Raw genomic sequence first — 55,118 nt, 5'->3', positions numbered from 1 at the left:
GCGCCAGTGCGACGAATGCACGTCATTCGTCGTCCGCGCCCAGCCGAGCAACACGCGATCGTGATAGCGCTCCGCGCCAAGCCGGTAGAGCAGCCGCCGCGCATGGGCCTCGTCCTTGGCGGCGAAGCGCCACCAGCGGTGCCCCATCGAATCCAGCGCTTTGGCTTCGACATTGGACAGCCGCAGGCGCGTGGTGAGACGCTTGGCATCTTCGGTCACGGCGACCGCCAGGGCTGCGAGGCGCCGCGTGCTGCTTGCCGGGAGGCCGAGCTCGCGTTCGATCGCGATCATCGTCGCCAAGGGTCCGATATAGCCAACGCCGCCGATCAGCGCCTGCAGCAATCCGCCATCGGCCATAGCCGACGCAGCCGCGGATGCACCGCCGGCCACCAGCAGCTTCAGCATCTCCATGCGCACCCGTTCGGCCGACAGGCTCGCCAGGCCCGCGCGTCCCCGGATGCAGGCGAGCGAGCCGTCGCGATCGGGATCCCCGGCACCGAAGGCGGCGTGGATGCGGTAGAAGCGCAGGATGCGCAAGTAATCCTCGGCGATGCGCTGGTCGGGATCGCCGATGAAGCGCACGCGCCGCACTTTGGCGTCCGCGATGCCGCCGACATAGTCGTAGACGACACCTGCCGCATCGACCGACAAGCCGTTCATGGTGAAATCGCGGCGCTCGGCGTCCTTCACCCAGTCGCGGCCGAACGCGACCTTGGCCTTGCGGCCGAAGGTCTCGGTGTCCTCGCGCAGCGTCGTGACTTCGTAAGGCGCTCCGTCGATGACGAGCGTGATGGTGCCGTGGGCGATGCCGGTCGGCACGCTCTTGATGCCGGCAGCCTTGGCGCGCCGCACCACCTCCTCCGGCAGCGCCGTGGTCGCGATGTCGATGTCGCCGGGCACGAGACCGAGCAGCGCGTTGCGCACGGCGCCGCCGACCACCCGCGCCTCCTCGCCATTGGCGTTGAGCAGCTCGAGGACCCGCGCGGTGCCGCCTGAGTTCAGCCAGGGCGCATCGGCAAGGACCGGCTCGAGGATCGGCTCTGCGCTCATCATCCGGCCCTTATTTCTCCGTGCCCGGCACGAGCTTGCCGTTCACGACATGGGCGGGAACATAGGTCGAATTCGGCGCAGCGCCGGAGAAATGCGCGAACCCGATCAGCCCCGCGATGACAAGCACGAGCGCCGCCAGCGCAAGGCGCGCGACGATGGTGATCGGCCAGGATGTTTGCACGAACAGGCCGGACCGGGTGGCGGCCAGGAACAGTGCATAGACGGCAAAGGGAACGAGGAAAATTCCGATCTCGGTCAGGACCGGCCGGATCATGACGAATAGATCCGCTCATACAGCACACGCAGCATTCCGGCCGTCGCACCCCAGATGTAGCGCTCCGCGAACGGCATCGCGTAATAGAAGCGCTCCATGCCGCGGAATTCCTTGCTGTGCATCTGGTGGTTCGCCGGATCCATCAGGAAGGATAGCGGCACCTCGAAGGCATCATCAACCTCGGAATGGTTGATGGTAAGCTCGAAGCCGGGCCGCACTTTGGCGACCGTCGGCAAGATGCGGAAGCCGAACGCGGTGCCGTAGAGATCGAGATAGCCGATCGGCTCGACGAAGTCTCGCGACAGCCCGACCTCCTCCTCGGCCTCGCGCAGCGCCGCATCGAGCGGGGATGAATCGGTCGCATCGATCTTGCCGCCGGGAAAGGCGATCTGGCCGGCATGGTCGTTGAGATGCGCCGCGCGCTGCGTCAGCAGGATGGTCGGCTCGGGACGGTCGACCACGGCGATCAGCACAGCCGCCGGGCGCACCGGCTGCTCGCGCGCGACGATCTCCAGCATCTTGTCGGTGCCGGGATCGCCCGAGGCAGGGACGATATTCGGATCAAACAGAGCGGGCGGCACGTCGAAGTGAAGCCTCGACTTCGAGCGGGCGAAGAAATCCGCAGCTCCGATCGCTGTGGGCTCGCTCCTCAGGATAGGCTTGTTCAAAGCGCGGCCCTCACCTGCTCCGCATCGGCCATGGCGAAGAATTCACCTGATGATTCGACGCCGAACATCGGCTGGCCATCGACCATCCGCTCCTCGCCCATGTCAACAAGATCGTAATAGAGCGCGCGGGTGACCTTGGCCCAAAGATCGGCACGGACATGCAAGTATGGCGTCAGCCCGCCGTCCTTGGCCTGCTCGAAACGCAGCCGGTGCGCGGCGTCGCATGTCACCCAGTCGTCGACATTGGTGCGGAAGCTCAGCACGCTATGGTTGTCCTCGCCGTCCTTCTGCATCTCGACCGCCATGAACGGCGCGTCGTCGACGCGGATGCCGACCTTCTCCACCGGCGTGACGAGGAAATGCTTGTCGCCCTCGCGCTTCAGAACTGTCGAGAATAAGCGAACCAGTGCGGGGCGTCCGATTGGCGTACCCATGTAGAACCAAGTACCATCCGATGCGATTCGGATGTCGAGATCGCCGCAAAACGGCGGATTCCACAGATGCACCGGAGGCAGGCCTTTTTTGGCGCCTTCGGTATTGGCAGCACTTTTGGCGGCGGCAGTCAGCCCCTCAAGACCGCGTTCGGCGCTCTGCCCTTGGTTCGCCATGGTTTGCCCTGACTTTGTCATTTGGCACGATTGGTGCAAGTCTGATTTGTACGTTGACGTTGTAAATCGGTGTGCGGTTCCACCCCCGGATTAGTCCGGTGTGGAGTTCGCCACTTCGTGATGCCCTACATACCCTTTAGCCGATAAGGTGGGGATAGGTTAATTCAACGAATACATGGCCTTCCTGCAAGTCTAGCATGGGACCCATGTGATTGACTTGTGATGATCTGACGACGCAAGCGAGCCGCGTGGCGGACTCTTAAGGAGCTGACGGATGGCGGAGAGTGTCGAGAAACTCGAGGACGGCATCGTCCGTTCGGCCGAGCAGGTGTCAGCCCAAATTCGCGCGGCGAAAGAGGCGATCGCCTCCGTCATCTTCGGCCAGGACCGCGTGATCGAGAACACGCTCGTCACCATCCTCTCCGGCGGACACGCGCTGCTGATCGGCGTGCCGGGTCTGGCCAAGACCAAGCTGGTCGAGACGCTCGGCGTGACGCTCGGTCTCGATGCCAAGCGCATCCAGTTCACGCCCGATTTGATGCCGTCGGACATTCTCGGCGCCGAAGTGCTCGACGAGAGCACCGCGGGCAAGCGCGCCTTCCGCTTCATCTCGGGCCCGGTGTTTGCGCAGCTGCTGATGGCCGACGAGATCAACCGCGCCAGCCCGCGCACGCAGTCGGCACTGCTGCAAGCGATGCAGGAGCAGCACATCACGGTGGCCGGCGCGCGTCACGATCTGCCAAAGCCGTTCCACGTGCTCGCCACGCAAAATCCGCTGGAGCAGGAAGGCACCTATCCGCTGCCCGAAGCCCAGCTCGATCGCTTCCTGATGGAGATCGACGTCGATTATCCCGATCGCGACGCCGAGCGCCGCATCCTGTTCGAGACCACCGGTGCCGACGAGACGCTGGCGCGGGGCGCGATGACCGCGGATGCGTTGATCACCGCGCAGCGGCTGGTCCGCCGCCTACCGGTCGGCGATTCCGTGGTTGAGGCGATCCTGTCGCTGGTGCGCTCGGCCCGTCCGGGTCCCGACAGCGGCGAGACCGGCAAGTTCATCGCCTGGGGCCCCGGCCCGCGCGCCAGCCAATCCTTGATGCTCGCCGTGCGCGCCCGCGCGCTGATCGACGGACGCCTCGCGCCCTCGATCGACGACGTGCTCGACCTCGCCGAGCCGATCTTGAAGCACCGCATGGCGCTGACGTTCCAGGCGCGCGCCGAAGGCCGCACCATTCCGGACGTGATCAAGCAGCTCAAAACACGGATCGGTTGATGGCAGCAGAGACCGGGCACACAGCGAAGGAGATCATCGCGATCCGACGTGCCGATGGCGAAAGCCGTACGCTCGCCGCTTCGCTGCCGCGCCTGGTGCTCGAGGCCCGCCGCATCGCCGCCAACGTCATCCACGGTTTGCATGGAAGGCGCCGCGCCGGCTCCGGCGAAAATTTCTGGCAATATCGCCGCTTCGTCTCGGGCGAGCCGGCGCAGAACGTCGACTGGCGCCGCTCGGCGCGCGACGACCATCTCTATGTCCGCGAGCTTGAATGGGAAGCCTCGCACACGGTCTGGATCTGGCCCGACCGCTCGCCCTCGATGGCGTTCGCCTCGAAGACCGCGCGCGAATCCAAATTGGAGCGCACGCTGATCGTCGCCTTTGCGCTGGCCGAGCTGCTGGTCTCGGGCGGCGAGCGCGTCGGCATTCCCGGTCTGATGGCGCCGACCGCGAGCCGCAGCGTCATCGACAAGATGGCGCAGGCGATGCTGCATGACGATGCCGAACGGCTCAGCCTGCCGCCGTCCTTCGTTCCGTCCGCGCTTGCCGAGATCATCGTGCTGTCGGATTTCTGGTCGCCGATCACGGAGATCAAAACCACACTCGCAGGCCTCTCCGGCTCCGGCGCGCATGGCACGATGGTGCAGGTGGTCGATCCCGCCGAAGAATCTTTCCCCTATTCCGGCCGCGTCGAGTTCGTCGAGCCGGAAGGTTTTGGCGTGATCACCGCCGGCCGCGCCGAGAGCTGGGCGCAGGATTACACCGCGCGGCTGGCACTGCACCGCGACCAGATCCGCGCCGAGACCTCAAAGCTCGACTGGCTGTTCACGACGCATGCGACCGATCGCTCCGCCGCCGAGATGCTGCTGTTCCTGCACGCCGGCATGCAGGTGAGCAAGTCGGGCTCGCGCACCACGACCATCAAGGCGGGGCCGGCCGCATGATGGGATTGCCACTCGCCTTCACCGAACCGCTGCTCCTGATCGGCCTCATCAGCCTGCCGGTGCTGTGGTGGCTGCTGCGCGTGATGCCGCCGCGGCCGCGCCGCATCGAGTTTCCGCCGACGCGCCTGCTGTTCGACATCGCGCCACGCGAAGAGACCCCATCGCGGACGCCGTGGTGGCTGACCGCGCTACGGCTCCTGGCTGCGGCCCTCGTCATTTTCGCCGCCGCCGGCCCGATCTGGAATCCGCAGGTCGGTGCCGCCGGCAGCAAGGCGCCGCTGATGATCATGCTCGACGACGGCTGGAGCGCCGCATCGAACTGGGACGTCAGGATCAGGGCCGCTGACGAGTTGATCGCCAATGCCGACAACGACCGCCGCGCCATTGCGCTGGTGCCGCTGTCCGAGCCGAACCGCGACATCACGTTGATGCCGGCGGGCGCGGCGCGCGTCGCGCTGCGGCAGATCACGCCAAAACCCTATTCGATCGATCGCGTCGACACCCTCGCCACCGTCGATCGCTTCCTCAAGGCCAATGGCGACTGCGAGATCGCTTGGCTGTCTGATGGTGTCGATACTGGCCGCGGCGAGGAGTTCGTGCAGGCCCTCGGCAAGACCTTGGGGGATCGCAGCCTGACCATCTTCGAAGGCGGCACCTCCTCGCCGCTGGCGCTGGTCGCGGCCGAGAACGCCTCCGCCAAGATGACGGTGAAGGTGCTGCGCACCGACAGCGGCATCGCCATCGGCACCGTGCGCGCGCTCGACCAGAAGGCCTCGCCGATCGGCGAGGCGCGCTTCTCGTTCGGCCCGCAGGACAAGGAAACCGACGCAGCGTTCGACCTGCCGGTCGAGCTGCGCAACGACATCTCGCGGCTCGAAATATCGGGCGAGCGCTCCGCCGGCGCTGTGCAGCTGCTCGACAAGCGCTGGCGCCGCCGCGCCATCGGCATCGTCTCGGGCGCGACCAGCGAGACCGCGCAGCCGCTGCTGGCGCCGACCTTCTATCTCACCCGCGCGCTGGCGCCGTTCGCCGACGTGCGTCTCGCCGACAAGGGCTCGCCGCAGCAGGGCATCACGCAATTTCTCGACCAGAAGCTGCCGATGATCATCCTCGCCGATGTCGGCACCATCGCGCCTGAAATCCGCGAGCGCCTCAATGCCTGGGTCGATCAGGGCGGCGTGCTGGTGCGGTTCGCAGGGCCCCGCCTGGCGCAGGCCGACGACGATCTGGTGCCGGTCAAGCTGCGCAAGGGCGGCCGCACGCTCGGCGGCAGCCTGACCTGGGAGAAGCCGCAGCACCTCGCCTCTTTCGCCGCCGACGGTCCGTTTGCCGGAATCGTGGTCCCCAAGGACGTCACCGTGAACCGTCAGGTTCTCGCCGAGCCCGACGCGGTGCTCGCCACCAAGAGCTGGGCTTCGCTGGAAGACGGTACGCCGCTGGTGACCGGTGAACATCGCGGCAAGGGTGTCGTCAGCCTGTTCCATGTCAGCGCCGATATGCGCTGGTCGGATTTGCCGATGTCCGGCATCTTCGTCGAAATGCTGCGGCGGGTGGTCGACATGTCCGGCTACACCGCCAAGCCCGGCGCTGGCGTCGCCAGCGAGGCGACCACTGAAACGGTGGCGCCGCTGCACATCCTCGACGGCTTTGGCGCGTTCGGCCCGCCGCCGGCGACCGCCAAGCCGCTGCCCGCGGATTACCGCGACCGCGCCACGCCTGATCACCCGCCCGGCTTCTATGGTCCGGCAGAAGGACCGCTCGCCGTGAACACGCTTGCTAGCGCCGACCGCATCGCAGCCCTGAATACATCGAGCCTGCGCGCCCGGCACGCCACCTACACCAATGCCGAGCCCCGCGATCTGCGCGGCTGGCTGCTGTCGACCGCGCTGGCGCTGTTCCTGGTCGACGCGATCATCGTCGCGGTGCTCGGCGGCGGCCTCGCCGCGCTGCTGCGCCGCCGCGCCGCGACCGCAATGATTGTCTTCGGGCTCGCGCTCGCAGGCCTCGTGTCGCTCTCGCCCACGCCGTCCTACGCGGACAGCGCGTCCGACGAGTTCGCAATGAAGGCGGTGTCGCAGACCCGCCTCGCCTATGTCGTCACCGGCAATGCCGACGTCGATTCCATCGTCAAGGCCGGCCTGACCGGACTGACGCTGTTCCTGGCGCAGCGCACCGCGCTCGAGGCCGGCGATCCCGTCGGCATCGATCCCGCGCGCGACGAGCTCGCCTTCTTCCCGCTGATCTACTGGCCGATCGTGCCCGGCGCGCCCAAGCCGCCAAAGGACACCATCGACAAGATCGCCGCCTATATGAAGCAGGGCGGCACGGTGCTGTTCGACACCCGCGACGCGGTCGAAGCGCCGCCCGGCGACAACGGCGCATCGCAGACGCCGGCCATGCGGACCTTGCGCGAGATCCTGTCCTCGCTCGACGTGCCCGAGCTCGAGCCGGTGCCGCGCGAGCACGTGCTGACCAAGACCTTCTATCTGCTGCGCGACTTCCCCGGCCGCTTCAACACCGGCCAGACCTGGGTCGAGAGCCTGCCGCGCGAGGACGACGAGGACGGCGCGCAGCGGCCGGCGCGCGGCGGCGACGGCGTGTCGCCGATCATCATCACCTCGAACGATCTTGCCGGCGCCTGGGCCGTGCGCCCCGACGGCCAGTACATGCTGCCGGTGACCAGCGGCGACACCCGCCAGCGCGAATTCGCCTACCGTGCCGGCGCCAACATCGTCATGTACACGCTGACCGGCAACTACAAGGCCGACCAGGTGCACGCACCGGCCTTGATCGAACGGCTCGGGCAATAGGATCAACATGAATTACGGCATCGCGTTCACGCCGCTTGTTCCCGCGATCGTGCTGTGGATCGCGCTCGCCGCGATCGTCGTCATCGCGATCGTGCTGCTGCTGGCGCGTGCGCGCGGAGCGGCGGTGCGCGTGGCGGCGCTGGTGCTGTTCCTGCTGGCGCTCGCCAATCCCTCCTTCACCCGCGAGGACCGCGATCCCCTCACCTCGGTCGCAGCCATCGTCGTCGACAAGAGCCCGAGCCAGAATTTCGGCAACCGTAACCGCGAGGCCGCGCAGGCGCAGGAAGCGCTGGTCGACGGCCTGAAGAAGATCAAGGGGCTCGAGGTCCGCGTCGTCGACGCCGCACAGGCCGACGGCGAGACCGACGGCACCAAATTGTTCGGCGCGCTCGCCTCGGCCTTGGCGGACGTGCCGGTCGACCGCGTCGCCGGCGCGTTCCTGATCACCGACGGCCGCGTCCACGACATTCCCGCCAACGCCGCCGGGCTCGGCTTCCAGGCGCCGGTGCATGCGCTGATCACCGGGCAGAAGGACGAGCGCGACCGCCGCATCGCGATCACGGCGGCGCCGCGCTTCGGCATCGTCGGGCAGAGCCAGACCATCACCTTCCGCCTCGACGACCAGGGCGTCACCGGTGAGCGCGCCAAGGTCACGGTCCGCCGCGACGGCGAGCCGATCAACGAGCGCACGCTATCGAGCGGCCAGACCGCCAGCGTCGACGTCGACATCAAGCATGCCGGCCCGAACATCGTCGAGATCGAGGCCTCCCCGCTCGAGCGGGAACTGACGCCGGTCAACAACCGCGCCGTCGTCGCCATCGACGGCGTACGCGACAAGCTGCGCGTGCTGCTGGTCTCGGGCGAGCCGCATTCGGGCGAGCGCACCTGGCGCAATTTGCTCAAGTCCGACGCCAGCGTCGATCTCGTGCACTTCACCATTCTGCGTCCGCCGGAGAAGCAGGACGGCACGCCGATCAACGAATTGTCGCTGATCGCGTTTCCGACCCGCGAGCTGTTCCAGCAGAAGATCAACGAATTCCAGCTGATCATCTTCGACCGCTATGCCCGCCAGGGCGTGCTGCCGATCGCCTATTTCGACAACATCGCGCGCTATGTGCGCTCCGGCGGCGCGGTACTGGTCTCGGCCGGTCCCGACTACGCCTCCAACACCAGCATCTGGCGCACGCCGCTGGATTCGGTGCTGCCGGCCGAACCCGTCGGCGTGAGCGAAAAACCGTTCTATGCGCATCTGTCCGACGTCGGCAAACGTCACCCCGTCACGCGCGGGCTGGAAGGCTCGGCATTCGAGCCGCCGCACTGGAGCCGTTTCTTCCGCACCGTCGACACCCGCAATTCCGTCAACCCGCCTGTGATGACAGGCCTCGACGGCAAGCCGCTGCTGTTTCTCTCTCGCTTCGGCGAAGGGCGCGTCGCGCTTTTGCTGTCCGACCACATCTGGCTGTGGGCGCGCGGCTATGAAGGCGGCGGCCCGCACCTCGATTTGCTCAGGCGGATGTCGCACTGGCTGATGAAGCAGCCTGATCTGGACGAAGAAGCGCTGCGCCTTCAGTTGCAGGGCAAGGATCTCGTGGTGGTGCGCCAGACCATGGCGGACAGCGTGCAGCCGGTGAGCGTGACCTCGCCGTCGGGCGTGTCGCACGATCTGACGCTGAGCGCAGGCGATCCCGGCGAGTGGCGCGCCAGCCTGCCGGCCAGCGAACTCGGCCTGTGGGCTGCCACCGACGGCACGCTGAAAGCGCTGATCAATGTAGGCCCGACCAATCCGAAGGAGTTTTCGGAAGTCACCTCCGCCACCGACACATTGAAGCCGCTGACGCAGGCGACCGGCGGCAACGCCGTGCGCGTGGTCGACGGCACAAACGTCGAGCTGCCGCGCATCGTGCCGGTGCGCTCGGCAAGCACCTTCGCCGGCGACGGCTGGATGGGCGTGCGGATGCGCGACGCCAGCGTCGTGAAGGGCGTCGGCGTGCTGCCGATCTTCGCCGGCCTGATCGGGCTGTTGCTGCTGCTCGGCGCGTTTGCGGCGACCTGGATGCGCGAAGGGCGCTAGTTGCCCGAACGACACATCGCGCGGCCACCCGCGCGATGTTGTCTGGATGCCGTTGACATCCGCAGACCGATCGCGCGATGTTACATTATAACATCGCGAGAGGCCGAGGGGATCGGCCCGCGCGATGCGGGGTGGCGTTTTCCAGATGAAGTGGTTCCGGTCGAATATCAGGCACGGCGCCCGGCTCGCGATGTTCGCGATGCTGGTGCAGTTGGCGCTGACGTTTGGCCACAGCCACTGGTTCGCGCAGGCGACGTCTCTCGCCCAAGCCTCAATCCAGCAGTCGGCTTCGGTCGAGAAGCAATCGCCAGGGGGTCCCGACCGCGAGCAGCCGGGCGACGACAATTGCGCGATCTGCGCGGTGGTCGCGATGGCCGGCACCGTCGTATCAGCGGCGCCGCCATTGCTGCTGCTGCCGCAGGCGATCGAGCTGCTCTACCTCACCACCGATGCCGAGTTCATCCATCTGAAATCGGCAGGCTGGGCGTTCCAGCCGCGCGCCCCTCCCGCGTCCTGACTTCCAACCTCGCTTGATCACGCCCGGGCTCGCCGCATGCCGACGAGTGCCCGGGAGCAGTTGAAGTCGAATTCCGTCGCGCTGCGACGGCAGGCCGCCTCCGATCACCAAAGAAATCTTTCGGACGGCGCCTGATTGGAATCAGGACCATGTCATTTGAAATGCGACGCGTGCAGCGTCTCGCCGGAGCAAGCCTGCTGCTGCTCGGCGCCTCCGCCACATCCGCGCTGGCCCAAACGGCTGCACAAGAGCCTGCGCAAGCTCCAGCGCAGGACAAATCCTCGAGCGAGATCCCGTCCGTCACCGTGACGGCGCCGAGCCCGATCGTGCGCAGAGCAATAGTGCCGACCCGTAGCCAGGTCCGCACCACGCGAACCGCACGCGTGCGCAGCCAGCAAGCCACGGCGGAAGCAGCGCCGGCAGCGGCTGCCGCCACAGCCGCGCCCCAGCGGGGCGTGCTGCCTGTCGTCACCAACCAGTTCGCCACCGTCACGGTGGTGCCGAACGAGGAGATCCGCCGCGAGGGCGGCGGTCAGCTCGGCGATCTCCTGTTCTCCAAGCCCGGCATTACCGGCTCGAGCTTTGCGCCCGGCGCTTCCAGCCGGCCGATCATCCGCGGGCTCGACGTCAACCGCGTCGGCATCGTCGAGAACGGCACCAATGCAGGCGGCGCGTCCGATCTCGGCGAGGATCATTTCGTTCCGATCGATCCACTCGCGACCAACCAGGTCGAAGTGGTGCGCGGGCCGGCGGCTTTGCGCTACGGCTCGACCTCGATCGGCGGCGTCGTCAGCGCCACCAACAACCGGATTCCGGATGCGCTGCCGTCCTGCGCGCCGTCATTCCAGACCTATGGCATGCCGACCAAGGCGCCGCTCGCGGCGGCCGCGACATCGCCTTGCGTCACCGCCGAGACCCGCTCCGCGTTCAGCTCGGTCGATCGCGGCGTCGAAAGCGGCGTGCTGCTCGACACCGGCGGCGGCAATTTTGCGTTCCATGCCGACGTCTATGGCCGCAACACCACTGATTACGGCATCCCGAGCTATCCGTATCTTGCGGACCAGTCGCGCACCGTAGCCAACGGCCGCCAGCCGAACTCGGCGACGCGCTCGGACGGCGCCTCGATCGGCGGCTCCTACTTCTTCCAGGGCGGCTATATCGGCGCGTCGATCACAGAGAACGATGCGCTCTACCACATCCCCGGCATCGACGGCGCCGACCACAACACGCGCATCGACGGCCACCAGACCAAGATCAACGTCAAGGGCGAGTACCATCCCGACGCCGCCGCGATCGACACCGTCCGCTTCTGGGCCGGCGCGACCGACTATCGGCACAACGAGATCGGCCTTGCCGATCCCGCCGACCCCACCAGCGACGGCGTCCGGCAGACGTTCACCAACAAGGAGCAGGAGATCCGCACCGAGGTGCAGTTGATGCCGTTCAACGCGCGCTTCGCCGAGGTGACGACGGCGCTCGGTTTCCAGGTCGGCCATCAGGAGCTGAGCGCGCCAAGCCCCGACAATCCCGGCACGCTGTTCAACGGCTTATGGGATCCGAACAACAACACCCGCGTCGCCGGTTATGCGTTCAACGAGTTCAAGTTCACCGACCAGACGCGGGCGCAGATCGCCGGCCGCATCGAGCATGTCGAGCTGCACGGCACCACGCCGGACTTCCCGACGGACTTTCTGCCTGACGGCACGCCGCAGGCTGGCATTGCGCGCAATCCGTCGTTCACGCCGAAGAGCGGCAGCATCGGCCTCTTGCAGGATTTGCCGGCCGGCATGGTCGGCAGCCTCACCGCGCAATATGTCGAGCGCGCACCGAAGGCGGCCGAGCTGTTTTCCCGCGGCGGCCATGACGCAACGGCGACCTTCGACATCGGCAATCCCAACCTCACCATCGAGACCGCGAAATCGGTCGAGCTCGGCGTCCGCAAGGCGACGGGGCCATTTCGTTTCGAGGCGACCGTCTATTACACGCATTTCGATAATTTCATCTATCGCCGCCTCACCGGCGTGATGTGCGATGGCGACTTTGCGTCGTGCGGCACGCCGGGCGCCGAGTTGAACCAGGCGGTCTACTCGCAACGCAATGCCAACTTCCGCGGCGGCGAATTCCAGTCGCAGCTCGATGTCGGCGCGTTCCAGGGCGGCATCTGGGGCATCGAGAACCAGCTCGACGTGGTCCGCGCCACCTTCACCGACGGCACCAACGTGCCGCGCATTCCACCTGTCAGATTGGGCGGCGGCGTATTCTGGCGCGACGACAACTGGCTGATGCGGGTCAATTTGTTGCACGCCTTCGCCCAGAACAATGTCGCGGTGATCGCGGAGACGCCGACGGCGGGCTACAATCTGTTGAAGGCCGAGGTGAGCTACAATACCAAGCTCGATCCGCGTCTGTTCGGTGCGCGTGAGATGACGGCCGGCATCGTCGGCAACAATCTCCTCAACGAAAACATCCGCAACTCGGTGTCCTACACCAAGGACGAGGTGTTGATGCCGGGTATTGGCGTGCGGGCGTTCGCGAACTTCAAGTTCTAGGCTTGCTCCGGTCGGGGCCTATGGGCCCCGACACGGCGCTTGCTGTCAGACCTGGCTCCGAGCGGCGCTGCATCGCCAAAATTCAAGAGCCCGTCTTGATCGGCGGATCAGGAGGCGCCGGAGGAGGTGCGGTCGCAGACGGCGTAGTCAGACCGCCTTTCCACCAGAAAGATACCAGGGCCACGACGCCATAGACCGAGAACAGGCCTGTCGCCACAACAAACGCGATAATCTGCCAACCGGCTGCCGGCCTTGCCGCGTCGACGCCAAGCACTACCGGTCCGCTGACGGGCGCCAGCGATCCGATCAGCTTCATGATCGCGTAAATCCCGAAGACGATCGAAACGATGTATGTGAACAGCACCAATACGGCCAGAATCAGCTCGGCACCGTTGTGCGATTTCTTCACATCCTTGATGAGGACGACGGTGAGGCCGATCAACGCGGATGAGAGCGTCAGCAGTTGTACGCTGAGGTCCTTCGCCAGGCCGACCGCCAGCTTAGTTGCTTCCAGGACAGTCGGGTCCATGAACGCCGCTCAACAGAATGGGTAAAGGGGACAATGCTCCTTCAGGGATTCCTCGACCACCTGCCGTGTCACGATGATCTGGCCGCCCTTCGTCTTTGCAGTCTGTAGAACCGTCAACAAAAGGACCGACAGATTTCCCTGCCCGGTAAACAGGTCCGGGAAACGCGACATCGGGAGGTCCTTCAATGCGACGTTCGGCACCTCGATTTTTCCGAACGCTTCCGCAACCGCCCCCCTGAGCATCTGCTCAGCGCCCTCTTCGACTGTTGTGGCGATGCTCAGCGTTCGCGAGATCAACCCCTGGACGTTGAGAACCCGTGGGACGGTCTGTTCACCGGTGGGACGTTGCTGGGCGCTCGACAAGCGTCCCGTCAACAGCAGCGCTGCCGCTGCCAGAAATGCACGACGGAGCATGGGCTATAATCCCAAGTTGCAAGACTATGGGCCACACGCTGACACAGAATCTGTCGCAGGAACAGCTACCGGAGATATTATTTGCAAGCGATCCTGCACGAGAGGATGGCGAGGCAGGTTTCCCGGATTGCGCTACGCTCCATCCTGGCTACGAGCTTATCGGCCCTGCCCCTCTGCCGCCAACCCGGCATCCAGGGCGCCTGCTCGCATCGAGATGAGAAAGCGTCCGATCAGCGCGCCCGCGGCCTCACGTGGCCACGCCAGGCTGAATTCGACCTGCGCATTCGCCTCGTCAACGATCTTGAAGGCCACGCCGGGAAAGCTGACTTCCGCCTGGCTCTGCTGCGCCAGCGTGACGCCAAAGCCTGCGGCGACGAGGCTGAAGACCGTCTGCTTGCCCGATGGCTGGGCCTGGAACGGCACACCGATCCCGATCATCGAGGCGTAGAACTCGCGCATGGCGTGGCTCTGCGGCCATTCCTGCACGTAGATCGTCTCGCTGCGCAGATCGGACCATCGCAGGATGTCACGGCCCGCGAGCGCATGATCCTGCGGCACGGCCGCCACCATCCGCTCGCGATAGAGCGGCTCCATCACGATCCGCGGCCATGGCGCGAAACTCGGCACCAGCGCCACGTCGATCCGGCGCGCGTTGAGCTCGGCATAGATGTCGTGATCGGACAGCTCGTGGATGATGAGCCGCACGCCCGGATGATCCGCCCGCCAGCGCGCCAGCATGCTGCGCAGCGGCTCGCCGAGCGGCGGAGAACGCACGCCCAGCCTGAGCTCGCCGGTCGTTCCACGCGCGGCTCCCTCGGCAGCCTGCGTCACCGCCTCCAGGCTTGCGAGCATGCGCCTGGTCTCGGCGAGGACCGATGCGGCCCCCGGCGTCAGCATGACGCCGCGCCGGCTGCGTTCGAACAGCGTCAGCCCGAGATCGTCCTCCAGCGTGTTGACGCTTCGCGTCAGGGTCGACGGCGTGACGCCCAGCCGCTCCGCAGCGGCGTTGAAGCTGCCGTGATCCGCCACGGCAACGAAATATTTCAGTGCGACGAGTTGCATGGACGGATCATGGACAAGCGCCCCGGCCGAGGCAAGACGGCCTCAACGCAACGACTGCGACGCCACCATTACCCGCCAATGGACGCAGCCGCGTTTGCGATGAATTCGGCCACGGCCTCGGGCTGGGACAGCATCGGCACGTGCGAGCTCTGAAGCACGAGCGTCTCCGCGCCCATCCGACTGGCCGAGTCGCGCTCGACATCAGGCGGAATGGTCTCATCGCGGGCTGCAACGATGTACCACGACTTCTTCGAGCGCCAGGCCGCCGTCGAGATCTTGTCGCCGAAGCACCTGACCGCCAGCGGGCCTTGCGTTGCGTAGACGATGTCGGCTTCGTCGGTCGGAATGTCCTGCACGAAGTGCTTGCGGACGCCTTCCTGCGTCAGGGCCACATAGCCTTCGCCGTAAGGCTTGATCTCGGTCAGACCCGGCGCCGGCTTGTAGGGCTTCCACCAGGCGTCGAAGGACTGGCCGCTGTCCGGCGCGCCCGCGGCGACATAGACGAGACCTTTGACCTTGGGATGATTGCCGGCCTCGGTGATGACGGCCCCGCCCCAGGAGTGTCCGACCAGAAGAACCGGGCCTTCCTGCATGTCGATAACCCGGTGGGCGGCCACAACGTCATCGGCGAGAGAGCTGAGAGGATTCTGAACTGCGAGAGCCTTCAAGCCCCGCTTCGTCAGAAGAGGGATGACCTTGGCCCAGCAAGAGCCATCCGCAAAAGCTCCGTGCACGAGCACGACGGTTCCGATTGCCATGATACGTTTCCTCTTCCATTGGGATGAGCCGGGCTCAGCGTCCCTCGCGAAGCCACACGGCCGCGCACATCGTCGGGCTTTAGCGCGTCGTCGTCATCCCTGTCAGTGCAGCAACATGTGTTGCCTGCGAGACAATACCGTTTGAGCTTTGCTGGTGAAGGCTGCGCAGGCAGCGCACGAAGCATTTTCGTGCGAACGGACAAAAGGACGTCGTCGCCCGGATGCGAGGCTCAATTGGTACGCGTCAGCTGCTTCTCGAAGCGCCATTGGTCGACGGGGAAAGGCCCGTTCGAGGTCTCCGACATCATCACGAAGGTGCCGGCGTTGCGCCAGCCGCTTTTCTCGTAGAACCGCGCGGCGCGCATGTTGCCGACCGCGCATGCGAGCCACGCCAGCTCCACACCGCGCGCGGCGAGACGAGCCTCGGCGTCGGCAATCAGCGCAGCAGCTACACCCGTCCCGTGCGCCTGGGGCGACACGAACAGCTGGTTTAATTCGTCGCCCTTGAGGGCGCATAGGCCAAGCGGCGCGCCGGCCGGGCCGACGACGCAGACATCGGGAAGCTTGACCGCAAGCCGGTCGCGAAAGTTCTCGAGCGTGCGGAGACGGACCAGCTCAAGCGGCGCGAGATGCGCATGCGACCCATGCCAGGCGTCGTGCCACAGTTGCGCGAGATAATCGATCTCACCGGCATCAGCGGGACGCACCTGCATCGTCGAGACTCCGTTAGAGAGCGTCGTAGCCCTACCCCACCCGCGCCTTGCTCCAGTCCGGACCGACAGCGCCCGACACGCCCTCGAAGGCGCCGTCGACCAGCTCGAACACCAGGACGCGGGCGGCATCGACCGGGCCCGGCATGGTGACGCGGCCCTTGGGGACCTGCCTGAAGCCGACGCGGCTGTAATAGGGCTCGTCGCCGACCAGCAGGATCAGGCGGTGACCTTTTTCCCTGGCGTCCTTCAGCGCCCGCTCCATCAGGAGACGGCCGATGCCGCGGTCGCGGAACGGCGGCTCAACGGTGAGCGGCCCGAGCAGCAGCGCCTTGGTATCGCCGACCAGGATCGGCAATTGCCTGACCGAGCCGACCAGCAGCGTGCCGATGCGGGCGGTGAAGGAGACGTCGAGCAGATGGTCGACATGCTCGCGGATCCGGTAGGCGCTGAGCACGAAGCGGCCGGGGCCAAAAGTGCGTTCATGCAGCCGTTCGATCGCCTGGGCGTCGCCGGCAGCTTCGGGGAGGATGGAGAGCGAGAGATCGGTCATGTTGCCCGGCGGGATAACATCTCAAACGGCCGTGGTCTACCGGGCCGGTGGCCAATCGAGCCCCTGTGCCGGGCCGCGGGTGAAAACGGCCGCGAACAGCAGCGTCCAGAGCGACAGCATCAGAACCGGAATGACGTAATACGGCGTGAAGACCGGGTGCGTGGCGAAGAACGCCAGATTCAGCGCGAGATTGCCGGCGACCAGCAGCGTGAGTTGCCTCGCGCCGGCATGATTTGCGAAGCGCCACGACAACGCGGTCCATGCACACGCAATCACGATCAACGGGAACTGCGTATCGCCGAGATAGGCGCGCAGCACGGCCGGGTCGAAGCTCCGCGCGGCGGTATCCTGGCCGCCATAGGCCGAGACCAGCGGATTGCCGGAGTTGACCAGGTTCGCCGCGAACACCGGTAACAGGCCGACAAGGCACGCCAGACCAAACGCGAGGCCTTGTAGAATGGATTCGCGGGTGCGCCAGATCAGCAACGACAATCCGAAGAACAGGAAATAGCCGGCCGACAGAACGACGTTCGCGATCCGGAAGCTCGCGGACAGGCCGAGCAGAATGCCGACGGCCGCGATCATCAGCAGGCGGCGCCGGCTTTCATCGACGAACAGTCTTGCGGTGAACAGACCCGCCAGCGCGCAGACGACCATGGTCGGCGCCATCGAATAGCTGGCCTTGGTCGGATTGATCATGAAGTAGATCGAGAGCGCACCGAACAGTGCTGCAAGCGTCACGGACACCTTCTCCCGCGACCGCCACAGCCCGTACAGGGCAAAGCCGGCGATGATCAGATTCGCCACGACATAGAGCGGAACGACCTGGAAACCCTCAGGGAACAGCGCCAGCACGAAGCCGGTGCCCGGCGGCGGCGTCATCACCCATTTGCTGCCGTCGGCGATCTCGGTGTGGCAGGGCGCCCGGGTTGGCTCGTTCCAATTCGGAAAATCGATGCTGCGCAACTTGCCCGCGAGATAGCCGTCGGTTTCACGGGCAAGGCTGGTGTCGAGGCCGTGCCATCCGAAGCGCTGGAACAGGTGCGCCTGCCTGAGATAGCAGATGTCGTCATAGACGCCGCGGCTCTCGCTCCAGTGCGAGACGAGGCGAATATTGCTGGCCAGAATTGCCAGAAACACAATGGAAAAAAGGACCTTAATAGCTCTCATGGATATGTGCCGGACAGGACGGCGTAGCTTGGAAATGGCCTGCCGCCTGTACAGGAAAAGCACCGACAAGTATAGCAAGGTGGGGATTTTGGAGGTGAGGCGGACGTGGCCGACATGGGCATGGGTTCGACCGACACGTGCAGCAGCGGTGTCGCTGCACTGCACGCTGCTGCGCCGCGAGTCCTGCTCATCATTCCCTGCTTCAACGAGGAAGCCTCGATCGGCAGCCTGCTCTGCGAAATCGGGGCGATCGGCCGCGGCTACCACACCCTGGTCGTGGACGACGGCTCGTCGGACGCGACCTCCGCGGTGGCAAGCTGCCGCTCGCCCGTCGCCCGCCTGGCGCAGAATCTCGGCATCGGCGGTGCGGTGCAGACCGGCATCAAATATGCGGCGCGTCAGGATTTCGATTTCTGCATCCAGATCGACGGCGACGGACAACATGATCCGCGCGCCATCGAGACGCTGCTGAGCGCCTATCGCAAGCAGCCTGCCAACATCACCATCGGAAGCCGCTTCATCGAGCATGAAGGTTTCTGCTCGACGCGGATGCGGCGCGCCGGCATCAGGCTGATCGTGCTTGCGCTCAATGGTCTTTTCAGCGGCGGCCGCATCACCGATCCGACCAGCGGCATGCGGCTGATGGACCGCTCCGCCATCGCCTTCTTCGCCAAGGCGTATCCGGCGGATTTTCCGGAGCCGATCTCGCTGGCCTGGGCGATGCGCGCCGGCCTCACGGTGAGCGAGGTTCCGGTCGAGATGCGGGCGCGGGAGACCGGCGTCAGCTCGATCGACGGACTGAAGTCGGCGAGCTACATGGTCCGCGTGCTCGGCTATATCCTGCTCGCGCGTCTGGTGAGATCGCGATGACGCCGGTCGATCTCATCATCGCGTCGAACATGTCGAGGAGGCTGCCGTGACAAATGCCCTTCCGAGCCCGGAGACGGTCGTCGTCATCTCCGCCTTCGCGCTGATCTACATGCTGACGCTGCTGCGCAAGACGTTGCAGGGGAAATTCGATCTCTACGATTTCCTGATGCTGTCCATGGTGGCGATCATCCCCGCGGGCTTCACGCTGTTTCCGAGGCTCGCCTATCTCCTCAGCCATCTGACCGGCGTCGTGTTTCCGTTCGTCGTGATGTTCGGCGCCCTGTTCCTGGTGGTGTTCGCCTTCATGCACAACATGACGGCGCGGCTGCACCGGCTGGAGCGGCAGAACTGTGCGCTGATTCAGGAGCAGAGCCTGCTGGCGCTGGAGCTGAAGGCGAAGGAAAGCAGTCAGGCCAGCGGTTGAAGTCGGCTATCGCCATTTCGCGGTCGGCGGCTTGCTATCAAGCACTTCCGCGATGCGCAGCCGCGTGCCGTGCGTGGTGCCCTCGGGCAGCGAACTGACGGCGAAGAAGCCGCATTCGACGATCTCGTGATTGGGTGCGGGCAGGCGATCCTGTTTGAACTGCCTGACGACGTAGACCGCGACGTGATCGCGGCGGGAGACATGGCTGTTGAGGAAGATGCCATGCAGCACCGCGTCTGCGGTGAGGTCGATGTTCCCCTCCTCCTTGAGCTCGCGCCGCATCGCCTGCTCCATGGTCTCGCCGAGATCGACGCCGCCACCGGGCAGATACCAGCCGGTGATGTAGCTGTGCCTGACCAGGAACACCTTGTTCTCGGCATCCAGCACGACGGCGCGGACGCCGAGGGTCATGCCGCGCACCAGCAGGAACCAGGCGTGGAAGATCCGCCGCAGCAGCGGTTCGAATTTTCGTCGGACGCGGCTCAGACGATCCCCCATCAGGCTCCCTTGAGGCCTCTCTTCAGGCTTGGCTTGCGCAGTCCGCGCGACCTTGCCATTACAGCGGAGCAATAGCGAGGCAATCGCGCGTCATGACTCACAACACGCTGGCCCCCTTCACGCTCGCCCATCTGTCCGACCCGCATCTGCCGCCGTTGCCGAAGCCACGGCTGATCGAACTCGCGGGCAAGCGCGCGCTCGGCTATATCAACTGGACGCGCAACCGCCACAAGTACCAGCGTCGCGACGTGCTCGACGCACTCGTTGCCGACGTCCATACGCAGACGCCCGACCACATCGCGGTGACGGGCGATCTCGTCAACCTCGCGCTGGAGGCGGAATTCGCTCCTGCCCGGGCGTGGCTCGACGGCGTCGGTCCGCCCGACCGTGTCACCACGATTCCCGGCAATCACGACGCCTATGTCCGCGCCACCGCGCATCGCTTCGGCGAGACCTTTGCGCCCTATCTTGCGGGTGACGACGGCAGCATCGGCTTTCCCAGCGTGCGCCGGCGCGGGCCGCTGGCGCTGATCAGCCTGTCCACGGCGGTGCCGACCTTGCCGCTGATGGCGACGGGGACGCTCGGCCGCGATCAGCTCGCCTCCCTCGAACAGGTCCTCGAACGGCTCGCGGCCGAGGACGTCTTTCGCGTGCTGCTGGTGCATCATCCGCTGAAGTCCCACGCGCGCCTGAAGCGGATGACGGATGCGGCCGATCTTCTGGCGCTGTTGAGGCGACACGGCGTCGAGCTGATCCTGCACGGGCACGACCACATTCATTCGACGATGTGGTTCGATGGTCCCAACGGCAACATTCCCGCGATCGGCGTGCCCTCGGCCTCGGCGATCGCGCACGGGCGCACCCCCGCGGCGGCGTATAATCTGTTCACGATCGAGAAGGACAATGCCGGCTGGCGCTGCGAGCAAACGGTGCGGAGTCTTGGGGCGGGATTTCAGATCGGGCAGATCAAGCATGTGAGGTTGGTTTAGGCTCAGGCCGTCATTGCGAGCGCAGCGAAGCAACCGTCACCAGCTCCGCAGAGCCGCCACCACGGCAAGACCGAACAGCGCCGCCGCACCTAGCACAAACCCGAACACGAACGGCCAGAACCGCGAGCGGCGCGGTGGCGGCGTGACCTCGGGTTTCGGCTCGGGCAAAACCACCATCGCGTGCTCACGCTCGATCATGCGGCGCGCGACGTAGTCGGTCACGGCCTCGACGATCACCGAGGTGTCGTGCGATTCGGCGAGCACGATGCGGCCGAAGCGGGTGTCCTGGACGAAGCGGTACAGCCGCTTGTCGCGCCCCATCATGATGTGGGCGACGACATCGATCCAAAGCCTCGGCGTATCGCCCTGGCTGATGCCGCGGTCGAACAGGTCGATCTGGTCGGGCACCTGCGCGAACAGCGGATCGAGTGCATCATTGAGGATCTCCAGCCGGGCGACCTCGGCGTCGCGCAAATCGACGACCACGCCAGTCCGGTCGGCGGCCTCGATCCGGGCGCGCAGCAGCGCGTCGCGCAGCCGCACCGGGCGCGGGTGGCTGGGATTGATCCCGCTGGTCTCGGGCTCTGACATGGTCGGCCTCGTCCTCAATTCCTGAAATTAACCTATCAGCAACCACCACCTCCGCAAAGGGCCTACAATTCCAGATACTTACAGCGCCTACAGGGCGTTGACCTGTGCCAAAAACAGACGATCCCACCCGGCTTGCGCCGGATGGGACCCTCCGTCCTTGGACGTCTTCTTAGCTTTGTCAGGCAGCCGTCAGGCCGAGACGCGCGACGGCTCTTCCACGATCGAGAAGCGGACACCGGCCTTGTGGCGGTTCTCTTCCGAGACCGAGCGCCAGGCATCTTCGGCTTCCTTGCGGGTCTTGAACGGACCTTGCACCTGGGCCGAGCCTTCCACCAGCTTGTGGAAGTTCATCGAGCCGAACTCGCCGCCGATCACCCAGAAATTGCTGTTGGTCATTTTCAGTCTCCTGTCGAACTGCGTTAGCCGAACTGGTTCATCGTGTTGTGGGTGCCGCCCGCCTTCAGGGCAGCCTCGCCCGCGAAGTATTCCTTATGCTCGTCGCCGATGTCGGACCCCGCCATGTTCTGATGCTTGGCACAGGCGATGCCCTGACGGATCTCGGCGCGCTGAACATTCTTCACGTAGCCCAGCATGCCCTGCTCGCCGAAATACTCCTTCGCGAGATTGTCGGTCGACAGCGCGGCCGTGTGATAGGTCGGCAACGTGATCAGGTGGTGGAAGATGCCGGCGCGCTTGGCCGAATCCGCCTGGAAGGTCCGGATGCGCTCGTCGGCTTCGATGGCCAGCGGCGTCTCGTCGTATTCCTGCTTCATCAACTCGGCACGATTGTACTTGCTGACGTCCTTGCCCGCTTCCTTCATCGCGTCGTAGACCTGCCAACGGAAGTTGAGGGTCCAGTTGAACGACGGCGAGTTGTTGTAGGCGAGCTTCGCGTTCGGAATGACCTTGCGGATCCGATCGACCATCTTGGCGATCTGCTCGATATGCGGCTTCTCGGTTTCGATCCACAGCAGGTCGGCACCGTTCTGGAGCGAGGTGATGCTGTCGAGCACGCAGCGGTCTTCGCCAGTCCCGGGACGGAACTGGTAGAGATTGCTGGGCAGCCGCTTCGGACGCATCATCTTGCCGTGGCGGTTGATGATGACGTCGCCGTTACGGGCGTTCTCCGGCGTGATTTCCTCACAATCGAGGAAGCTGTTGTACTGGTCGCCGATGTCACCGGGCTTGTGGCTGACTGCGATCTGCTGCGTAAGACCAGCGCCGAGCGAGTCGGTGCGGGTGACGACGACACCGTCTTCGATGCCGAGCTCGAGGAAGGCGTGGCGGCAGGCGCGGATCTTCGCCAGGAACACCTCGTGCGGCACGGTGACCTTGCCGTCCTGATGGCCGCACTGCTTCTCGTCCGAAACCTGGTTCTCGATCTGGAGCGCGCAGGCACCCGCTTCGATCATCTTCTTGGCGAGCAGGTAGGTCGCCTCGGCGTTGCCGAAGCCGGCATCGATGTCGGCGATGACGGGGACGACGTGGGTCTGGAAATTGTCGATCTTCTCGATCAGCTCCTTCTCACGGCTCTTGTCGCCTTCCTTGCGCGCCTTGTCGAGGTTGCGGAAGATGTCGTTCATCTCGCGCGAATCGGCCTGACGCAGGAAGGTGTAGAGCTCTTCGATCAGCGCCGGCACCGAGGTCTTCTCGTGCATCGACTGATCGGGCAGCGGTCCGAACTCGGAGCGCAGCGCCGCGATCATCCAGCCCGACAGGTACAGATAGCGGCGATCGGTCTTGCCGCCGAAATGCTTCTTGATCGAGATCAGCTTCTGCTGGGCGATGAAGCCGTGCCAGCAGCCCAGCGACTGCGTGTACTTGGTGGGGTCGGCATCATAGGCCGCCATGTCGGCACGCATCAGCGCCGCGGTGTAACGGGCGATGTCGAGGCCGGTCTTGAAGCGGTTCTGGAGGCGCATGCGCGCGACGGCCTCGGCCGACACCCCGTTCCAGGTCGGCTGCGTCTCGAGGAGCGCCTGGGCCGAGTCGACCTCGCTCTGGTACGACGCCGGACCCTGGAGGGTGTTGATGCCACGGGGCTGGTAATTCATGTGCCTGATCCTTCTCGATGACAACGAAGCGCTTGGCTTCGTCATCGACATTTTTGACAGTGCATCGCGAAATGCGTGTCAGGAGCTAAACGCGAGAAAGAGAAGTTCGTATAGATGGCTTGTATTTGAATGGTGATGTCATGTAACATCAGAACATGTAATAGATGTAATTTTGTAAATCTTGTAAAGTTATAGGTCAGCCAGACTGTCCTTGATGCCTCTGGAGACGTAAAGATGGCCGCCGAGTCCGGGAAGAAACTGTTCGTCGGCCCGCGCTTCCGAAGGATCCGGCAGCAATTGGGGCTGTCGCAGACCCAGATGGCCGAGGGGCTCGGGATCTCACCCAGCTACGTCAACCTGATCGAGCGCAATCAGCGCCCGGTGACGGCGCAGATCCTGCTGCGGCTGGCAGAGACCTACGACCTCGATCTGCGCGACCTCGCCACCGCCGACGAGGACCGCTTCTTCGCCGAGCTCAACGAGATCTTCTCCGATCCGCTGTTCCGCCAGATCGACGTGCCCAAGCAGGAGCTGCGCGACCTCGCCGAACTCTGCCCCGGCGTCACCCATGCGCTGCAACGGCTCTATGCCGCCTATGCCGAGGCGCGCCAGGGCGAGACGCTGGCCGCCGCGCAAATGGCCGACCGCGACGTCGGCACCCGCTATGAGGCCAATCCGGTCGAGCGCGTGCGCGAGCTGATCGAGGCCAACCGCAACTATTTTCCGGAACTCGAGCAGGCCGCGGAGACGCTACGCGACGAACTGAATGTGCCGCCCGAAGAGCTTTACGCAGCGCTCGCCGCGCGCCTGCGCGAAAAGCATTCGATCCAGACCCGCATCATACCGGTTGATGTGATGCGCGAGACGCTCAGGCGCTTCGACCGCCACCGCCGCCAGTTGCTGATCTCGGAGCTGGTCGACCCGGCAGGCCGCGCGTTCCAGCTCGCCTTCCAGCTGGGGCTCGGCGAATGCGCGCAGCATCTCGAGACCATCATCAGCCGCGCCGGTCCGCTCGATGACGCGCCGAGGCGGCTGTTCCGCATTACGCTCGCCAATTACTTTGCTGCTAGCGTGATGATGCCTTATCCGACGTTCCTCGCCGCGGCCGAAGCCCTCAACTACGACATCCATTTGCTGGCGCAGCGCTTCAATTCCGGCTTCGAGCAGGTCTGCCACCGCCTCACCACATTGCAACGACCGAACGCGCGCGGCATTCCGTTCTTCCTGCTGCGCGTCGACAATGCCGGCAATGTCTCGAAACGGTTTTCGTCCGGCACCTTCCCGTTCTCGAAGTTCGGCGGCACCTGTCCGCTATGGAACGTGCACTCGACCTTCGACACGCCGGACCGCCTGCTGAAGCAGGTGATCGAGCTGTCCGACGGCACGCGCTATTTCTCGATCGCGCAGATGGTGCGCCGTCCCGTCGCGCCGCATCCGCTGCCGCAGCCGCGCTTCGCCATCGGCCTCGGCTGCGAGATCCGCCACGCCGCGCGCCTCGTCTATGCCGCCGGTATGGATCTGGAAAAGGCCGAGGGCACGCCGATCGGCGTCAACTGCCGCCTCTGCGAGCGCGAAAACTGCGCCCAGCGCGCCGAGCCGCCAATCACGCGCACGCTGATTTTGGACGAGACGACGCGGCGGGTGAGTTCGTTCTCGTTTTCGAATGCGCGGGAGCTGTGAACATCGCCATTTGCACTGTCGCCCAGCGTATTACTCGGACGGCAAAGGAACTTTCGGTGTCTCATCGCCTTATCATCGTGGAGAGGCGGCGCGGTGTAGCCGCCGGTCTGGGACATGAAGAATTTTTCAAATGCGTCATTCGCTCCCGACGTGATAGCAGCCATGACCGCCGCCCTCGGCTCCGCGATTGCCACCTTGCCGGAGCCGGTACATGCGGGGCACATCGACACCCTGGCACAATCCATTCTGCGCACGGCGCAAACCGGGGAGCGCAACGAGATAGTGTTGCAGAGAATTGCGCTGATGGAGCTGAGCCTCGCGCCGCGAGAATGACCTGGTGATCCATCTGAGCTCAGGTGGGCATCGTTCAACTGCACCTAGCGGTCTCTCCTTGGTTAATACGGCGCTAATGTCCGTCCGCGATCTGCAACCAACGGTTAAGCACGCCTCAACATCGCAGCCTTAGTCTCGCCCCACTCACTTTTCGCAAACAACGGCAGCCTATCCTGCCGCGTGAAGTGACATCAGGGGGTTCATCATGCGCATTGCGTTGCTGCTGACCGCGACCATCGTCGGCGCGCTCTTTGCCAATCCATCCAATGCCGGACCGCTCGATGCGTCAGGCGAGGCCGCGCAAGCGTTGCCGCCGGGCTTCCAGAGCTACCGCGGCTACATGTTCGACATCTCCGAGAACCGCGACCGCAAGGATGTCGACAAGCTCACCGACAATCTGAAGAGCCAGATCGACGTGGTCGAGGCATCCGGCCTCTCTCCGCGCGTGCTGCGCTTCTTCCATACCGTTCCGATCGTCGCGAGCGAGCTCGCCTGTCTCGACGAGGGTGCTGCGACCGCGTGCTACGGCCGGGTGACGCCGGACATCCAGCGCACCGCTCCGCGGACGTTGACGTTTTGGGATCCCAACAAGCAGCGCTGGAGCAATCCGAACGCCGTCGACCTCGCGGTCGATTCGGGGCTCGGCGTGATCATGCTGCGCCCGGACATGATGCGCTACGAGAAGGAGGCCGTGCTGCTGCATGAGTTGCTGCACGCCTATCACGCGCGGCTGCTGCCGGACGGCTACGCCAACAAGGGCGTGATCACCTATTACGCCTATGCCAAGTCCAAGGATCTGTTGCCCAAGGAATCCTATGCGCTGAAGAATCCCATGGAATTCTTCGCCGTGACCGCCAGCATCTTCCTCGCCGGAAAGAGCGAATTCCACGACCCGAAGTCGCGCGAGGCGCTCAAGGAGAAGATGCCGGACTATTACAAATACCTGGTCGGCGTGTTCGGCTTCGACCCCGACCCGACAGCGTCGAGCGGCCCGGTTGCCTCGCTGAAATAAGGCGTCTGCGCCAGATCACTCTACAAGCCACTCTAAAAGCCCTCCCAAAAGCCGCGCGAAAATGCGCGGCTTTTTTGTTTTGGGGACCGGAAGCTGCGGATGACGCCCGGCCGGCAATTGCCAAGGTGGGGCCCGATCTGCATAGTCCCGCCGCATCGATATCGTTTTCAAGAGGATAGAAGAACATGGCGGACGCCGACCTGGATGTCGTGATCCGGCAACTGGCCAGACAGCTGCAGACGGGCCTGATGACCCGCGCCAAGGAGCGGCGGGACCGCTTCAGCGGCCTTGCGGCCAAGGCCAAGAGCAAGGAGACGGGCGACCGCTTCAAGATGTTGGCCAAGGCCACCCTGGAGCAGGCCAGCGCCGCCGCCAAGCGCCTGCAGATGTCCGCCGACAACGTCGCCGACAGCTACGCCCGCGCCATGCGCATCGTCGCCAGCGCGCCGGTCGCGGTGAAGGTGGAGAAAAAGGCGAAGGAGAAGCCGGTGAAGAAGGCTGCGAAGAAGGCAAAAGCCAAGAAAGCGAAGTAGTCGCGGCGCTTTCTTCCTTCTCCCCCTGCGGGAGAAGGTGGCGCGAAGCGCCGGATGAGGGGTTGCTTCAGCAAACTCAGGCCAGAGCTGCGCAAGATTTTCACCGCCGCGGCCCGGCACTCGTAAGCTCGGCGAGTTTTGCGCGCGCGGCTTCGCGCGTGCCGGCGTCCTTGCCGGCCGGCAGCGCCAGCGCGGCCTCGAAATCGGCGCGGGCATCGTCGGCCTGGCCGCGGGCAAGGAAGGTGAGGCCGCGGTCGAGGCGCGCCTGCGGATCGGACGGGTCGAGGCGGACCGCCGTGTTGTAGCTCAGGATGGCGCGATCGAGATCGCCGGTGGCGGCGAGCGCCAGACCACGCTGGTGATAGGGCGCGGCGAGCCTGGGATCATGCGCGATCGCCTCGTCATAGTCCTCGATGGCGAGCACGAGGTCGCCGTTCTGCCGGCGTGCGAGCGCGCGGTCGCGATAGAGCTGGGCGCGGTTGGGATTGAGGTGGATCGCCTCGTCGAAATCGACGATCGCCCGCCTGAAGTCGCCATGGCGCATCGCGATCCGCCCACGCCCTTCATAAGCAAAGGCGATCAGCGATCCCCGCAGCGGCGAGAAGCCGATCACGGCCGAGCAGACGTCGGGCTCGTCCTCGTCCCCGCAATTGACGACCGTGTGCGTGGACAGGCCAATGAGCACGCCGAGGACGATCAGCAATGGTACGGCAGTTTTGGTCATCTTCGACGGCGACCGGCGGAGGGCCGGCCACGCATCCCCTTTCGAAGGAAGTGTTGTGCTGACGTGTTAACACCGGCCGCGATGATCCTGTGTGCGCCAGGTCACAAAGGCGCAAATCCCTGCCGGTTCCATCAACCCCAAGGACCACGTGAAGGACCAGCAGAAGGACCTGGCGAAGGACCGCGTGACGACGAGCGGCCCCACGGGCCTTGCGGATAGTTCTCGTTGGCGCCGGCCGACGGCGGCGCCTGCGCGCCGAGCTCGGCTGCAAGCTGCTGGAGCGCCGCGATGCGGTTCTGCGTCGAGGGATGGGTCGTAAACAGATTGTCCACGCCGTGGCCCGACAGCGGATTGATGATGAACATGTGCGCGGTCGCGGGATTGCGCTCCGCCTCGAGGTTCGGGATCTGATGCGCGGCGCCCTCGATCTTCACCAGCGCCGAGGCCAGCCACATCGGCTGTCCCACGATGCGCGCGCCGAGATCGTCCGCCGCATATTCGCGGGTGCGGCTGATCGCCATCTGCACCAGCATGGCGCCGAGCGGAGCCAGGATCATCATCAGGATCGAGCCGACGATACCCGGGCCGTTGTTGTCGCGATTGCCGCCGAAGAACATGCCGAACTGGGCCAGCATGGAGATCGCACCCGCGATGGTCGCGGTAACAGTCATCAGCAGCGTGTCGTGATGCTTGATATGGGCGAGCTCGTGCGCGATCACGCCGGCGAGCTCCTCGCGGCTGAGCTGGTTCATCAGCCCGGTGGTGACGGCCACCGCGGCGTTCTCGGGGTTGCGGCCGGTCGCGAACGCGTTGGGCTGTGCCTCGTCCATCACGAACACGCGCGGCATCGGCAGGCCCGCGCGGCCCGCAAGCTCGGCCACGAGCCCAACCAGCTCCGGCGCGCTTCGGCGGTCGACCTCATGGGCGCCGTACATCGAGAGCACCGCGCGGTCGGAGTTCCAGTAGGTGAAGAGATTGGTCGCAGCCGCAATGACGAGCGCGATCATGGCGCCGGCGGCACCGCCGATCAGATAGCCCACGCCCATGAACAGGACGGTGAGGCCTGCGAGCAGCATTGCGGTCCGAAGATAGTTCATGGCCGTCTCCCGAGCCGGCCGCAGCCCCCGGGGCGTTATGGGCCGGCGCTGTTGAGGTAGGAATGACCCCCGCCTTGGTGCAAGGTTTCGGGGTGCGGCTCCGGGCCGCGGCTATTGACCCAGCCCGGGACACAAGGGCACGATCGAAGCCATGCATTTCGAAATTCTCGGCGAAATGACCGAGGTCGAAACCTTCGCCAGTGGCTCGGGCATCCGCGAGATCGCCCGGCTGCGACGAATCTATGGGCGAGGACGCTGGCGAAAGCGCAAGGGCATCGCTCGAGTGCGATTATCCGATGGCTCTACCCACCTCGCTGAGATACATTGGTATGAGGCTGCCGGGATCGGCCGCAAGGAATTCAAGATCAAGAGCCTGCTCTGACAAACATGACGAAATCGCGAAGCAAGCAACTGGTGATCTGCGTGAACAATGAGGGCTACGCGGCCTCTCTGGAGAAGCGCAAGATCTATGAGGCACTGCGCGATCCGGCGGCCGAGAAGCACGGCATGCTGCGGATCGTCGATGAGTCAGGCGAAGACTATCTTTATCCAAAGACATTGTTCCGCTCCATCGCATTGCCGCTCGCCACAAAGCGCGCCGTATTGGCGGCCTGACGCACATCCGCCCAGCACCAGAGATATCGATGCCGATGAACTGCCTTGGTTCTCGCCTTGCGCTCGCAATGATCGCGGTCGCCTTCGCCCTTCCCGCCTCCGCCCAGTTCGCACCGCCCCCCGCAAAGCCCGCCGCGCCCAAGGCCACAGCACCGTCGCCGCGCGCGGCGTCGTGCCATAACGGGGCGAGCTTCGATCGCTTCCTGGCCGACGTGAAACAACAGGCGGTGGCCGCCGGCGTGTCGCAACGGACCATGGCGGAGGCTTCGCCCTACCTCGTCTACGACCAGGGCATCGTCAATCGCGACCGCGGCCAGCGCGTGTTCGGGCAACTCTTCACTGAATTTGCGGGCCGCATGGCCGCGCCCTATCGGATGCAGAACGGCCAGCAGCACATCAAGCAACATGCGGCCGCATTCGCGCGCGCGGAAAAGGAATATGGCGTGCCGCCGGCGGTGATCGCTGCGTTCTGGGGGTTGGAGAGCGATTTCGGCGTCAACATGGGCAATCTGCCGACGCTGAAATCGTTGGTGTCGCTGGCCTATGACTGCCGGCGCTCGGAGATGTTCGTGAACGAGACCGTCGCGGCGCTCAAGATCATCGATCGCGGCGATCTCACGCCCGACGAAATGGTGGGCTCCTGGGCCGGCGAGCTCGGGCAGACCCAGTTCCTGCCCGTGCATTACGTCAACTACGCCGTCGACTATGACGGCGACGGACGGCGTGATCTGCTGCGCAGCGAGGACGACGTGATCGGCTCGACCGCGAACTACATCGCCAACGGCTTGAAGTGGCGGCGCGGCGAGCCGTGGCTAGAGGAGATCAAGGTCCCGCAAAACCTGCCATGGGACCAGACCGATCTCACGGTGCAGCTGCCGCGCTCGAAATGGGTGCAGCTTGGCGTCACCTATCCCGACGGTCGGCCGCTGCCGAACGACAATCTTGCTTCCTCCGTGCTGCTGCCGATGGGACGCTTCGGTCCGGCCTTCATGGCGTATGCGAATTTCGCGGCCTATACCGAGTGGAATAATTCGCTGATCTATTCGACCACCGCGGGTTATCTCGCCACCCGCATCGCGGGCGCCGCGCCGATGCGCAAGCCGGCCACGCCGGTCGCGCAGCTGCCGTTCAATGAGCTCAAGCAATTGCAGCAGCTCTTGGTCCAGGCCGGCTTCAATGTCGGCAAGGTCGACGGCGTACTGGGCCAGCAGAGCCGCGCCGCGGTCAAGGCGATGCAGATCAAGTATGGCCTGCCGGCGGATTCCTGGCCGACCGTCGAGCTGCTGACACGGATGCGCGGCGGCACGGCACAAGCGCAACCGGCGGGGACAGTGCGGTAGAATTTTCGCACTGCACAGGCCGCCCCCGCGATTGTATTTTTCCATGAGGTTCCCATGTGAGTGGCTCAGGTTTTCTCCTGAGATTCCCCACCATGAGAGCGAGCATCACATGTCCTTCTACGACGCCGTCGTACCCGCCTATCTGCAAATGCTGAACAGCCTGACCAGCCTGCTCACCAAGGCTGAGGCGCATTGCGCGGCCAAAAAGGTCGATCCCGCCGTCCTGCTCGGCTCCCGCCTCTTCCCGGACATGCTGCCGCTGTCGAAGCAGATCCAGCTGGTCAGCGATTTCGCCACCAAAGGTTGCGCGCGGCTGACACACAGCGAGGTGCCTTCGACGCCCGATACGGAAAAGACGTTTGAGGAGCTGAAGCAGCGGCTCGCCAAGACCATCGACTATGTCAAATCGTTCAAGCCCGAGCAGTTCGAGGGCGCCGATAGCAAGGACGTCACCTTCCCGGTGGGCCCGGACCGGACCATGACGCTCAAGGGCCAGCAGTTCTTCAGTGGGGCCTCGTTGCCGAACTTCTATTTCCACGCCACGACCGCTCACGGCATTCTGCGTCACAACGGCGTCGAGATCGGCAAGCGCGATTTCCTCGGTACGAACTGAGCTCGCGGGGCTGCGGCAGCGGAAATTCACTGCCGTGGCCTCCATTGCACATGAATTATGCTACGCGGTCCCCGCCGCGTAGCTCGCCTGCACTTTCCGTATGGCTCCTCCCTTGCGCTGATTGCCGCAATGCACAAGTGTTCCGGACCTCTCACCGCCTGGAAGCCTTCCCATGAGCCGTTCGACCAAATTGTTTGAGACCTATAAGCTCGGCCCGATCACGCTGGCCAACCGTTTCGTGATGGCGCCGCTGACGCGTAACCGCGCCGTTCCCGGCACATTCGTACCCGGCTCGCTCGCCGCCGATTACTACGCCCAGCGCGCCTCCGCAGGCCTGTTGATCACCGAAGCAAGCCAAGTCTCGCAGCAGGGCCAGGGTTACCAGGACACCCCAGGCATCTACACCAAGGACCAGGTCGCCGGCTGGCGCAAGGTCACCGATCAGGTGCATGAACGCGGCGGCAAGATCTTCATCCAGCTCTGGCATGTCGGCCGCATCTCGCATGTCGACCTCCAGGCGAATGGCGCAGCTCCGGTGGCGCCGAGCGCGATCCGCGCCAAGGGCAAGACGTTTGTGAACGGCGGTTTTGCCGACGTCTCCGAGCCCCGTGCGCTCGAGCTCTCCGAAATTCCAGGCATCATCGACGATTTCAAGCGCGCGACGAAGAATGCGCTCGAAGCCGGATTCGACGGCGTCGAGATCCACGGCGCCAACGGCTATCTGCTAGAGCAGTTTGCCAAGGACGGCACCAACAAGCGCACCGATGCCTATGGCGGCTCGATCGAGAACCGCGCGAAGCTGATGCTGGAAATCTCCAAGGCCGTCGTAGCTGAAGCCGGCGGCGACCGCACCGGTATCCGCATCTCGCCGGTGACGCCCGCCAACGACATCTCGGATTCGAACCCGCAGGCCCTGTACGACCATATCGTCGACGGCCTCAGCGCGCTGAAGCTCGTCTATCTCCATGTCGTCGAGGGCGCCACCGGCGGCCCGCGCGACATCGCCCCGTTCGACTATGCGGGCATCCGCAAGCGCTTTGCCGGCGCCTATGTTGCCAACAACGGCTACGATTTCGATCTCGCGACCAAGGTGCTGGATGCGAACGCGGCCGATCTCATCGCCTTCGGCAAGCCGTTCATCTCCAACCCCGATCTGGTCGAGCGCCTGAAGGCAGGTGCGACGCTCAACGACTGGGACAAGAACACGTTCTACGGCGGCGGCGCCAAGGGCTACACGGACTATCCGTCGCTCGCGGCTGCGAAGTAAGAACCGTCCACACGACGAATGTCATGCCCCGCGAAGGCGGGGCATCCAGTAACCACCGGCAGCGAGATTCGATCGAGAGGCCGCGGCGTACTGGATCGTCCGCCCCAGTGCGCAAGTGCGCACAAGGCGGACGATGACAGCGGAGAATGACGGCCCGCACGATGCCACAAACAGAAAGGCCGGGATCGCTCCCGGCCTTTTTCTTTGCGCGGACGCCGGGACGAGTCCGGCCATCGTAGTCGCCGGATTTGACCAGAATCAATGCCGAGACCGGAAATGACAGTACGCTGAGCAATCATCAAGGGGGCCTCATCATGCTCATTCAGCTGGACGATTTCCGCATCAAGGGGGACAGTTTTGATCTCACCAAGAGTGAAAACATCATACGGATTGCCTGCGGCGCGTTCTTCCTTCCACACGTGGCAGGCAAGTTCGTCGGCGCGGGACTGAACCCCGCGATCGTAGGTTTTTTCTCTCACGCCGGATTCCATCCCGCCGAGGCATGGGTTGTTCTCGCGGCTGCGGCCGAGGCAGCAACCGCGATCGCCTTGATCCTCGGAATCTGTACGCGCTTCGCCGCGCTCGGCGCCGTCGCTCTGATGGCAATGGCAGTTTATTCGCTGCAGGTCGTCAAGGGATTCGGCTGGACCTGGAACACGGGCGGCTACGAATATCCGGTGTTTTGGGGCATCACGGCCCTCGCTGTCGCCGTCAACGCCTGGAAGGCCTATCTGAAGTCTGCGCCGGCGACTGGGTTTGCACCTGCCGCGCTCAGGCCGACGGCCGGATGAGCGCTCCAGAGGGAACAAAGCAAAAGGTCGGGATCGCTCCCGGCTTTTTTGTTGCCCCGCCCGCGTCTCAGGCGGCGTAGCGGTTGAACTTCGATTTCGAGATCGAGGTGGCCGCGACGTGGACGTGCTGCGCCAATTCGGCTTCGGCACGCTCCTTCGTCCAGCGCGTCGTCGGCACCGAGATGTTGATCGCGGCAACGGCACGGCCGTGCTCGTCGATGATGGGAGCGGCGACCGAAATGTCGCCCATCACGGTCTCATTCATGATGACGGCGTAGCCGCGTTGGGCGGCGACGTGCACACGCTCTAGCAGCGCCTTCGGGTCGGTCACCGTGAAGGGCGTCAGCGGCGTTCGCGGCGTCCGCTTCAAAAGATCGAGCCGCTCCTCCTCGGGCAGCGCTGACAGCATCGCGGTGCCCGACGCCGTGAAGAAGGTCGGCAACCGGCTGCCGATCACGATGTCGATGTTGATGAGATGGGCGCCCGGAAAGCGCGCCACGAAGACGACCTCGTGGCCATCCAGCTCGTGCAGATTGGTCGTCTCCCCGAGATTGCGGCTGATCTCGAGCAGGTAGGGCGAGGCCCGGTCGATCAAATCGTTGGCCTTGAGATAGCTGTGCGAGAACTGGAGCACTTTCGAGGTGAGGCCGTAATTGCGCGTGCCCTCGATCCGCTTGAGATAGCCGAGCGTCTCCAGGGTGTAGACCAGGCGCTGGGTGGCGCTGCGGTCGAGATCCGCGGCGCGAGCGATGTCGGCCAGCGTCATGTAGCGCTGCGGCCCGTCGAAGGCATGCAGCACCTGGAACGCCTTCTCGGTCGAGCCGACGAACAGGGACGAGCGCTGTTCGGCGCCCTTCTCGGTCACCTTGGCGCCGCTCTTCCCCGCGGCCTTCACGGTGCGGATAGTCCCGTCCCGGCTGCTACGCGCCATGCTGCCATCCTCTCAAGCAAGCCCTTCCGAGATCGCCAGCTGCCGGCCGAGCTCGGCGCGGAGCGACGCGACCAACGCCGGTGCCGGCTGGACCAGCGGCGCGAGCATACGCGGCGCCTCGACGCCGACGAGATCCATCACGGCTTTCATCGGTCCCGGATTGGTTTCGGCGAATGCCATGTTCATCAGCGGGATCAGCCGGCGATGAAGGCTGAGGGCTTCTGCGGTCTTGCCGGCCGTCGCAGTCTCGTAGATCTGGCGCCAGGCGCGCGGCAACAGGCACGCCGTGACGATGATGCCGCCCTTCGCGCCCGCCGCCAGATGCAGCGGAAACAGGCTGTCCTCGCCGCTCAAGACTGCAAAGCTCTCGTCGACGCCGGCCACGACCTGGAGGAAATGATACATGTCGAGGTTACAGGCCTTCATGCCGATGATGTTGGGATGCCTGGAAAGCTCATGCAGGATCTTGGGCTCGATCGCGATCCGGGTGCGATAGGGAATTTCGTAGATCAGGATGGGCACGGGCGAGGCATCGGCATAGCGCAGGAAATAGTCGCGGACGCCCGCCTGAGTCGGGTTGGTGTAGTATGGCGTAAGCACGAGCAGGCCGTCCACGCCTTCGGCTGCGAATTCACGGCCGGCCTGGAGGGCATCGTGGAAGCCGGTGTCGAGCACGCCGGCAATGACCGGGCCCTTGCCCGCCATGGCCTTCACAGACAGGCCGGCCATCTTGATGCGCTCGGCGCGCGCCAGCGCACCATATTCGCCGGTGCCGCCGAGCGGCACCACGCCGTCGATGCCCTGCTTGTTGAGCCAGGTGAACATGGCCGAGACCGCGCCGGCGTCGATGGTGTCGTCGGCCTTGACCGGGGTGGGAATGGCCGGGAACAGGCCGCGGAGGCGATTGGCAGTGAGCATGATTTGAGAACCTCTGGTTGGGAAGCGGGACGGCTATCTCGCGGCCGCACGCCGGCGCAGGCGTTCGGCGACGAAGATCAGCAACCCCATGAAAACGAACAGGCAGGTCGAGACGGCGGCGATCGCGGGCGAGACCTGAAGCGTCACCTCGTCCCAGAACTGCTTTGGCAGCGTCGCGTTGAGGCCACCGGTCGCAAACAGCGCGATGGTCAGCTCGTCGAACGAGGTTGCGAAAGCGAACAGGAACGACGACATCATGCCGGCGCCGAGGATCGGGAAGGTGACGTAGCGCAGCGTCGCGATCGGGCCCGCGCCGAGGCTCTGCGCGGCATGGTCGAGCCGCGTGTCGTAATTGCGCAGCACAGCCATCATGGTCATCACAACATAGGGCACGGCAACGACGGTGTGTCCGAGAACGAGGCCGACGGCGCTGCCGACTAGGCCCATCTGCGCGAAGACGTAGAACAGACCGACCGCGATGATCATGCGCGGCACGACGATCGGCGACAGGATGAAGGCGAGCCACGCCGCCTTGCCGCGGATGTCGCTGCGCACCAGCAGGAACGCGGCTGGCGTGCCGATCAGCATGGCCAGCAGCCCGGTGCCGATTCCGACCAGCAGCGAGCGCAGCATGGCCTGGGTCCAGACCGGCGAATTCAGCACCGTCTCATACCAATGCAGGGTAAAGCCCTGCGGCGGCCAGTTGAGGCCGCCAGTGCCGAACGACAGCGGAATCATCAGGATCGTCGGCGCGCTGATGATCAGCAGCATGGTCCAGACGAAGGCCTGCAAACCCATGCCGGCCTGATCAGGATTGCGGTCGCGACGGCGTGACGGCAGCAGCAGAATGATGCGGTCGGAGATCGCGCCGAGCAGCGTGAGCAGCGCATCGCCGGCCTTCGTGAACGGGCCCGACAAACGCGACGGCGCAGCGTTCCGCGGTGCGGATGCGCCGGTCATGGTCGACAGGCCGAGCAGCCGGTCATAGGCGGCAAACACGACGAGCACGACGACCAGCAGCAGCACCGAGATCGCACCGGCAAAACCCCAGTTCATGGTCTGCTGGACTTGGTCGATGATGAGCTGCGTGATCATGGTCTCGCGGCGTCCGCCGAGCAGCGCCGGCACGATGAAGAAGCCGATCGCGGTGACGAACACCATGATCCCCGCAGCAGTGACGCCGGGCAGCGACAGCGGAAAATAGATCTTCCAGAACGCCATGCCCGGCCGCGCCCCGAGCGTGGCGGCCGCGCGCGGCAAGGTGCGGTCGATGTTTTCCATCACCGAGAGCATGGTCAGCACGGCGAGCGGGAGCAGCGCATTCACCATGCCGACGAGGACGCTGCCGAAATTGTAGAGCAGGCTCGCCGGGCTCGAGATGATGCCGAGCGAGATCAGCAGCTTGTTGATGACGCCGTTGCGCCCCAACAGCACGATCCAGGCAAAGGCGCGGACCAGGAAGCTGGTCCAGAACGACAACAGCACCCAGAACAGCAGCGTCGCCTTGCGCTCCTTGCCGACGACCGAAATCAGATAGGCGATCGGATAGCCCGCGACGACGCAGACCAGCGTGGTCGCCAGCGATATCTTCAGCGTGATCAGGAGAACGTCGAGATAGACCGACGAGGCAAAGAGCTGGCGATATGGCGCGAGCGTGAAGCCATTGTCGCCGTAGACACTGAGCAGCAGCAACTGGCCGACAGGATAGACCAGGAACAGCACGAGCAGCAGCACCAGCGGTGCGCCCATCGCAGCCCGCGTCCAGGCCAGCCTTCGCGATGTCGCACGCATGCCGGCCAAGCTCAGATCCCCCCGTCGTGGATCGCGACAGCGTCCGCCGCATGCCATCCGAGCGACAGACGCTGGCCGATCTCGTAGGGCGCCGAGCCGCTGCGGGTCGGATGCGCGGCAACGAGTTGCGGCAGGCCCACAGTCTCCGGCGCAATGTAAAGCCGCGTCAGGCTGCCGCTGATCATCACGTCCGTGATCCGGCCGGACAGCTGGCCGCCGCCCGCCTCGGCCACCACGAGGTTCTGCGGGCGCACCATGACCTTGATCGGCTCGCCGGCGGCGAAACGGGAGCCGTTGCCGACCGCGCGCGAGGCCGCGGCCTGCTCGGTCAGGACGATGTCGAGCCCCTCGCCGTCGACGCGACGCACAATGGCGCTGAGCAGATTGGACTCGCCGAGAAAGTCGGCGACGAACACCGAGCGCGGCCGGAAGTAGAGATCCTGCGGCGTGCCGAGCTGCTCGATCGCGCCCGCGTTCATCAGGCAGATGCGATCCGACATGGTCATCGCCTCTTCCTGGTCGTGGGTCACGTAGACAATCGTGGTGCCGAGCTCGCGATGGATGCGCTTGATCTCGAGCTGCATCTGGTCGCGCAGCTTCTTGTCGAGCGCGCCGAGCGGCTCGTCCATCAGGATGATCGCCGGGCGGTAGACGATGCAGCGCGCCAGCGCGATGCGCTGCTGCTGGCCGCCGGACAATTCGCGCGGGTAGCGCTTTGCAACGTGCGGCAGGTGCACCGTCTCCAGCGCCTCGGCGGTGCGCCGGCGCGCTTCCGCGTCGGCCACCTTCCGCATCTTCAACGGAAACGCGATGTTGTCCTCGATCGTCATGTGAGGAAACAGCGCGTAGTTCTGAAACACGACGCCGATGTCGCGCGCATAGGCCGGGCTATGCGTGACATCGGTGTCGTCGATCAGGATCCGCCCCTCGTCGGGATGGGCGAGGCCCGCGATCAGGCTGAGCATCGTCGTCTTGCCAGATCCCGACGGGCCAAGCAGGGTGAGAAACTCCCCCTTGGCGACGTCGAGGCTGGTCGGCGCCAGCGCGACGAAGTCGCCGTAGCGCTTGCACAGCTCGTGAATGCGCAGACTCGACGAGACCATGGGCCGCTCCGATCGGTTTGATCCGGTCAAGCCAGGATCCAGCTGTTGAAGCGCTCAATGACGGCGGCCTGGTTGTTGTACCAGAACTTCGCATCGATCTTCAGCCCGGCCTTGATGTTGTCAGGATAGCTCGGACAATTTTTGGCAACCTCCGGCTTGATGTAGTTGAAGGCCTCCGGCTGGGTGAGACCGGCCGGGAAATATTCGACGAGCGCCGCCTGCCGCTTCGGATCGGAGGCGAACTTGATGAACTCGCGACAGGCATCCGCATTCGGCGTGCCGGCGAGGATCGACCAATTGTCGGCGCCCCAGACCCCCTGGTTCCAGACGATCTCGACGGGCGCTCCGGCCGCCTGCGCAGACTGTGCGCGCGACACCCAGGTCGGAAGCAGGTCGATCTCGCCCGAGGTCAGCATCTGCTCGACCTGCGCGCCGCTGGTCCACCACACCGCGACCTGCGACTTGATCTTGTCGAGCGTGGCAAAGGCCTTGGCGAGATCGCAAGGGTAGACCTGCGCGCTCGGTGCGCCCGCGCCCATCAGCGCTTCCTCGATCGTGTCGAACGGGTGCTTGCGCACCGAGCGGCGTCCGGGGAAGTCGGCCACGTTCCAGAAATCGGCCCAGGACTGCGGTGCCTTGCGGCCCTTGAACGCATCGGTGCGATAGGCGAGCACGGTGGTGTAGATGTTGGTGGCGACGCCGTAAGCCGACGCATATTCGGCCGGAATCGACTTGATCACCGGCTCGGATTCGAGGCCGTGCTTCTCGAGATATTGCTTGCCGCCGGTGGTCAAGATCTCGATCGCGGGCCAGGAGATCTTGGCCATGTCCCAAGTGTAGTTCTTGGTGTCGACCATGGTCTTGATCTGGGCGACCGGCTCGGCATTGGCCTGCACGCCGACGACCTCGATCCCCGTCGCCTCGGTGAAAGGCCGGTAGTAAACGGCGCCATAAGCCTTGGTGTAGATGCCGCCATCGTCGCGCACGACGATGCGCTTGCCGGCGGCGCGGGACGGCGACCAGACAGAAGGTGCGGCGAGTGCGACGGCCCCGGCTCCTGCGCTGAGCAGAAGGCGGCGGCGGGAAGTGATAATCTTCGGTGCGTTGGTCATGTCAGTCCCCTGTTTGCGATGGTGCGATGGTCGGCGAAGCGGCGGCGGCATCGGCCGCGGACGGCGGCGGCAGCACGTGGCCGGGATTGAACAGGCCCAACGGATCGAACGCCTGCTTGACTGCGCGCATCAGCGCGAGCTCGACCGGCTGCTTGTAGCGGGACATCTGCTCCATCAGCGTCCGGCCAACGCCGTGCTCAGCGCTGAAGGTGCCACGCAGCGAAGCCGCGACATCGTTGACGGCATGGCGGATGCGTTCCCCGACCGCCTCGCGATCGTCCAGGGCCTCCCATTCCGCGAAGCTGAAGAAGGGAATGAGATGGACGTTGCCGTCACCCATATGGCCGACGATGACGAACGGCAGATCCGGAATGATGGCGTGGACCGCGCTCATGGCCTGCGCGATGAAGGCGGGCACCGCCGACACCGGGACCGCGCTGTCCGAGGTGAGGCCGACACCGGCCTTCTTGTTGGCTTCCGATACGCTGTGACGCACCAGCCACATCGCCTTGCGCTGCGCTTCGCTCGCGGCGACCACGCCATCGCTGATGAGCCCCGCCTCGAGCGCACGCTCGAGCACCGTCTGCATCGTCGCCGCGAGCGCGCTTGCATCGCCGGTATCCGACAGCTCGACCAGGACGTGCCAGCTGTCGATCTCCGCGACCGGACAGCGCCGGCCCGGCACCTGCTCGAGCACGAGCGCGATCTGCTTCGCGTTCATCAGCTCGAAAGCCGAGAGCCGCGAACTGCAGGTCGCCTGGAACAGGCCGAGCACATCGAGGGCTGCTTGCGGACTGTCGACTGCAAGCCATGCGACAGCCTCCGCTGTCGGCAGCGGATGCAGCTTCAGCACCGCGCCGGTGATGATGCCGAGGGTGCCTTCGGAACCGATGAAGAGATGTTTGAGATCGTAGCCGGTGTTGTTCTTGCGCAGCGCGTAGAGGCCGTCCCAGATCGCGCCGTCCGGCAGCACGACCTCGAGGCCGAGCACGTTGTCGCGCGTATTGCCGTAGCGCAGCACGCCGGTGCCGCCGGCATTGGTGGCGATGTTGCCGCCGATCTGGCACGAGCCCTCGGCACCGAGACTGACCGGATAGAGCCGGCCCGCCGCCACGGCCGTCTCCTGAATCGTCGCAAGCACGCAGCCGGAATCGACCACCATGGTGTTGTTGACGGGATCGAGCGAGCGGATTTTCCGCATGCGCGTCAGCGCGACGATCACCGGCGGCCTGCCCTGCCCTGTCGGCGTCGCGCCGCCGCACAGGCTGGTGTTGCCGCCCTGCGGCAGCACGGGCGTACCGTCCGCGATGCAGAGCCGGACGATGGCCGCGACCTGCTCGGTGCTGGAGGGGAGAACCGCGCAGAGCGCCGGGGCCTGATAGCGGCCGCGCCAATCCTCGGTGAGGCCCGCGAGGTCCTCCTCGCGCGTCAGCACGGCCGTGTCGCCCAGCAATCGCTTGAACGCCTCGATCAATGCCATCAGCAGCCTCCGGGACGGGCCGACGTTGGCCCAAACGGCTTTTGCGAAAATAATCGAAATACGATTACTTCAATCGCATTATGCTGATAATGAATTCGGTATGACAGGGAGTCAAGCGGCGGTGTCCGCCTGCGTCGCGGGGACGCGCCTCCGTCGTCATTGCGAGCGCAGCGGAGTACACAAAGAAAAAAGGCCGGGATCGCTCCCGGCCTTTCGTTCGTGATGATGCGCTCTGCGCGCCGCTTACTTGGCTTCCGCGCGCTTGGGCGGGGTGGCCGGCCACGACTTGATCAGCGTGTCGTAGTCGATCGTCTCGCCCTTCGGCTTCTCGTTGGCGAGCTTGCGCTGCGGAGCAATCGTGCCGTCCTTCTGGGCCTTGGCGAACCAGAACTCGGCCGACTCCTTCTTGTGCAGCTTCGGACCGCAGGCGCCCTGCACGCCGGACTTCTCCAGACGCTCCATCACGGAGTCCTGGGCAGCGGCCAGCGCGTCCATCGCGGCTTGCGGCGTCTTCGAACCGGACGACGCATCGCCGATGTTCTGCCACCACAGCTGCGCGAGCTTCGGATAGTCGGGCACGTTGTTGCCGGTCGGGGTCCACTGCACGCGCGCGGGCGAGCGGTAGAACTCGATCAGGCCGCCGAGCTTCGGCGCACGCTCCGTGAACGACTTGTCCCAGATGTCGGATTCACGAATGAACGTGAGACCGACATGGCTCTTCTTCAGCGACACCGTCTTGGAGACGATGAACTGGAGATACAGCCACGCTGCCTTGCGGCGATCCGCCGGGGTCGACTTCAGAAGCGTGAGCGAGCCCGCGTCCTGATAGCCGAGCTTCATGCCTTCCTTCCAGTACGAACCGTGCGGCGACGGAGCCATACGCCACTTCGGCGTACCGTCCGCGTTCATCACGGCGATGCCCGGCTTCACCATGTCGGCGGTGAAGGCGGTGTACCAGAACATCTGCTGGGCGATGTTGCCCTGCGCCGGCACCGGACCCGACTCGGAGAAGGTCATGCCCTGAGCCTGCGGCGGAGCGTACTTCTTCATCCACTCCAGGTACTTCGTGATCGAGTAGACCGCGGCGGGACCGTTGGTGTCACCACCACGCTCCACGCTTGAGCCGACCGGACGGCAGCCTTCCATGCGGATGCCCCACTCGTCGACCGGCAGACCGTTCGGAATGCCCTTGTCACCGTTGCCGGCCATCGACAGCCAGGCGTCGGTGAAACGCCATCCGAGCGAGGGGTCCTTCTTGCCATAGTCCATATGGCCGTAGACCTTGACGCCGTTGATCTCCTTGATGTCGTTGGTGAAGAACTCGGCGATGTCTTCATAGGCCGACCAGTTCACGGGAACGCCGAGCTCGTAGCCATACTTGGCCTTGAACTTGGCCTTGTAGTCGGGGTTGGTGAACCAGTCGTAGCGGAACCAGTAGAGGTTGGCGAACTGCTGGTCGGGAAGCTGGTAGAGCTTGCCATCCGGCGCGGTACCGAACGACTTGCCGATGAAGTCGTTGACGTCGAGCTTGGGATCGGTGACGTCCTTGCCCTCGCCGGTCATGTAGTCCGACAGCGCGATCGTGCTGCCGTAACGGAAGTGCGTGCCGATCAGGTCGGAATCGTTGATCCAGCCGTCATACACGTTCTTGCCGGACTGCATCTGGGTCTGCAGCTTCTCGACGACGTCACCTTCCTGGATGATGTCGTGCTTGAGCTTGATGCCGGTCAGCTCGGTGAACGCCTTGGCCAGCGTCTGCGACTCGTATTCGTGGGTCGCGATGGTCTCGGAGACGACGTTGATCTCCATGCCCTTGAAGGGCTCGGCGGCCTTGGCGAACCACTCCAGCTCCTTCTTCTGCTCGTCCTTCGACAGCGTCGAGGGCTGGAATTCCGCGATCCACTTCTGGATCGCTGCGTCGTCGGCGGCGCGAACCGGTGCCGAGACGGCGAACGACACTGCAATGATTGCAGCGGCGCTGGACATGGTCAGAAAGCTGTTCTTGAAGTTATTCTTGGTCAATGGACGTTCCCTTCTCCTAAACTGTCGCATGTTGTTCCTCCGTTGCAGCGACAAACTTTTATACAGACCCGGATTGCCCCCGGATCTGGCCGTTCCTTCGCGAGCTTCAGACCGTGCGAAAAACGAGCGCGGCCATGACAAGCGAAACCCCTGAAGCGAGCCACAGGCTCGAAATCTCAATACCTTCCTCGCCGATCGGCAGCGTGGCGATCGCGTCGGTGCCGACGAGGCCGATCCACACGAGATGGATGACGGCGGCCGCGATCAGCGAGATGAACAGGCGGTCGCCGCGCGTGGTCGGGATACGCAGCACCCCGACGCGCTCGGCTTCGGGATAGCCCGCGGCAAGGTACGTCATGACGGCGAGGGTGCAGGCGAGCGCCACGAAGAAGATCGCGGTCGGCAACGTCCAGGCCATCCATGCGATGGATTCCATTGGCTCTACTCCTTGCGCATGATCTGGTCCGAAAACCGGTTTCCACTTTTCGGGATCATGCGCGCTCCTCACACCCGGCCGAGCGCGAAACCGCGCGCGATGTAGTTGCGAACGAACCAGATCACCAGCGCGCCCGGAATGATGGTGAGCACGCCGGCGGCTGCCAGGAGCCCCCAGTCCATGCCCGCCGCCGACACCGTGCGCGTCATGATCGCGGCGATGGGCTTGGTCTGCACCGAGGTCAGCGTGCGCGCGAGCAGCAGCTCGACCCAGGAGAACATGAAGCAGAAGAAGGCGGCGACGCCGATGCCGCTCGCGATCAACGGCACCAGGATCCTGATGAAGAAGCGCGGGAAGGAATAACCGTCGAGGAAGGCGGTCTCGTCGATCTCACGCGGCACGCCGGACACAAAGCCTTCGAGGATCCACACCGCCAGCGGCACGTTGAAGATGCAATGCGCGAGCGCGACCGCCCACGGCGTATCGAACAGCCCGATCGCCGAATAGAGGTTGAAGAACGGCAGCGCGTAGACCGCGGCCGGCGCCATCCGGTTCGACAGCAGCCAGAAGAACAGATGCTTGTCGCCGAGGAAGCGGTAGCGCGAAAACGCGTAGGCTGCGGGCAACGCCACCGAAATCGAGATGATGGTGTTGAGGAGGACGTATTCCAGCGAGTTGATGTAGCCGGAGTACCAGCTCTCGTCGGTGAAGATGCGCTTGTAGTGCTGCAGCGTCGGCGTATGCGGCCACAGCGTCATCGTCGAGACGATCTCGGCGTTGGTCTTGAAGCTCATATTGACGAGCCAGTAGATCGGCAACAGCAGGAAGATCAGGAACAGCGCCATGATGAGGCGGCGGCCGGGGATCGAGTGCATCACACGGCTCCTTCCTGCGGCTTCCGCTCGCTGCCGGCATTGGTCATGACGGTGTAGAAGATCCAGCAGACGATCAGGATGATCAGATTATAGACCAGCGAGAGTGCTGCGGCCTTGCCGAGATCGAACTGGCCGAGCGCGATCTTGACGAGCTCGATCGATACGAAGGTCGTCGAGTTGCCGGGTCCGCCGCCGGTGACGACGAACGGCTCGGTGTAGATCATGAAACTGTCCATGAAGCGCAGCAGCACGGCGATCAAGAGGACGCGATTCATCTTCGGCAACTGGATCGCCTTGAACACGGCCCAGCGCGAGGCGCCGTCGATCTGGGCGGCCTGGTAATAGGCCTCCGGGATCGACTTCAGTCCGGCATAACACAACAGCGCGACGAGGCTGGTCCAATGCCAGACGTCCATCACGATAACCGTGATCCAGGCATCGACGGCGTTCGAGACGTAATTGTAGTCGAGGCCCATCGCATTGAGCGTATAGCCGAGCAGGCCGATGTCGGGCCGGCCAAAAATCTGCCAGATCGTCCCGACCACGTTCCACGGAATCAGCAGCGGCAGCGCGAGGGTGACGAGGCAGGCCGCGACCGTCCAGCCGTCGCGCGGCATCGACAGCGCCACGACGATGCCGAGCGGCACCTCGATCGCGAGGATCACCAGCGAGAAAAACAGATTGCGGCCGAGGGAGGCGAGGAAGCGGCCGCCGAGATCGGTCGAGGGATCGAGCAATTCCTTGAACCAGCCGACACCGTTCCAGAAGAACTGGTTGTTGCCGAACGTGTCCTGCATCGAATAGTTCACCACCGTCATCAGCGGCAGCACCGCGGAGAAGGCGACGACCAGGAACACCGGCAGCACCAGGAACCAGGCTTTTTGGTTGATCGTCTTGTCCATCAGGCAGCTCCCTCGACCAGAAGACTGTCGGCATAGACGTGGATGTGCGCCGGATCGAATTTCAGCCCGGCATTGCCGTCGGAGCTGGTGAAGCCGTTCGGCGCGCGGGCAGCGAGTTTTGCGTCGCCGATGCGCACGCGCGCGAAGCGAATGCGGCCGAGGTCGTCGATACGCTCGATTTTTGACGTGAGCAGGCCGGGCGCAGGCGCGACAGCGTCGACGAATTCGGGCCGCACGCCGATCTCGATCTTGGCGCCTGCGGGCAGATTGTCGTAAGCGCGGTTGAGCGCGATGACGTGTCCGTCGACCTTGGCCTCGCGTCCCCTCACCTCGGCCGGAATGATGTTCATACCGGGCGAGCCGATGAAATAGCCGACGAACGTATGCGCCGGCTTGTCGAACAGCTCGGCCGGCGTGCCGCTCTGCACCACGCGGCCATCATGCATGACGACGACGGTGTCCGCGAAGGTCAGCGCCTCGGTCTGGTCATGGGTGACGTAGATCATCGTGAGATCGAGCTCGCGATGCAGCGCCTTGAGCTTGGAGCGGAGCTGCCATTTCAGCTCGGGATCGATCACGGTCAGCGGCTCGTCGAACAGCACGGCGGCGACGTCGGAGCGGACCAGACCGCGGCCGAGCGATATCTTCTGCTTGGCATCCGCCGTGAGCCGCGTCGCCTTGCGATTGAGATAAGGTTCGAGATCGAGCAGGCGGCCGATCTCGGCGACGCGCTTGTCGATCTCGGCCTTCGGCACGCCGCGATTTTTCAGCGGAAACGCCAGATTTTGCCCCACCGTCATGGTGTCGTAGATCACCGGAAACTGGAACACCTGGGCGATGTTGCGCTTCTGGGTTGACAGCGGTGTGATGTCCTGGCCGTCGAACAGGATTTTGCCGCTCGACGGCGTGATGATGCCGGAGATGACGTTGAGCAGCGTGGTCTTGCCGCAGCCGGACGGGCCGAGCAGCGCATAGGCGCCGCCCTGCCGCCAGGTCATGGTCACCGGCTTCAGCGCGAAAGTGTCCTGCGGCGCATCATTGCCGCCGTAGGAATGGGCGAGATCGACGAGGTCAATGCGGGCCATATCGCATCTCCCTCAAGAGCTCGGTGCCGCGACGAGGCGATCGGCCGCATCGAACACAAAGACATCGTTGGGATCGAGCACGGCATCCAGCATCTGGCCGGGCTCAAACTCATGCACGCCGTGCAGCACCGCCACCCAGTTCGATCCGTCGCGGGTCAGATGCACGAAACTCTCCGAACCGGTGATCTCGGTCACCGTGACAGTGGCGTGGAAGGCGTGGCGATCGGCCTCGCCATTGGCGAGCGCAAGCTGATGCGCGCGAAAGCCGACGCGATAGGCGCCGTCGGCCAGCGACGAATAGAGACCGGAGGCCGGCGCGGCAATGCCGCCGGCATATTGCACGGAGCCGTTGTTCTTCTCGATGCCGACGAGATTGAGCGGCGGATCGGAGAACACCTGCGCAACCCGCAGCGTCTGCGGACGACGGTAGACATTGGCGGTCTCGCCGATCTGGAGCGCCTGCCCCTGCCACATGCACACCGTGTTGCCGCCGAGCAGCAGCGCCTCGGTCGGCTCGGTGGTGGCATAGACGAAGATCGCGCCGGAGGCCTCGAAGATGCGCGGAAGTTCGGCGCGCAGCTCCTCACGCAGCTTGTAGTCGAGATTGGCGAGCGGCTCGTCGAGCAGCACGAGATCGGCGCCCTTCACCAGCGCGCGCGCGATCGCGGTGCGCTGCTGCTGGCCGCCGGAGAGCTGGAGCGGCGTGCGCTTCAGGAACGGCTCGAGCCTGAGCAATCTTGCCGCCTCCGCCACACGCGCCTCGATTTCCGCGCGCGGCTTGCCCTGCACGCGCAAGGGCGAGGCGATGTTCTCATAAACCGTGAGCGAGGGGTAATTGATGAACTGCTGATAGACCATCGCGACCGAACGCTTGCGCACGTCAGCGCCGGTGACGTCCTTGCCGTTGACCAGCACCTTGCCTGAGGTCGGCTTGTCGAGCCCGGCGAGCAGCCGCATGATCGAGGTCTTGCCCGACAGCGTCGGCCCGAGCAGCACGTTGAGCGTGCCGCTCTCGAGCGTCAGCGAGACATCGCGGATGTGCTCGATACCGTCGACGGTCCGGGTCACGTGATCGAGTGTCACGCTCATGAGCGTCCTCCCGCTTCCAGCAGGGGACTTTGCGGCACGGCGTGGGTCCTGATCCAGTCGTCAAGCGCGGCGATCTCGTCGGCAGATAGTCGCAGGCCGAGTTTTGAGCGGCGCCAGACAATGTCCTCGGCGGTGACGGCCCATTCATTGACCATGAGGTAGCGGACCTCGCGTTCAGTCAGTGTCGCGCCGAAGGACTGGCCGAGATCGGCAGCCGATTTCGCATCGCCGAGCAGCTTGATGGCGCGGGTGCCGTAGGCGCGTGCGAGACGACGCGCATGCTCGTGGCTGAGGAAGGTATAGCCGCGCTGAAGCTCGGCGATCAGCCCGTCGATATCGGATACGTTCATGTCGCCGCCCGGCAGCGGCCATTTCCCGGTCCAGCCCTCGCGCGCCTTCGCGCTGCGGAGATAGGGCGAAAGCCGCTCCAGCGCCTCTTCGGCGAGGCGGCGGTAAGTCGTGATCTTGCCGCCGTAGATCGAGAGCAGCGGCGCGCCGCCGGGCGTGTCGAGCTCGAACACGTAGTCGCGGGTCGCGGCCTTGGCTTCGCTGGCGCCGTCGTCATAAAGCGGGCGTACGCCGGAATAAGTCCAGACCACGTCGTCGGACGTCACGGGCTTTGCCAGATATTCGCTCGCGGCGGCGCAGAGATACTGGATCTCCTCAGGTGTCGCCTTCACCTTGGACGGATCGCCGTCATAGTCACGGTCTGTGGTGCCGATCAACGTAAAGTCGTCCTGGTACGGGATCACGAAGATGATGCGGCCGTCGGCGTTCTGGAACATGTAGGCGCGGTCGTGGTCGTAGAGCTTTTTCACGACGATGTGCGAGCCCTGCACCAGGCGTACTTTTGCTTTCGCGTTGACGCCGGCACCGCGGCCGAGCACGTCCTCGACCCAGGGGCCGCCGGCATTGACCAGCGCCTTCGCCTGGACCTGCGAGCGCGCGCCGGTCAGCGTGTCGACCATGCTCACGGTCCAGATGCCGTTGGACTGCTTGATATCCGTCGCGCGGGTGCGGGTGCGAATCTCGGCGCCCTTGTCGGCGGCATCGCGCGCGTTGAGCACAACGAGGCGGGCATCATCGACGAAGCAGTCGGAATACTCGAAGGCGCGACTGTAGCGATTCGGGATCAGCGGTTTGCCGACCACGTCGCGCCTGAGATCGACCGAGCGGGTTGCCGGCAGCAGATGACGGCCGCCGATATGGTCATAGAGAAAGAGACCGAGGCGCAGCAGCCAGGCCGGGCGCAGACCGGCGTGGTGCGGCAAAACGAAACGTAAGGGGCGGATGATGTGGGGGGCGATGCCCCAGAGAATCTCGCGCTCGATCAGCGCCTCGCGGACCAGCCGAAACTCGTAATATTCGAGATAGCGCAGGCCGCCATGCACCAGCTTGGTCGACCAGGACGACGTCCCGGAGGCCAGATCGTTCATTTCGCACAGGAAAACGCTGTTGCCGCGGCCCACCGCATCACGCGCGATGCCGCAGCCGTTAACACCGCCTCCAATGATGGCGAGATCGAAAATACGCTCCAACAGACGCATCCCCCGGCGACCACTCGTTTCGTCGAATGGTTACTTTCGTTTTTGATTAGATCACACCGAAAAACGAAAGCAAGACGAAAGAGAGGCGGAAGGAAGTGAAACAGGAACTTTCCGAAGGGCAATCCGGCGCCAAAATGGGCACTTCCGACGATGATCCGAGACGCAACAGCGCTCTTGAATAGCCATCGTGAGCCAATATAGTCGTAATAGTCACATTGGTTCTTCAACATGACAGACCAAACTGCCGCTCCCGATTCGCCACCGACTGACACACCGAAAAACACTTGGACGCTTGCCAACGCCAAGGCACGCCTGTCCGAGGTGATCGACCGCGCCCAAACCGGCCCCCAGATCATCACCCGTCACGGCAGGCCCAATGCCGTGATCGTTTCCGCCGAAGAGTGGGCGCGAAAGTCCGCACGTAAAGGCACGCTGGCCGAATTCCTGCTGGCTTCGCCGCTACGCGGTGCCGACCTCGAACTCGAACGCGTGCAGGACGAACCGCGCGACGGGCTGCCGTGAACCTGCTGCTCGACACCAACGTGCTATCGGAGTTTCAGCGGCCGGCGCCCTCCCCGAAAGTCTTGGCGTGGCTCGATACGGTCGATGAGGATCGCGCATTCATCAGCGTTGCCTCGATCGCCGAGCTGCGCCGCGGCATCGCCTTGCTGGATGACGGACGTCGGCGCGTAGCGCTGGCCGCCTGGCTCGCCCACGATCTGCCGGAACGCTTTGCCGAACGCATCCTGTCGATCGACCATGCGGTGGCGGAGCGTTGGGGCGACCTGATGGCGCAGAGCCGCCGCAGTGGAATTGCGTTGTCCGTGATGGACGGATTCTTTGCAGCGACCGCACTCGCAAACGACCTCACACTCGTTACGCGCAATGTGAAGGATTTTGCTGCTTTCGGCGTCCCGCTGCTCAACCCGTGGGACGGCGAATAAGACGCTGGCCGACACGAAGATCAGGGCAGTAACCCTGCCGCCCGGTAAGCCTCGATCGCCTCGTCGTAGACCGCAATGTCGCCTCGCCCGCGCGCCACGAGCTGTGCGCCACCGACGGCCGCGAAGACCGCGAGCGCCCGCTGCTCAATCGCTTCAGTTGCCGCCTTCTTTCCACGCGATAGCAATTTGACCAGCCACCGGATGTTGACGTCGGTGAACCTGTCGACCTCGGCCCTCACCTCGGCCGGCAAATCATCGTGCTCGGCGGCCATGATCCCGCACAGGCACATCCTGTTGTCGTTCGACAGCGCGGAACGGAAGACGTCCGTATACATCCTCATGCAGGCTCCGGCGTCCTGCGAGGCCTTTAGAAATCCGTCCAGGATATCGATCGCCTCGTCGGCATAGCGCCGCGCAAGCGCGGCGCCGAGGTCGCCCTTGGTCGGGAAATGATAGTGGACGCTGGCGCTCTTGACACCGACCTCCTTGGCCAATTCGCGAAAGCTCAGGCCGTTGTAGCCGCGCGCCTGCACCATCGCGCGGGCCGCATCCATGATCACCTGCTTGGTATCGGCCGTCATCACCGCCTCCGTCTATCTACCGATAGATAGCTCTTGACTCCGCTATTGCAAAGGGCCTATCTGAGCAACTTACCTATCTATCGATAGATAAAGGTGCGTTCCCATGAAAATCTACGACCGGCCCGGATTCCCCAATCCATCACGCATTCGAATCGTCCTTTCCGAAAAAGGGCTCGACGACCAGGTCGAGTTCGTCGGCGTCGATCTGATCGGGGCAGAGCACAAGCAGGCGCCGTTTCTCGCGATCAACCCGTCGGGAAAAATCCCGGTGCTCGAACTCGACGACGGCACCTTGATTTCGGAGTCGACGGCGATCACCGAATATCTGGATCATCTCGATGGCCATCCGGTCCTCACCGGCAGGACTCCGCGCGAGAAGGCGGTGATCCACATGATGCAGAATCGCGCCGAGGCCGAGCTGATGGGCGCGGTCGACGGCTACTTCCACTACGCCACGCCGGGTCTCGGGCCTGCGATGCAGCCCTATGTGGCTCCGGAGTGGGCCGGCAGGAAGGAATGGGGTGAGCGGCAGCGCGAAAGGGCCGTCCGCGGCATGACGTATTTCGACGGCGTCCTGAAGACCCAACCGTTCGTTGCCGGCGATGCATTCTCGATGGCCGATATCACGGTGTTTGCGAGCCTGGACTTCGCTGGCGCGGCGGGGATACCGATCCCCGATGCGTGCAAATCCCTCATGGCCTGGCGGGAAAAAATATCAAATCTACCGAGCGTCAAGAACCGGACAGGTCGCGATTTCCTGCCGGAGGACCTCAAACGGTTCGGCCTGTGAGCAACGGCGTGATGTCCGCTCCGGATCGGTCGCAGCCATTCACGCGTATCAACGCAGCCGAACCACCGGTGCCGCTTCAGGCGCAGCATCCTGTGTCTCGGCCTGCGTATCGTCGATTTCCCCGGCCCCCTTCGGTAACGCTGCCATCACCTCGATGCCCTTGCTGTGGCAGATGGTGGCGAGACGCTCGGGCAGCTCCTGGTCGGTGACGAAGGTCTGGATCTGGCTGATATGGGCGATGCGCACCGGCGCGCTGCGGCGGAGTTTTGTAGAATCGGCAACCAGCATGACGCTGCGGGCGTTGGCGATGATGGCTTGCGCCACCTGCACCTCGCGATAGTCGAAGTCGAGCAGCGCGCCCTCCCCGTCGATCGCGGATGCGCCGATGATGGCGTAGTCGACCTTGAACTGGCCGATCAACTGCGTCGCGGTCGAGCCGACCACAGCACCGTCGGCGCGCCGCACCGTGCCGCCGGCGACCACCACCTCGATGCGGGGATGGCGGTAGAGCAGCATCGCGACGTTGAGATTGTTGGTGATGACCAGGAGATCCTCGTGCGAGGTCAGCGCGCTCGCGACTTCCTCGGTCGTGGTGCCGATGTTGATGAAGAGCGAGCATCCGTTCGGGATCAGCGAGGCGGCGGCAGCGCCAATCGCCTTCTTCTCGTCGGCGGCGACGAACCGCCTCGCCTCATAGGCGAGGTTTTCGACGCCGGAGGCGATGATCGCGCCGCCATGGATGCGGGTCAGCGAGCGGCGCTCGCAGAGATCGTTGAGATCCTTGCGGATGGTCTGCGCCGAGACCTCGAACTTGCGCGCCAGCTCCTCGACCATGACGCGGCCGGAGGCGCGCGCGATGTTGAGGATTTCGGCTTGGCGATGGGTCAATCCGGTCACGGCAATGGCCTCAAATCAGAACGATGCATGGTGCGGCGGTTCGCGCCGTTGGTCAATGCGCGCACTCATCACGGTTAACGGACAAGGCCTCTCACCATGCCATCGCCGCCGCGAGACGCACGAGCAGGTCCGGATCATCGAAAGCGCTGGCGGAGGAGATTGCGCCAGCGGCAACAAGGTCAGCATGGCTGAGGCTGGTCCGGATGCCGATGGTCGGAATGCCGGCCGCCGTTGCCGATTGCACGCCGGTGCGGGAATCCTCGAACGCGATGGAGGCCGCCGCACTGCCGCTGACGAAGCGCAGTCCTTCCTGATAGGGCAGCGGATGCGGCTTGCCGTGCGGCAGCTCGTCGCCGATCACGATCGCCCGAAAGCGGTGGGTGATGCCGAGGCCGGAGAGCAGCAGTTCGGCGTTGAGGCGCGGGGCATTGGTCACGGCGACCATGGGAATGCCGGCAGCATCCGCTCGGTCGAGCAATGCCATCAGGCCCGGCAGCGGCTCGATCTGCCCGGCGACGAGCTCGCGGAAGACTTCCTCCTTCTCGCCGAGGATCACGGCGCGCCGTTCCACCGTTTCGTCGGGCAGAAAGCGTTCACCAATCGCTACATTGGCGAAACCTTGCAGCTCCCTGGAGAAGCGCGCGTGATCGAACACATGGCCGCGCGGCCCCAGCACCTGGTTGAAGGCCTTGAGGTGCAGCGGGTCGGTGTTGGCGAGCGTGCCGTCGATGTCGAACAGCAGCGCCTTGCCAAGTGCTTCGATCATTTCCGTACTTTCCCGAATGCGGTACGCATCAATGCGGAAGACGTATCAATACAGCGTCAATCGCGCAATGACGCGCGTGCATGGCCATCACACGGCACTCGACAAAGTCGCGCGCGGCTGCAACACTCCGTGCAAGATCAAAAAGGAGGAAACGATGACGATCAACCGACGCGATCTGGCTCTCTCGACCCTGGCTGTCTCGGCGCTTGCGCTCACCACACCGGTGCTGGCCGCCTCGGCGGACGAGGAAGCCGTGGCGAAGAAGGTCGAAGCCTTCCGCCTCGCCCAGATCGCGGCCGAGCCGAAGGCGCTCGGCGCGCTGTGCTGGGACGATCTCAGCTATAGCCATTCCAACGGCAAGGTCGAGGACAAGGCGACCTTCGTCACCAACGCCACCGACGGAAAATCCAAATTCCTGTCGATCGCGTATCAGGACCCGACCATCAAGGTCGTCGGCCCCGCCGCGATCGTGCGCTTCCACTGGGTCGCGGAACAGGAGATGGCGGCCGATGGGAAGAAAGTGCCGACCAACCTTCACATCCTGATGAACTGGCAGAAGCAGGGCGACGACTGGAAGCTGCTGTCGCGGGCCGCGACGAAGTTGTGATGATGTTTCTTACCCTCTCCCCCTGTGGGAGAGGGTGGATCGCCGCGTAGCGGCGAGACGGGTGAGGGGTCTATCTCCGCGAGCGAACCTCTCACGAATCTCTCGCAGCTGAATTCGCTGAAACAACCCTCATCCGGCGCTTCGCGCCACCTTCTCCCACAAGGGGAGAAGGAAGAGCGACTACGCCGCTTCCTTCACATCGCCGTTAACCAGCTTGCGTGCGGCGCGCTCGGCTTCGCGCGCGTTGCGGAAGATCTGGCCTTCGAGGCGATTGAATTGATGGGACGAGGCGAAGAAGCAGTAGCCTCCATCGCCACGAACGACGATACCCGCAGTTTCTGAATTGACTTCGATGATGTAGCTGTCCGGCATGGCCCGTAGATTCCTCAATGCGGGCAAATAACCGGATCCCTGCCCAAAGGTTCCTCGGGCAAATCAGCCGGTCTCCGCCCCGAATCGACACGTAACTGAGTACGCCGAGACCTCATCCGTTTTATGACTGGTTGTTGGCGAAGCCGCGACGCGTTGACTCACGAGCGCCGCGTTTCGTCCGCCGCAAATTTTCGTGAGATGGGACGCAACGCCGCGCGCGGTTACGTCGCGATCGGCGGATCGTCGCGACGGATCGCTTGCGGACGGCCTTGATCGTCGATCGAGACGTAGGTGAAATTGCCGTCGGTCACCAGGATCGGCTGCAGCTCCCGGCGCCGCAGCGCCCAGGCTTCGAGATGCACCGTGAGCGACGTGCGCCCGGTCCGCACAAGGTTGGCGTAGACCGAGACAAGATCGCCGACATAGACCGCTTTGCGAAAATTCATCGCCTCGATCGCGACCGTTACCGTGCGCGACTTCGCGACCTTGGATGCAAACACGCCGCCGCCGACGTCCATCTGGCTGAGCAGCCAGCCGCCAAAAATGTCGCCATTGGCGTTGGTGTCGGCGGGCATCGCCAGCGTGCGGATGCAGAGATCGCCGCGCGGCCCAGCATCGGAGCTGGTAGGGGGGTGGACGTGCGTATCGGTCATATGGTTGATCTCCGCGGCTCTCGCCTCTGAATACAAAGCCGCGTCGCCTTGCGCAACATCGGCACGAGACAAGCTCGCACTATCCAACCGACCGCGGCGGCCCGACGAAGACGCCGGTATCGTTGAGTTTGCGTTGCCAGTCCGTATCGTCGGCCCGCGGCGCGCGCCCGGTCGTTACCGTCACCAGCCATTCCAGCCTGCTCCAAAGCCGGAGACCGTCGCACGGATAATTGGCCCATCCATTGATGACGCAATAACGGATGGTGTGTTCGCGGTGGTGACGCCAATGATGCTCGGGTGAGCAGACCAGATGCAGCCGTTGCGCGATGCGCAGGAGCGGCGGGCGGACCGGCCAGTGCGCGAGATTGTGAAAGCTCATGCCAAACAGCATGCAGGTCGCGATCACGAGCCAGACGATCATCAGCGCATAGGTGAGCGCGGAAACCGGAAACAACGCCGTAACGGCGGCCGCACTCCCGACCACCACGGCGCTCGGTGCCGCACCGAGGGCCGCCTGGTCGAGGAATTCGTAGAGCAGGACGTGGCTGGGATGAGTGTGATGCTCGCGGGTCATCGCGATACCGCGGCCGAGCATCCTCTCGTCGAGCCAGGTGTCGACCACCCAATGCACCAGCCCCGAAAAAAGATCGGCAAGGAAATACCCGACCAGGAGTGCCGCGGTCAGCCATGGCCAGCGCAATCCCATCGCGTGGTAACACCCGACGAGATAGACCGCGCAGCACAGCATCACGACAGCATCGGCCCCGCAGCACAGCCGCGTGATGATGATCTCGCGCTGGGTCGCATGCTTGAAGAACGGGATCGT

Annotated in this window: 58 protein-coding genes and 1 pseudogene (1 of these 59 only partly in view); 23 read left to right on the top strand and 36 right to left on the bottom strand. The window is 64.5% G+C overall.

Annotated features, from left to right (window positions below):
- The 4 genes in view from BMW89_RS21665 to BMW89_RS21650 are tightly spaced (at most 10 nt apart) and all read right to left on the bottom strand, a layout consistent with a single transcriptional unit that may run on beyond the window.
- Positions 1-1,050, bottom strand: partial view of a CCA tRNA nucleotidyltransferase gene (locus BMW89_RS21665; RefSeq protein WP_092029321.1) — the 5' portion only. It extends 219 nt beyond the left edge of the window; the window shows 1,050 of its 1,269 coding nt (coding positions 1-1,050); the start codon lies at positions 1,048-1,050; its stop codon lies off the left edge, out of view.
- 10 nt (positions 1,051-1,060) lie between these two features.
- A complete protein-coding gene (locus tag BMW89_RS21660) occupies positions 1,061-1,324 on the bottom strand; it encodes a DUF6111 family protein (RefSeq protein ID WP_092029041.1) in 264 nt (87 codons plus the stop codon).
- Entirely contained in the window at positions 1,321-1,992 is a 672-nt protein-coding gene (locus BMW89_RS21655) for a CoA pyrophosphatase (RefSeq protein ID WP_092029040.1), read from the bottom strand. The genes BMW89_RS21660 and BMW89_RS21655 overlap by 4 nt, the downstream gene beginning before the upstream one ends.
- Positions 1,989-2,600: a DUF1285 domain-containing protein gene (locus tag BMW89_RS21650; RefSeq protein ID WP_092029039.1), complete on the bottom strand. Its 612-nt coding sequence runs from the start codon at positions 2,598-2,600 to the stop codon at positions 1,989-1,991. Before BMW89_RS21650 ends, BMW89_RS21655 begins: the two co-directional genes overlap by 4 nt.
- A gap of 274 nt (positions 2,601-2,874) precedes the next feature.
- Between BMW89_RS21650 and BMW89_RS21645 the strand changes: the two genes are divergently transcribed.
- The 6 genes from BMW89_RS21645 (at position 2,875) to BMW89_RS21620 (ending at position 12,764) form a co-directional block, all read left to right on the top strand.
- On the top strand, positions 2,875-3,873 hold the full coding sequence (locus BMW89_RS21645) for an AAA family ATPase (protein WP_092029038.1): 999 nt from the start codon (positions 2,875-2,877) through the stop codon (positions 3,871-3,873).
- Entirely contained in the window at positions 3,873-4,817 is a 945-nt protein-coding gene (locus BMW89_RS21640; RefSeq protein WP_092029037.1) for a DUF58 domain-containing protein, read from the top strand. Before BMW89_RS21645 ends, BMW89_RS21640 begins: the two co-directional genes overlap by 1 nt.
- Positions 4,814-7,627: a DUF4159 domain-containing protein gene (locus BMW89_RS21635; RefSeq protein ID WP_092029036.1), complete on the top strand. Its 2,814-nt coding sequence runs from the start codon at positions 4,814-4,816 to the stop codon at positions 7,625-7,627. Before BMW89_RS21640 ends, BMW89_RS21635 begins: the two co-directional genes overlap by 4 nt.
- Positions 7,628-7,634: 7 nt before the next feature.
- A complete protein-coding gene (locus BMW89_RS21630) occupies positions 7,635-9,698 on the top strand; it encodes a hypothetical protein (RefSeq protein WP_092029035.1) in 2,064 nt (687 codons plus the stop codon).
- A gap of 145 nt (positions 9,699-9,843) precedes the next feature.
- Positions 9,844-10,215, top strand: coding sequence for a DUF2946 domain-containing protein (locus BMW89_RS21625; RefSeq protein WP_092029034.1), 372 nt, complete (start codon positions 9,844-9,846; stop codon positions 10,213-10,215).
- 149 nt (positions 10,216-10,364) lie between these two features.
- Positions 10,365-12,764 (top strand): TonB-dependent receptor, encoded by a 2,400-nt coding sequence (locus BMW89_RS21620; protein WP_092029033.1) that lies wholly within the window; start codon positions 10,365-10,367, stop codon positions 12,762-12,764.
- Positions 12,765-12,846: 82 nt separating this feature from the next.
- Here the strand turns inward: BMW89_RS21620 and BMW89_RS21615 are convergent, their stop codons facing one another.
- The 7 genes from BMW89_RS21615 to BMW89_RS21585 form a co-directional block, all read right to left on the bottom strand.
- A complete protein-coding gene (locus tag BMW89_RS21615) occupies positions 12,847-13,293 on the bottom strand; it encodes a hypothetical protein (protein ID WP_092029032.1) in 447 nt (148 codons plus the stop codon).
- 9 nt (positions 13,294-13,302) lie between these two features.
- The gene (locus BMW89_RS21610; RefSeq protein ID WP_092029031.1) at positions 13,303-13,707 is read right to left on the bottom strand and encodes a hypothetical protein; all 405 of its coding nucleotides are present in this window, start codon (positions 13,705-13,707) and stop codon (positions 13,303-13,305) included.
- 156 nt (positions 13,708-13,863) lie between these two features.
- On the bottom strand, positions 13,864-14,769 hold the full coding sequence (locus BMW89_RS21605; RefSeq protein ID WP_092029030.1) for a LysR family transcriptional regulator: 906 nt from the start codon (positions 14,767-14,769) through the stop codon (positions 13,864-13,866).
- 68 nt (positions 14,770-14,837) lie between these two features.
- The gene (locus tag BMW89_RS21600) at positions 14,838-15,527 is read right to left on the bottom strand and encodes an alpha/beta fold hydrolase (protein ID WP_092029029.1); all 690 of its coding nucleotides are present in this window, start codon (positions 15,525-15,527) and stop codon (positions 14,838-14,840) included.
- A gap of 230 nt (positions 15,528-15,757) precedes the next feature.
- The gene (locus BMW89_RS21595; RefSeq protein ID WP_092029028.1) at positions 15,758-16,240 is read right to left on the bottom strand and encodes a GNAT family N-acetyltransferase; all 483 of its coding nucleotides are present in this window, start codon (positions 16,238-16,240) and stop codon (positions 15,758-15,760) included.
- 31 nt (positions 16,241-16,271) lie between these two features.
- Positions 16,272-16,790 (bottom strand): GNAT family N-acetyltransferase, encoded by a 519-nt coding sequence (locus BMW89_RS21590; RefSeq protein WP_092029027.1) that lies wholly within the window; start codon positions 16,788-16,790, stop codon positions 16,272-16,274.
- Positions 16,791-16,826: 36 nt separating this feature from the next.
- Entirely contained in the window at positions 16,827-17,960 is a 1,134-nt protein-coding gene (locus BMW89_RS21585; protein ID WP_244547647.1) for a hypothetical protein, read from the bottom strand.
- Positions 17,961-18,074: 114 nt separating this feature from the next.
- Between BMW89_RS21585 and BMW89_RS21580 the strand changes: the two genes are divergently transcribed.
- Together BMW89_RS21580 and BMW89_RS21575 are read left to right on the top strand one after the other, a co-directional pair.
- Positions 18,075-18,830, top strand: coding sequence for a glycosyltransferase family 2 protein (locus tag BMW89_RS21580; protein ID WP_244547660.1), 756 nt, complete (start codon positions 18,075-18,077; stop codon positions 18,828-18,830).
- Positions 18,831-18,876: 46 nt separating this feature from the next.
- Positions 18,877-19,254, top strand: a complete 378-nt coding sequence (locus BMW89_RS21575; RefSeq protein WP_092029025.1) for a DUF2304 domain-containing protein — start codon at positions 18,877-18,879, stop codon at positions 19,252-19,254.
- 6 nt (positions 19,255-19,260) lie between these two features.
- Here the strand turns inward: BMW89_RS21575 and BMW89_RS21570 are convergent, their stop codons facing one another.
- The gene (locus BMW89_RS21570) at positions 19,261-19,752 is read right to left on the bottom strand and encodes an NUDIX domain-containing protein (protein ID WP_092029024.1); all 492 of its coding nucleotides are present in this window, start codon (positions 19,750-19,752) and stop codon (positions 19,261-19,263) included.
- Between the two features lie 107 nt (positions 19,753-19,859).
- Between BMW89_RS21570 and BMW89_RS21565 the strand changes: the two genes are divergently transcribed.
- A complete protein-coding gene (locus tag BMW89_RS21565) occupies positions 19,860-20,741 on the top strand; it encodes a metallophosphoesterase family protein (RefSeq protein ID WP_092029320.1) in 882 nt (293 codons plus the stop codon).
- Between the two features lie 36 nt (positions 20,742-20,777).
- Here the strand turns inward: BMW89_RS21565 and BMW89_RS21560 are convergent, their stop codons facing one another.
- The 3 genes from BMW89_RS21560 to BMW89_RS21550 all read right to left on the bottom strand — a co-directional run bounded on the left by BMW89_RS21560 (position 20,778) and on the right by BMW89_RS21550 (position 23,386).
- Entirely contained in the window at positions 20,778-21,332 is a 555-nt protein-coding gene (locus tag BMW89_RS21560; protein WP_177196229.1) for a hypothetical protein, read from the bottom strand.
- Positions 21,333-21,521: 189 nt separating this feature from the next.
- A complete protein-coding gene (locus BMW89_RS21555; protein WP_007595122.1) occupies positions 21,522-21,728 on the bottom strand; it encodes a DUF4170 domain-containing protein in 207 nt (68 codons plus the stop codon).
- A gap of 23 nt (positions 21,729-21,751) precedes the next feature.
- A complete protein-coding gene (locus BMW89_RS21550; RefSeq protein ID WP_092029022.1) occupies positions 21,752-23,386 on the bottom strand; it encodes an isocitrate lyase in 1,635 nt (544 codons plus the stop codon).
- Positions 23,387-23,620: 234 nt separating this feature from the next.
- On the opposite strand from BMW89_RS21550, the gene BMW89_RS21545 reads away from it, so the two are divergent.
- From BMW89_RS21545 to BMW89_RS21530, 4 genes are all read left to right on the top strand, one after another.
- Positions 23,621-25,066, top strand: coding sequence for a helix-turn-helix domain-containing protein (locus BMW89_RS21545; protein ID WP_092029021.1), 1,446 nt, complete (start codon positions 23,621-23,623; stop codon positions 25,064-25,066).
- Positions 25,067-25,180: 114 nt separating this feature from the next.
- A complete protein-coding gene (locus BMW89_RS21540) occupies positions 25,181-25,399 on the top strand; it encodes a hypothetical protein (protein WP_092029020.1) in 219 nt (72 codons plus the stop codon).
- A 205-nt stretch (positions 25,400-25,604) separates the two neighbouring features.
- Complete coding sequence (locus BMW89_RS21535; RefSeq protein WP_092029019.1) at positions 25,605-26,411, top strand: hypothetical protein; 807 nt, start codon at positions 25,605-25,607, stop codon at positions 26,409-26,411.
- 185 nt (positions 26,412-26,596) lie between these two features.
- Positions 26,597-26,944 (top strand): hypothetical protein, encoded by a 348-nt coding sequence (locus tag BMW89_RS21530; RefSeq protein WP_092029018.1) that lies wholly within the window; start codon positions 26,597-26,599, stop codon positions 26,942-26,944.
- Between the two features lie 100 nt (positions 26,945-27,044).
- Here the strand turns inward: BMW89_RS21530 and BMW89_RS21525 are convergent, their stop codons facing one another.
- Together BMW89_RS21525 and htpX are read right to left on the bottom strand one after the other, a co-directional pair.
- On the bottom strand, positions 27,045-27,668 hold the full coding sequence (locus BMW89_RS21525) for a tetratricopeptide repeat protein (RefSeq protein WP_092029017.1): 624 nt from the start codon (positions 27,666-27,668) through the stop codon (positions 27,045-27,047).
- A 131-nt stretch (positions 27,669-27,799) separates the two neighbouring features.
- Positions 27,800-28,765, bottom strand: coding sequence for a zinc metalloprotease HtpX (gene htpX / locus BMW89_RS21520; RefSeq protein WP_092029016.1), 966 nt, complete (start codon positions 28,763-28,765; stop codon positions 27,800-27,802).
- Positions 28,766-28,916: 151 nt separating this feature from the next.
- Between htpX and BMW89_RS21515 the strand changes: the two genes are divergently transcribed.
- The 6 genes from BMW89_RS21515 to BMW89_RS21490 all read left to right on the top strand — a co-directional run bounded on the left by BMW89_RS21515 (position 28,917) and on the right by BMW89_RS21490 (position 33,391).
- Positions 28,917-29,147 (top strand): hypothetical protein, encoded by a 231-nt coding sequence (locus tag BMW89_RS21515; RefSeq protein WP_092029015.1) that lies wholly within the window; start codon positions 28,917-28,919, stop codon positions 29,145-29,147.
- Between the two features lie 5 nt (positions 29,148-29,152).
- Positions 29,153-29,380, top strand: a complete 228-nt coding sequence (locus BMW89_RS21510) for a hypothetical protein (protein ID WP_092029014.1) — start codon at positions 29,153-29,155, stop codon at positions 29,378-29,380.
- A 29-nt stretch (positions 29,381-29,409) separates the two neighbouring features.
- On the top strand, positions 29,410-30,720 hold the full coding sequence (locus BMW89_RS21505) for a lytic murein transglycosylase (protein WP_177196228.1): 1,311 nt from the start codon (positions 29,410-29,412) through the stop codon (positions 30,718-30,720).
- Positions 30,721-30,829: 109 nt separating this feature from the next.
- Entirely contained in the window at positions 30,830-31,333 is a 504-nt protein-coding gene (locus BMW89_RS21500; protein ID WP_092029012.1) for a DUF1993 domain-containing protein, read from the top strand.
- 172 nt (positions 31,334-31,505) lie between these two features.
- Complete coding sequence (locus BMW89_RS21495; protein WP_092029011.1) at positions 31,506-32,600, top strand: alkene reductase; 1,095 nt, start codon at positions 31,506-31,508, stop codon at positions 32,598-32,600.
- A gap of 314 nt (positions 32,601-32,914) precedes the next feature.
- Positions 32,915-33,391, top strand: a complete 477-nt coding sequence (locus BMW89_RS21490; protein ID WP_092029319.1) for a DoxX family protein — start codon at positions 32,915-32,917, stop codon at positions 33,389-33,391.
- 67 nt (positions 33,392-33,458) lie between these two features.
- On the opposite strand, the gene BMW89_RS21485 is transcribed toward BMW89_RS21490, so the two are convergent.
- The 13 genes from BMW89_RS21485 to glpD all read right to left on the bottom strand — a co-directional run bounded on the left by BMW89_RS21485 (position 33,459) and on the right by glpD (position 48,682).
- Positions 33,459-34,322, bottom strand: coding sequence for an IclR family transcriptional regulator (locus tag BMW89_RS21485; protein WP_092029010.1), 864 nt, complete (start codon positions 34,320-34,322; stop codon positions 33,459-33,461).
- Between the two features lie 12 nt (positions 34,323-34,334).
- On the bottom strand, positions 34,335-35,240 hold the full coding sequence (dapA, locus tag BMW89_RS21480) for a 4-hydroxy-tetrahydrodipicolinate synthase (RefSeq protein ID WP_092029009.1): 906 nt from the start codon (positions 35,238-35,240) through the stop codon (positions 34,335-34,337).
- Between the two features lie 33 nt (positions 35,241-35,273).
- The gene (locus BMW89_RS21475) at positions 35,274-37,031 is read right to left on the bottom strand and encodes an ABC transporter permease subunit (protein WP_092029318.1); all 1,758 of its coding nucleotides are present in this window, start codon (positions 37,029-37,031) and stop codon (positions 35,274-35,276) included.
- Between the two features lie 11 nt (positions 37,032-37,042).
- Positions 37,043-38,134 (bottom strand): ABC transporter ATP-binding protein, encoded by a 1,092-nt coding sequence (locus BMW89_RS21470; protein ID WP_092029008.1) that lies wholly within the window; start codon positions 38,132-38,134, stop codon positions 37,043-37,045.
- A 26-nt stretch (positions 38,135-38,160) separates the two neighbouring features.
- A complete protein-coding gene (locus BMW89_RS21465; RefSeq protein WP_092029007.1) occupies positions 38,161-39,246 on the bottom strand; it encodes an ABC transporter substrate-binding protein in 1,086 nt (361 codons plus the stop codon).
- 1 nt (position 39,247) lies between these two features.
- The gene (locus BMW89_RS21460) at positions 39,248-40,726 is read right to left on the bottom strand and encodes an FAD-binding oxidoreductase (protein ID WP_092029006.1); all 1,479 of its coding nucleotides are present in this window, start codon (positions 40,724-40,726) and stop codon (positions 39,248-39,250) included.
- Positions 40,727-40,969: 243 nt separating this feature from the next.
- On the bottom strand, positions 40,970-42,712 hold the full coding sequence (locus tag BMW89_RS21455; RefSeq protein WP_177196254.1) for an ABC transporter substrate-binding protein: 1,743 nt from the start codon (positions 42,710-42,712) through the stop codon (positions 40,970-40,972).
- Between the two features lie 142 nt (positions 42,713-42,854).
- On the bottom strand, positions 42,855-43,184 hold the full coding sequence (locus BMW89_RS21450; protein WP_092029004.1) for a DUF2160 domain-containing protein: 330 nt from the start codon (positions 43,182-43,184) through the stop codon (positions 42,855-42,857).
- Between the two features lie 68 nt (positions 43,185-43,252).
- Positions 43,253-44,059, bottom strand: coding sequence for a carbohydrate ABC transporter permease (locus BMW89_RS21445; RefSeq protein WP_092029317.1), 807 nt, complete (start codon positions 44,057-44,059; stop codon positions 43,253-43,255).
- The gene (locus tag BMW89_RS21440; protein WP_092029003.1) at positions 44,059-44,961 is read right to left on the bottom strand and encodes a carbohydrate ABC transporter permease; all 903 of its coding nucleotides are present in this window, start codon (positions 44,959-44,961) and stop codon (positions 44,059-44,061) included. Before BMW89_RS21440 ends, BMW89_RS21445 begins: the two co-directional genes overlap by 1 nt.
- The gene (locus BMW89_RS21435; protein ID WP_092029002.1) at positions 44,961-46,046 is read right to left on the bottom strand and encodes an ABC transporter ATP-binding protein; all 1,086 of its coding nucleotides are present in this window, start codon (positions 46,044-46,046) and stop codon (positions 44,961-44,963) included. The genes BMW89_RS21440 and BMW89_RS21435 overlap by 1 nt, the downstream gene beginning before the upstream one ends.
- 12 nt (positions 46,047-46,058) lie before the next feature.
- Positions 46,059-47,135, bottom strand: coding sequence for an ABC transporter ATP-binding protein (locus BMW89_RS21430; RefSeq protein WP_092029001.1), 1,077 nt, complete (start codon positions 47,133-47,135; stop codon positions 46,059-46,061).
- Complete coding sequence (glpD, locus tag BMW89_RS21425; RefSeq protein WP_092029000.1) at positions 47,132-48,682, bottom strand: glycerol-3-phosphate dehydrogenase; 1,551 nt, start codon at positions 48,680-48,682, stop codon at positions 47,132-47,134. The genes BMW89_RS21430 and glpD overlap by 4 nt, the downstream gene beginning before the upstream one ends.
- A gap of 228 nt (positions 48,683-48,910) precedes the next feature.
- Between glpD and BMW89_RS21420 the strand changes: the two genes are divergently transcribed.
- Both BMW89_RS21420 and BMW89_RS21415 read left to right on the top strand, forming a co-directional pair.
- A complete protein-coding gene (locus BMW89_RS21420) occupies positions 48,911-49,204 on the top strand; it encodes a type II toxin-antitoxin system Phd/YefM family antitoxin (RefSeq protein WP_092028999.1) in 294 nt (97 codons plus the stop codon).
- On the top strand, positions 49,201-49,626 hold the full coding sequence (locus BMW89_RS21415) for a type II toxin-antitoxin system VapC family toxin (protein ID WP_092028998.1): 426 nt from the start codon (positions 49,201-49,203) through the stop codon (positions 49,624-49,626). Before BMW89_RS21420 ends, BMW89_RS21415 begins: the two co-directional genes overlap by 4 nt.
- A 20-nt stretch (positions 49,627-49,646) precedes the next feature.
- On the opposite strand, the gene BMW89_RS21410 is transcribed toward BMW89_RS21415, so the two are convergent.
- The gene (locus BMW89_RS21410; RefSeq protein ID WP_092028997.1) at positions 49,647-50,207 is read right to left on the bottom strand and encodes a TetR/AcrR family transcriptional regulator; all 561 of its coding nucleotides are present in this window, start codon (positions 50,205-50,207) and stop codon (positions 49,647-49,649) included.
- A gap of 103 nt (positions 50,208-50,310) precedes the next feature.
- On the opposite strand from BMW89_RS21410, the gene BMW89_RS21405 reads away from it, so the two are divergent.
- Positions 50,311-50,997 (top strand): glutathione S-transferase family protein, encoded by a 687-nt coding sequence (locus tag BMW89_RS21405; protein ID WP_092028996.1) that lies wholly within the window; start codon positions 50,311-50,313, stop codon positions 50,995-50,997.
- A 48-nt stretch (positions 50,998-51,045) separates the two neighbouring features.
- On the opposite strand, the gene BMW89_RS21400 is transcribed toward BMW89_RS21405, so the two are convergent.
- Entirely contained in the window at positions 51,046-51,894 is an 849-nt protein-coding gene (locus BMW89_RS21400; protein ID WP_092028995.1) for a DeoR/GlpR family DNA-binding transcription regulator, read from the bottom strand.
- Positions 51,895-51,985: 91 nt separating this feature from the next.
- Positions 51,986-52,660, bottom strand: coding sequence for an HAD family hydrolase (locus BMW89_RS21395; RefSeq protein WP_092028994.1), 675 nt, complete (start codon positions 52,658-52,660; stop codon positions 51,986-51,988).
- A 154-nt stretch (positions 52,661-52,814) separates the two neighbouring features.
- Here BMW89_RS21395 and BMW89_RS21390 point away from each other — a divergent pair, with 154 nt between their 5' ends.
- On the top strand, positions 52,815-53,267 hold the full coding sequence (locus BMW89_RS21390) for a nuclear transport factor 2 family protein (RefSeq protein ID WP_092029316.1): 453 nt from the start codon (positions 52,815-52,817) through the stop codon (positions 53,265-53,267).
- A 180-nt stretch (positions 53,268-53,447) separates the two neighbouring features.
- On the opposite strand, the gene BMW89_RS21385 is transcribed toward BMW89_RS21390, so the two are convergent.
- The 3 genes and pseudogenes from BMW89_RS21385 to BMW89_RS21375 form a co-directional block, all read right to left on the bottom strand.
- The gene (locus tag BMW89_RS21385; protein WP_092028993.1) at positions 53,448-53,639 is read right to left on the bottom strand and encodes a hypothetical protein; all 192 of its coding nucleotides are present in this window, start codon (positions 53,637-53,639) and stop codon (positions 53,448-53,450) included.
- A gap of 221 nt (positions 53,640-53,860) precedes the next feature.
- The gene (locus BMW89_RS21380; protein WP_092028992.1) at positions 53,861-54,292 is read right to left on the bottom strand and encodes an acyl-CoA thioesterase; all 432 of its coding nucleotides are present in this window, start codon (positions 54,290-54,292) and stop codon (positions 53,861-53,863) included.
- Positions 54,293-54,500: 208 nt separating this feature from the next.
- Positions 54,501-54,998, bottom strand: a pseudogene (locus BMW89_RS21375) (fatty acid desaturase CarF family protein); the annotation flags it as partial.
- Between the last annotated feature and the right edge of the window lie 120 nt (positions 54,999-55,118).

Origin of the sequence: Bradyrhizobium sp. OK095 (genome assembly GCF_900109945.1) — a bacterium.
Classification (GTDB): domain Bacteria; phylum Pseudomonadota; class Alphaproteobacteria; order Rhizobiales; family Xanthobacteraceae; genus Bradyrhizobium.
The sequence above is the reverse complement of the archived record's forward strand: the minus strand, read 5'-3'. Positions and strand labels throughout refer to the sequence as shown.

Coding starts and splice junctions, on each gene's coding strand:
- BMW89_RS21630 (WP_092029035.1), top strand. CDS start 7,635: ATGAATTACGGCATCGCGTTCACGCCGCTTGTTCCCGCGATCGTGCTG.
- BMW89_RS21540 (WP_092029020.1), top strand. CDS start 25,181: ATGAAGAATTTTTCAAATGCGTCATTCGCTCCCGACGTGATAGCAGCC.
- BMW89_RS21405 (WP_092028996.1), top strand. CDS start 50,311: ATGAAAATCTACGACCGGCCCGGATTCCCCAATCCATCACGCATTCGA.
- htpX (WP_092029016.1), bottom strand. CDS start 28,765: ATGAACTATCTTCGGACCGCAATGCTGCTCGCAGGCCTCACCGTCCTG.
- BMW89_RS21475 (WP_092029318.1), bottom strand. CDS start 37,031: ATGCGTGCGACATCGCGAAGGCTGGCCTGGACGCGGGCTGCGATGGGC.
- BMW89_RS21545 (WP_092029021.1), top strand. CDS start 23,621: ATGGCCGCCGAGTCCGGGAAGAAACTGTTCGTCGGCCCGCGCTTCCGA.
- BMW89_RS21420 (WP_092028999.1), top strand. CDS start 48,911: ATGACAGACCAAACTGCCGCTCCCGATTCGCCACCGACTGACACACCG.
- BMW89_RS21530 (WP_092029018.1), top strand. CDS start 26,597: ATGGCGGACGCCGACCTGGATGTCGTGATCCGGCAACTGGCCAGACAG.
- BMW89_RS21380 (WP_092028992.1), bottom strand. CDS start 54,292: ATGACCGATACGCACGTCCACCCCCCTACCAGCTCCGATGCTGGGCCG.
- BMW89_RS21385 (WP_092028993.1), bottom strand. CDS start 53,639: ATGCCGGACAGCTACATCATCGAAGTCAATTCAGAAACTGCGGGTATC.
- dapA (WP_092029009.1), bottom strand. CDS start 35,240: ATGCTCACTGCCAATCGCCTCCGCGGCCTGTTCCCGGCCATTCCCACC.
- BMW89_RS21515 (WP_092029015.1), top strand. CDS start 28,917: ATGCATTTCGAAATTCTCGGCGAAATGACCGAGGTCGAAACCTTCGCC.
- BMW89_RS21535 (WP_092029019.1), top strand. CDS start 25,605: ATGCGCATTGCGTTGCTGCTGACCGCGACCATCGTCGGCGCGCTCTTT.
- BMW89_RS21650 (WP_092029039.1), bottom strand. CDS start 2,600: ATGGCGAACCAAGGGCAGAGCGCCGAACGCGGTCTTGAGGGGCTGACT.
- BMW89_RS21500 (WP_092029012.1), top strand. CDS start 30,830: ATGTCCTTCTACGACGCCGTCGTACCCGCCTATCTGCAAATGCTGAAC.
- BMW89_RS21580 (WP_244547660.1), top strand. CDS start 18,075: ATGGGCATGGGTTCGACCGACACGTGCAGCAGCGGTGTCGCTGCACTG.
- BMW89_RS21430 (WP_092029001.1), bottom strand. CDS start 47,135: ATGAGCGTGACACTCGATCACGTGACCCGGACCGTCGACGGTATCGAG.
- BMW89_RS21390 (WP_092029316.1), top strand. CDS start 52,815: ATGACGATCAACCGACGCGATCTGGCTCTCTCGACCCTGGCTGTCTCG.
- BMW89_RS21550 (WP_092029022.1), bottom strand. CDS start 23,386: ATGAATTACCAGCCCCGTGGCATCAACACCCTCCAGGGTCCGGCGTCG.
- BMW89_RS21495 (WP_092029011.1), top strand. CDS start 31,506: ATGAGCCGTTCGACCAAATTGTTTGAGACCTATAAGCTCGGCCCGATC.
- BMW89_RS21555 (WP_007595122.1), bottom strand. CDS start 21,728: ATGACCAACAGCAATTTCTGGGTGATCGGCGGCGAGTTCGGCTCGATG.
- BMW89_RS21660 (WP_092029041.1), bottom strand. CDS start 1,324: ATGATCCGGCCGGTCCTGACCGAGATCGGAATTTTCCTCGTTCCCTTT.
- BMW89_RS21510 (WP_092029014.1), top strand. CDS start 29,153: ATGACGAAATCGCGAAGCAAGCAACTGGTGATCTGCGTGAACAATGAG.
- BMW89_RS21435 (WP_092029002.1), bottom strand. CDS start 46,046: ATGGCCCGCATTGACCTCGTCGATCTCGCCCATTCCTACGGCGGCAAT.
- BMW89_RS21640 (WP_092029037.1), top strand. CDS start 3,873: ATGGCAGCAGAGACCGGGCACACAGCGAAGGAGATCATCGCGATCCGA.
- BMW89_RS21505 (WP_177196228.1), top strand. CDS start 29,410: ATGCCGATGAACTGCCTTGGTTCTCGCCTTGCGCTCGCAATGATCGCG.
- BMW89_RS21455 (WP_177196254.1), bottom strand. CDS start 42,712: ATGTCCAGCGCCGCTGCAATCATTGCAGTGTCGTTCGCCGTCTCGGCA.
- BMW89_RS21570 (WP_092029024.1), bottom strand. CDS start 19,752: ATGGGGGATCGTCTGAGCCGCGTCCGACGAAAATTCGAACCGCTGCTG.
- BMW89_RS21625 (WP_092029034.1), top strand. CDS start 9,844: ATGAAGTGGTTCCGGTCGAATATCAGGCACGGCGCCCGGCTCGCGATG.
- glpD (WP_092029000.1), bottom strand. CDS start 48,682: ATGCGTCTGTTGGAGCGTATTTTCGATCTCGCCATCATTGGAGGCGGT.
- BMW89_RS21525 (WP_092029017.1), bottom strand. CDS start 27,668: ATGACCAAAACTGCCGTACCATTGCTGATCGTCCTCGGCGTGCTCATT.
- BMW89_RS21600 (WP_092029029.1), bottom strand. CDS start 15,527: ATGGCAATCGGAACCGTCGTGCTCGTGCACGGAGCTTTTGCGGATGGC.
- BMW89_RS21610 (WP_092029031.1), bottom strand. CDS start 13,707: ATGCTCCGTCGTGCATTTCTGGCAGCGGCAGCGCTGCTGTTGACGGGA.
- BMW89_RS21490 (WP_092029319.1), top strand. CDS start 32,915: ATGCTCATTCAGCTGGACGATTTCCGCATCAAGGGGGACAGTTTTGAT.
- BMW89_RS21460 (WP_092029006.1), bottom strand. CDS start 40,726: ATGGCATTGATCGAGGCGTTCAAGCGATTGCTGGGCGACACGGCCGTG.
- BMW89_RS21445 (WP_092029317.1), bottom strand. CDS start 44,059: ATGCACTCGATCCCCGGCCGCCGCCTCATCATGGCGCTGTTCCTGATC.
- BMW89_RS21485 (WP_092029010.1), bottom strand. CDS start 34,322: ATGGCGCGTAGCAGCCGGGACGGGACTATCCGCACCGTGAAGGCCGCG.
- BMW89_RS21410 (WP_092028997.1), bottom strand. CDS start 50,207: ATGACGGCCGATACCAAGCAGGTGATCATGGATGCGGCCCGCGCGATG.
- BMW89_RS21595 (WP_092029028.1), bottom strand. CDS start 16,240: ATGCAGGTGCGTCCCGCTGATGCCGGTGAGATCGATTATCTCGCGCAA.
- BMW89_RS21450 (WP_092029004.1), bottom strand. CDS start 43,184: ATGGAATCCATCGCATGGATGGCCTGGACGTTGCCGACCGCGATCTTC.
- BMW89_RS21615 (WP_092029032.1), bottom strand. CDS start 13,293: ATGGACCCGACTGTCCTGGAAGCAACTAAGCTGGCGGTCGGCCTGGCG.
- BMW89_RS21605 (WP_092029030.1), bottom strand. CDS start 14,769: ATGCAACTCGTCGCACTGAAATATTTCGTTGCCGTGGCGGATCACGGC.
- BMW89_RS21645 (WP_092029038.1), top strand. CDS start 2,875: ATGGCGGAGAGTGTCGAGAAACTCGAGGACGGCATCGTCCGTTCGGCC.
- BMW89_RS21635 (WP_092029036.1), top strand. CDS start 4,814: ATGATGGGATTGCCACTCGCCTTCACCGAACCGCTGCTCCTGATCGGC.
- BMW89_RS21560 (WP_177196229.1), bottom strand. CDS start 21,332: ATGTCAGAGCCCGAGACCAGCGGGATCAATCCCAGCCACCCGCGCCCG.
- BMW89_RS21465 (WP_092029007.1), bottom strand. CDS start 39,246: ATGACCAACGCACCGAAGATTATCACTTCCCGCCGCCGCCTTCTGCTC.
- BMW89_RS21395 (WP_092028994.1), bottom strand. CDS start 52,660: ATGATCGAAGCACTTGGCAAGGCGCTGCTGTTCGACATCGACGGCACG.
- BMW89_RS21470 (WP_092029008.1), bottom strand. CDS start 38,134: ATGGTCTCGTCGAGTCTGCGCATTCACGAGCTGTGCAAGCGCTACGGC.
- BMW89_RS21590 (WP_092029027.1), bottom strand. CDS start 16,790: ATGACCGATCTCTCGCTCTCCATCCTCCCCGAAGCTGCCGGCGACGCC.
- BMW89_RS21620 (WP_092029033.1), top strand. CDS start 10,365: ATGTCATTTGAAATGCGACGCGTGCAGCGTCTCGCCGGAGCAAGCCTG.
- BMW89_RS21440 (WP_092029003.1), bottom strand. CDS start 44,961: ATGGACAAGACGATCAACCAAAAAGCCTGGTTCCTGGTGCTGCCGGTG.
- BMW89_RS21585 (WP_244547647.1), bottom strand. CDS start 17,960: ATGAGAGCTATTAAGGTCCTTTTTTCCATTGTGTTTCTGGCAATTCTG.